Raw genomic sequence first — 49,556 nt, forward strand, 5'->3', positions numbered from 1 at the left:
ACATCTCCATCGAAAGCAAACGAGTAGCGGAAGATCAGCAGTCCAAGGTTCGGAAGCTCGGCATCGGAGTGGCCGTGGTCTTGCGAATCGTGCTGTTGTTCGTTGTCGTGCGATTAATCGCTTTGTTGGAGGAGCCTTTCGTTGAATTCCACAACGGATATATCGACGGTGCCATCTCGGGGCACAGCTTGATCGTTCTATTCGGTGGTGCGTTCATCCTGTGGACGGCGCTGAAAGAGATTTATCACCTGCTCGCCGAACCGGAGCTTGGGCACTCGGAAGAAACCGCGACGGCCAGTGTCGGCAAGACGATTGGCCTGATTGTGATGATGAACTTGGTCTTCTCGTTCGACTCGATCCTCAGTGCGATGGCACTCACCAAGAGCTTCGCAATCATGGCAACCGCGATTGTGATCAGCGGTGCGATGATGATCTTCTTGGCCGACCGGGTCGCGGATTTCTTGAAGAAGAACCGCATGTACGAAGTGCTTGGATTGTTTGTGCTATTCATCGTCGGCGTGATGTTGGTCAGCGAAGGTGGTCACTTGGCTCACCTTGCGTTGTTCGGTCACGAGGTGCACGCGATGGCCAAGAGCACGTTCTACTTTGTGCTCGCGATTTTGATTGTCGTTGACATCGTTCAGGCCAAGTACCAAAAGACATTGTTGGCTCGTCAGGATGCAGCCACAGGCCATTTGACGAAGAAAGCCGAAGCCTAGGAAGGATCGCATGTCCGCTTCCCCGCACCGGCGACCGGCACCCAAGCGGCGTCCTGTCACTGACTTGGAACCCGGCAAAGCTCCGCCGCCCAAGTTGCCCAAGATGGCAGCGAAACAAGCCAAGCAGGTTCCGGTGGCAAAGACGCCAACCGTTTCGGACGGGGCGCCACCGGGGCGGCCGACCGTTGCGCCCGGTGTGGTCCCACCTCGCGATCGAGACACCTTGTTCGCGCTCGCGGAGTTTCTGCAAACGCGGCGGCCCGATCCAAAGCGAATCTCAGTGGTTCAGCAAGAGATTCACGCGGAGGTGTTGGGGCTGAGTCGGACGATCGATCGACCGAATTTCAAACGAGTTGGTCGAGACGACTTGGTACGTTTGATTCACTTGCTCGATGAGTCGCTGTTCGAAGGCCGGGTCTTGCCCGTCGCAAAAGCGGAGGGGCTCGAGTTTTCCTTCTCTTCGCGGATGACCAGCGCCGCGGGCAAGCTCGTCACGCATTATCCCGGCGGCAATCGCAACGGACCGCGGCGGTTCGAGATGATCCTTTCGTCGACGTTGTTGTTTCAAACTTTTGAAGACGTTGACCGGCCTGTCACCGTGACCGGACGTAAGTGCCGCGACCGACTGGAAGCGATGCAGCGGGTCGCCGAGCATGAGATGACGCACTTGATCGAGATGCTGATTTGGAACGCGGGCAACTGCAACCAAAAACGTTTCCAATCAATTGCCCGCAGCTTCTTTGGGCACACCGATTACCAGCACGATTTGATCACTCAGCGCGAACGGGCCGCGACCAAGTTCAATATCCGCGTTGGCGATCAAGTCGCGTTCCGCGACGGAACGCGGCGAGTGGTCGGGCGGGTCAATCGCATCACTCGTCGTGCGACGGTGTTGGTCAATGATCCCAAAGGCGAGTTGTTCAGCAACGGCGAACGCTATGTCCGGTATTATGTGCCTCTGGAAAAGCTGAGTCTCGTTTCATCGAAGTAGAGGTCCTTGATGCCGTCCGTTCTTGCTGTCGCTGCGCACCCTGATGACATCGAATTTTTGTACGCGGGAACGATGCTGTTGCTTCGCCAACGCGGTTGGGATTTGCACTACATGAACGTCGCCGATGGGTCTCGCGGCAGCACCACGATGGGTCCCGAAGAGTGTGCCGCAACTCGACTGAAGGAAGCCAAGCGAGCCGCTGAATTGCTTGGTGCAACGTTCCATCCGCCGATTTGTGCCGACATGGAAGTTGCCTACACAACCGAAAATGTTCAGAAGGTTGCGGCGGTGGTGCGTCAATCCAAGGCTTCGATCGTGTTGGCGCATTCACCGGTCGACTACATGGAAGATCACGAAAACGCGTGTCGATTGGCGGTCAGCGCCGCGTTCGCTCACGGGATGCCGAACCTCGAAAGCATTCCGCCGATGCCCGTCTATATGGATCCGGTCACGGTTTATCACGCTCAGCCCGTTGGATGCCGTCAGCCGACTGGCGAACTGGTGACGCCTCATTTCTACATCGACAATGAAGCGGTTGTCGAGCAGAAAGCCGACGCGCTCGCGTGTCACGCCAGCCAAAAGCAGTGGCTCGATGAGAGTCAAGGAATGGACAGCTACATCGAAGCGATGCGAAATCTCTCACGCATGGTCGGGCAGATGAGCGGCCGATATGAACACGCCGAAGGCTGGCGTCGCCGCGAGCACTGGGGCTTCTGCGGGGCCGACGATGATCCGTTGCGAGAAGCATTGGCCGATCAAATCACCGAAGGAACCAAGAACCTCTAAACCTGTAGCTCGGTGGTCCCCCACCGAGTCGAGTGCGCTTGTTCAGGTGGACGAATTGCAAAGTGCAAATTGCAATCGCCCGTAGGCCATGTCTCACATGGCATCTCAGCCGATGCTTTGGAACAAAGCGAGTCGTCCATTGTCCCGTCTTCGCGAGGACAGCATCCACCGGCGAAGAGGCATCGCCAGGTGGAACCTGGCCTACGACTCAATCCCGAGTCGCTTTTGCAGTGTCTTCAAATCGGTGCTCATCGCTTCCAAATGCTTTGGCACGAGCGCTGGATCACGGTGGTCGAGGTACTCTTCGTGCAAAGAAATCGGACACTTCAAGTCGCTGGCTTGGACGGCGTCGAAGAACTTCTGGCTGACCAGGCCATCGCCGAGCGGCACATTCGCAACCCGTCCGTCGATCCATTTAAAATCTTTGACGTACAGCATCCGAACGCGGGGCTGGATCATTCGCCAGGTCACCGGCCAGCTCATGCCGCCTTCGACCTGGGCGTGGCGAATGTCGTAGACCACGCCGAGGTTGTCAGGCGAGACGTCGGTGAGGACTCGATCCAAGTCCCACAGCGACGCGCCAAGATAGTTCTCGCCCGCATGGTTTTGGTACAGGGCCTGAACACCGATCTTCCCGCAGTAGTCCGCGAGACTTCCGAACTGTTGCTTCCATTGTTCGAGCTGATGTGCGATCGGTTGCTTGCGGTCGTACTTGCCGTATCGCATGCGGAATCGGGAGATGCCCAGATCGGCTGCTGTTTGCAGAACGGTCGCTCGGTGCGGATCATCCATCCCGCCGATGTCTGTCGTGATCAGCGTGATCTCGAGACCATGCTTCCGCATCGCTTGCTGCATTTCCGGCAGTTTCTCGGCTGCTTCTGCGGGAGACACGTTGCCGCCCTTTCGCACGGTGGCTTCCACTCCATCGAAGCCCGCTTCGGCAAGCGACGATGCCATCTCGTCGAAAGACATCGAATTCAATGGCTTGGTGAAGACGCAGATCGGCCATCGGCTTTTGGTTTCGGCGGCATGCAAGCCTTGGGCAGGCAGCGATGCGAGCGAAGCAGCGGCGAGTGTGCCAGCGAGAAAGTCACGGCGGTTGGGCATGATGGATTCCGTGTCGACGGTGGGATGTGGGGGCGGGAGGCGATGCTCCTGGAGCGCGCAGAGGCGAGGAAGAGCTGAGCCAGTTTAACCGAACCCTTCCACGCAGTTGTCGAGAAAGGCATCCTCGCAAGATTCGCCGAGGGCGAAGCAGGTACGCAAGTGTCTTCGGAGATTCAAGCCGTTTGGCGTTAGCCAATGTTTTCTCGCACAACCCGGGCCAATGCCCAAACGGCTCACGGGATCAACCCAATCATTCCTGCTTAGATGCCGAGCGAATCTCTAGCTGGCGAAGGCGGAGTCGAGGCCGCGAGTTTGGGACAAGAACTCTTTGATCGATGGCAATCGATCGTCGACATTGGGTTCGATCATTCGCATGATGACTCGAGCAACCTTGGGATGGATGTCCTCGCGACGTTCCAAGATCGGCGTGGCGGTCTCGGTGTCGTGTTGCAGAGCGGCTCGACCGCTGACGATCTCGCCTTGCCATGGGTGTTTGAATGTCAGCAGACAGTAAAACGTCACGCCAAGTGAAAACACATCCACACGTTGATCGGTCGCGCGCCGGCGAACGATCTCGGGGCACATATAAAGCGGCGTTCCTGTTCGATTGCCGGGTGCCATGAACGGCGGTGTCGCCGGAACGGTCAATCCAAAGTCAATCAACCGCACGCCCGAGACGGTCTCCTCGCCTTCTTCCGGAGGCGTGCAAATGAAGTTGCGCGGACAGACGTCGCGGTGGATGAAGCCTTGTTCGTGCACGTACGCCAGTGACTCCGCCATCTCGCGCATCAGCAGCATCTCTTTGCCGTCGATGACTTCTCGTTTCTTACGAACGATCACATCTTGGATGCCAACGCCGGCGATGTATTCCATCACCAAGATGCGTTGGTTCTTCGCGGTGATGCCGTGTTCGAAGGTTTTCACGATCAGTGGATGCTTCATCTGCATCGCGATTTCGCCTTCGGAAGGTTTGTTCAAACCTTTGAAGCGACTTTCGAACAGTTCGTACTTTTCTGGATCGAGGATTTTGACCCCGACGTTCTCCTTGCGTTCCAGGTCGTAAGCAACGAAGAAGTTGCTCATCGTTCCCGTCGCGGCTGTTCGTGATCGCTCGAATCGTTGTTCGACATCGATTCTCTTCAGCGAACCGCCGCCTTTCGAGAACGCGCCCATGATCGAGTCGAGCAAGCCCATCAGTTACTTCCCGCAATAGTCGATGGCGGTCGCGATTTCCGTCTTCAGGGATTTGCGATGAACGATGCGATCGATGTATCCATGTTCCAGCAAAAACTCACTGGTTTGGAATCCCTCGGGGAGTTCGATGCCGATGGTCGCCTTGATTGTTCGAGGCCCAGCAAATCCGATCAGGGCCTTGGGTTCAGCAAAGACCAAGTCGCCGAGGGATGCGAAGCTGGCAGCGACACCGCCCATCGTTGGGTTCGTCAGAACGCTGATGAACAAACCGCCCGCCGCGTGATAACGCGAGAGAGCAGCGGAGACCTTGGCCATTTGCATCAGCGACAGGATGCCCTCGTGCATTCGAGCACCACCACCGGAAGCGCTGATGATGATCAACGCCAGGTTTTGTTCGGTGGCACGCTCGATCAATCGCGTCAGGCGTTCGCCAACGACGGATCCCATGCTGCCCATGATGAAGGCGCTGTCGGTCACCGCGAAAGCGACTCGGCGAGCGCGGATCATGCCGGTGCCGGTCAAAACAGCATCGGTCAGGCCGGTGCGTTTCTGTTCGCCGACCAATCGTTCGGCATAGGGGCGACGATCGCGGAACTCCAACGGGTCGGTCGGCCGAAGATGTTCGTTCATCGGTTCGAACGTGCCGTCATCGAGCACCTGAGCCACGCGTTCCCACGCACTCACGTAGAAGTGGTGGTCGCACTGCGGGCAAACGTTCAGACGCTGCTGAACTTCTTTGTAGAACAGCGAAGCGCCACACGAATCGCACTTCCGCCACACGCCCTCAGGCACACCTCGTTTCCGATTGCCGGCCGTGTTTGGCGCGGGTCGGTTGGGGGTGTTGGAGGATGGTGTGGCGTCGGTTGCGGTCGACGTTGATGAAGGGGACGCTTGCCCGTTTTTTTCCACTGCGGGGTTTTCCACTGCGGTTTCCATTTCCACTTTCAGAATCAGTCCAAGAGCATGTCGTCCACGGTCATTCCACCGGGGATCATTGGCAACACGTGTTCTTGGTAGGGCACTTCGACGTCCAGCAAGAAAGGACCATCGTGGTCAATCATTTCTTGCAACGCACCTTCGAGGTCCGCTTTCTTTTTGACCGTGGCGGCACCGCATCCGTAGCCCTTTGCGATTTGCACAAAGTTCGGGTAGCGGTCGCTGGCGTATTCGAAGCGATCCGCGGTGCTCTTGCCCTTGGCTTCTTCGTGATCGATCGGCCCAAGGTAAGTGTGAGCGCGGTTGCGGTCCATGAACCGGTCTTCCCACTGAACCACCATTCCCAAGTGTTGGTTGTTCAACAGAAGAACCTTTACAGGCAGTTTTTCGCAGAAGCACGTGGCGAGTTCTTGGATGTTCATCTGGAAGCTGCCGTCGCCATCGATGTCGATGACCAATGCATCCGGATGAGCCGCTTGCACGCCCATGGCGGCCGGCAAACCAAAGCCCATCGTTCCGAGTCCGGAGCTGCTCATCCAAGTCCGAGGCTGGCGGAACTTGAAGAACTGAGCCGCCCACATTTGGTGTTGGCCCACACCGACACTGACGTAAGTTTCGCGGTCGGCGGTGATTTTGCTGAGCGTCGCGATTGCGTGCTGTTGCAAAATTCCGTCGAACGAGTTGTCGTACTTCAACGGGTACTTGGCTTTCAAATCAGTGCAGGTCTTCTGCCACGATTCGATTTCCGGTGCCTGAACGATTTTGTTCAGTTGGCCCAACACATCCTTCACGTCGCCGCGAACTGGGATGTGAGCTTGTTTGTTCTTGTTCAGTTCCGACGAGTCGATGTCGACGTGGATGATCTTCGCGTCTTTTGCGAACGCTTCCACTTTGCCGGTCACGCGGTCATCGAAACGCACGCCCAATGCGATCAGCAAATCACAATCGCGAACGGCGTAGTTGGCGTAAGCGGCACCGTGCATGCCCAACCAATCCAACGAACGAGGGTCATCGGGCGAAACGGAGCCCAGTCCCATGATGGTTGTGACCGTTGGAATGCCCGTTGTCTTGATCAGCTCGCGAAGTTCTTCGCTGGCTTCACCCGAGATGATTCCGCCACCGGCGTAGATCACGGGGCGACGAGCCAGCTTGATGGCAGCGGCCATCTGCTTGATCGTTTCGCTGGCGACCTTGGCTGGTTCGGGGCTGTAGCCCGGCAGATCCATTTCAGGATCCATGTCGATGGGGAAATCGCCCAATTGAACGTCTTTGGGCATGTCAACCAGAACAGGACCGGGACGGCCGCTGGTGGCAATGTGGAAGGCTTCCTTCATGACGCGAGGCAAATCGGCCAAGTCGGTCACGAGATAGTGGTGTTTTGTAATGCCGCGACAGATTTCAACCATCGGGGTTTCTTGGAACGCGTCGGTTCCGATCGATCCCGTGGGCACTTGGCCGGTGATGCATAGCATTGGAATGCTGTCGAGTTTCGCGTCAGCGATCGCGGTCACCAAGTTGGTGGCGCCGGGGCCGCTGGTGGCCATTACCACACCGATTTTGCCGGTGCTGCGTGAGTAACCCTGTGCGGCGAAGGCACCGCCTTGCTCGTGGCGGGGCAAAATCGTGCGAATCGAATCCCCGTACCGGGTCAGGGCTTGGTGCATCGGCATGCTGCATCCGCCAGGGTAGGCGAACAAGACTTCGACGCCGTGATCGACCAACGATTTGACGAGTACATCGGCTCCATTCATCGGTTGCTGATCGCCTTTCGCGGCGCTGGCGTTGGAAGAGCTCGAAGCGGTACTCATCGGTGGTGGTCTACTGGGGACAGAGTGGGATTCGAAAAGAGTCGAAATGGACCTTGCTCCGATCGTGAAAAACTTCCGAAGCTAGGACCCTCCAACGTAAATTCCTCAGCCCTGACTGGCAATGGTGAAAACGCGGAACTGACCCCAATGACCTTTGTTTCAGACCTTTTCGCGATCGCCCTTGGCGGCTCCATTGGGGCCGTTGTTCGCTACGTGATCGCATTAGCGGTCGTTTCGGCTCCGTTAAGCGGATGGCTGACGTTGCACGGCTGTGTCGGCACGACGCTTGCAAACTTGCTGGGCTGTTTCGCCTTGGGAGGACTATTCCAATTCTCCCAAGCCCTGGTGGCCTCCGAATGGGGCGCGACGGGCTGGGCAGCGTCATTGGCACACCCGCGAATGCTGCTGGCCGTGCGAATTGGCTTTTTGGGTAGTTTGACTACGTTCAGCACGCTGATCGGCGAAACCGCCGTGTTTGCATCGCAAGGCCGAATTCTGGCCAGTTCCCTGTTGCTGGGGATCAATGTCATCGCCGGTTGGTGCCTCTTTTGGGCCGCTGCGGCGGTCGTTCGGAATTGGACTTCATGATCGCTTCTGTCGTTTCTCTTCCCGCCGGAAATTGGGCCCTGCGGTTGTTGCCGCTGCTGGCCGCTTTGTTGGCTGGATGGATGTCCACTCCCGCCAGCGGGCAAACCATGCCCGGTTTCTACCGAGCGTTCGGCAACACCGGTACGACTCGCAGTCGTCACGTGGCCTCAACTTCGGAAAAATTCGATCTGCCGGCGACCTATGTGTCCGCATCGCAGTTCGCCGACGACGCGTCGCTGCATGCGGTTTCCGTTTCACCGGATGGAATGATTCTGGTCGCGGTCGGTGACTGGGGCGTGATCGTCCGCAGTGAAGACGCGGGGAAAACGTGGCGCAACTTTGCATCCGGAGTCGACGCGGCTCTGTGCGATGTTCGCTTTTTGAACGAGACCCGCGTGGTCGCGGTCGGCGGCGGCTACGAACCTGTCACCGGATTGAGTCGCGGTGTTGCCCTCGCCAGCGACGATGCGGGCCGAACTTGGCACCGAGTGGATTCGTTGGAAACGACCAAACTGCATCGGATGGCGATTCGAAACGGTTTTGATGCTGAGCCGTTGCCTGCCGGATCGATCGAGGCGGTCGGTGACGACGCAGAGGCTTCCAGGGGAAATCGTTTTCACTCGTTCGATGGCGGACTGACTTGGTTGGAGGACTCGGCGCAGTCGACCGAGTCGCGAACCAAGTTACGGGATTGGTTGAGGCAAGATGTCTTGGTTCAAGCCAGCGAGTCGGCTCGGCAAACCAAAGGCGAAGGATGGCGCGTCCGTGTGGGATCGCATGGGCTGATTGAACGTTCCACCGACGATGGCCAAACGTGGAACCCGGTGCGCGGTGCCGGACGAGGTGCCGCGATCGTTTTCGTGGTTGCATCGGAGCAGTCAGTGCCGTGGGCATTGATCGGCCGCGAAGCTTTGGAAATGAATCGACGTGTTGTCGTGGTGATGGATTCGGCCGAGCCCGCCGATTCAGACACGGTTCGCAAGCTCGGTCGACTTCGGCACGCGGCGATGCGACTGGGCGTTGGCAAGACCGAATGGTGCAGCAGCCAAACATCGCAGCGACAACCTTCTGCCGATCTGCTGCTTGAGCACCAACCCGCGGTCGTTGTGTTGGACTCGACCTTGCCAGCATCGACGCGGGACGCTTGGGTGAGTGCGACACTGGACGATTCCAATTTTCCGCTGACTGCTTCCTCGATACGCAAACAACCTCGGCGTGTTTACACCAGCGAGTTGCAATCCGATGCTGCCGGCAATTCGTCCCGCAGCGTTGCTCTTCGAAGCGAAGCGTTGTTGTCGGGCCGAGCTGTGTTGGCGGGTGACTTGGCGTTGGACGCGATGATGGTGGTGACTCCCGCAATGGCATTGCCTGACAGCGTGGTTGTGTCGCCAGTTCCGGGGACGTCGACCGAGCTTCGGCGAGATTTGTCTCTCACCGGTGGATTGGTTTTGGCATCGGGGCAACAAGTCGGATCCGGGGCAACCGACAGTGCTTCGCGAAGACGATTGCAAATCGCAACGGCGAGAATGAGCCAGCTTTCACGACTCAACGACTTGCTTCGTGATCCGGGGCTTCGACCAAAAGAACTCATCGACAATCTAGAAATCTTGCTGCCTCGCACCGCGTCGGAAGATCGGACTCGGTTGCTGTATTGGTTGTGGACGCAAACGCGGGCCGCGGCTCAGCACGCCAGTTCGACAAAGAATGTGATGCACGCGGAATCGTTGGTCGCTTGCGAAAACATTCTGCTGAGAACAATCGTTGATGCCGCGCCGGTGGATTCGGCTCGACGTTGGGCGGACTGCCTGTTGCAAGCTCGTCAAGAAAGCTTTGAGCGTTCCTTGGTTTCGATGTCACAGAGCCAACCCGAATGGCTGGCGTCCAATTCCAACGGTTCGCGGACACGTTGGAGCGGAAGTGGATCCTTCAGCCATGAAGCAGTCAGCAATGCGGCTGGTGAATCTTCGGTGGCTGACCAGCAAAGCTCGGTTCAGCCGGGTGCCCATTGGCAAGCTCAATCGTTGTCACCGTTTGCTGTGAAGCCGGTTGCGTACGAGTCGTCCGTGAAGTCATCCTCGTCGCTGGGTTCCGGGGCGGCGGCGGGAGGGCTCGATGGTTCTTTGCCGAAATTATCGCCGATGAGCCAGCGAACCAATTGGGAATACCATCCCGTCGTGATGGCGGCTCGTCGCATATCGGGTGTCGGCGAAGCAGAGTTGGATGATGATTCGACCTCCGCATCAGCCTCACCCAAACGAAAGCTGACCGCACTGCCGAACGTGGAGTCTCGACCGAGATTGGATTGCGAGCTCGATGATGCTTGCTGGAGCGATCTGCGTTGGCAACGCACCGATGATCTCATGTTCGCTTGTGTCAGCGACAATGAATACTTGTACGTCGCGGTTGTCGATTCCGGGACGCCGTCTGGTTCGCACGCAGGTGATACTCGTCCAAAAGCGTTGGAGTTATGGATCGACGGCGACGGTGACTTGATGTCATCGTTCCGTTTCTGGTGTGACTCGCGAGGGAACCGGGGGGCAACCGTCGATGGTTCGGCTCGTTGGCAACCAAACTGGTATGCGGCACTGAGTGGATGGGGTCAGACCGAATCGAGCGAAGACGGAGCGGCAGGGCAGACGCCCAGTCGTGGTCCTCGAGTGCTTGCCGAGATCGCGATCCCGCTCACAGAGATTTTGCCGCGTCCCGAGTCTTGGTCTCGGTTCGCTGACCAATTCGCTGACCAATTCGCGGTCCGCGTGCGTTCCTCGCCGTCCGTGGTTTCGGACTCAGGGCGATCCACCAGCGACAAATGGACCAACGGTGATATCGGACGGCTGGCCTCTGATTTTCAAGCGATGCCCGATCCGCAACACTGGCGGTTCTATCCCATGCCTCGCAAGTGATCTGTCGTCGTGAGTCGCGGCTTGGGAACGCCCCGGTTTTCTGAGTTCAGTTTTGTCCGACACTGCTCCCGATACTGATCCGTCCGCCGATCCCATTCGGTCGTACACGCGGCCGCCCGAGGAACCCTTGTTCGCTCGTGTCCGGACATGGACCGATGTCATGCCTTGGCTGCGGTTGGTCAATGTGGCGAGGCTGGCTGGAGCGCCAATTTGGTTGCTGTTGGTTGCGATCGTGGACGTGGTTTGGCGGTTTGGATTGGCTCGGATCGCAACTCACCATCAATCGCCGATTGAAGCGACCGAAGGTTGGCGAACGACCGCGTCTTTGGGTGATTTGGTTGCCGTGGGACCTTGGAGTCTGCTCGATCCACTTCGATCGCCGGATGGTTCGTTTCTGAGGGAACCGTTTTGGGAAGCAACGCTTTGGACGATTGTCTTGTGGACTCCCGTCGCGATGGTTCTTTTGCGGCTGGGAATCTTGCTCACCGCAGGTCGTGATTTGCCTGGGTTTGTCGAGACTTGGAAAATCATTGGCAAACGATTGAAGTCAGCGATCGTCATCAGTGTCTTGCCCGCTGTCTGTGCATTGCCGCTGCTGCTTTTCTTGTGGTTCGCAGATGGAATCGCGACCGCCGAGCGTGCCTTCAGTGAGTGGTCGTATGTTTTCGCACCGCTGGCCATCGCGGCTGGCTTGGTGGTCGGGTTGTTGTTAGCGGGAGCGAAGGCCGCGATCCCGTTTGGATTGGCGGCGTTGGTCAGCCAAGAAAAGGTGGACGCGATGGATTGTCTGAGCCGCGGCTACGAGGTCACGTTTCGTCGCTTGCCGCAACTGGTGTTGTTGGCGGTTCCAGCGTTGGTGCTGCTGATGATTGTTGTCGGTGGCTGGCACTTGGTCGGTTTGACCGCGGTATCCACCATGCGAAATCCGGTCTGGAACGCGTTTGTTTTGCGATTCCCAACGATCGTCGGAATCACTGTCGGTTGGGCGTTGGTTGGTGGTGTGTACTTGTTGCTACGCCAGTCTGCTGGCGGGCAAGAGGTGGAAGACGTTTGGGACGGCCCGAAGGCGAAGTCGTTGAAAATCCCATCGGTCAGACGTGACGCGAAGCGAGAGTAGAACAGTTGTCCCCAGCTGTTTGCGTGTTGGCGTGGAATCGTCGAGCGGCCTGACGCGATCGCGGGTGAAGCTTGACGCAGAGGCGGTGAGTCGCGGGGACGCAGAGGAGTTTGCTGCATGGCCTTACACGTTAAGACCGTGCCGCAACCCTGTAGCTTGCTGAGGCCCTCAGCAAGCCGAGCATGAACCTGCAGCTCAACGGTCTCTGGCCGAGCTGAGTGTTGACTGAAGATGGGGACCACCGTGCGACAGGTTTTTGAATGCGGTGGTTTAGAACATGCCGCCGGTTTGTTGTGGCGTGTTGGGAGCATTCTGGCTGCTGCCGCTTGAGTTTCCGCCTCCCTCAGCGGCCTGAAGGCATGTCCCACAGAAATAGCCCGAATGAAAACTGCCCGAAGACATTGGGTCTTGGAATGGCACGGACTTGGTCGGTACATCCTCGCCAACGGTTCCAGCTCGGAGTGCATCGAAGAGGGCTTCGATTTTCAAGTGAGTTGCGAACGAGGTGGATACCAAGATGCCGGTGCGATTGGATCCGCCGGTAGGCAAGGGGGCCATGGTGCCCACGCCACCGAGCACTTCCCATGACTCTGGATCGACGGAGGTTTGAATCAATTGCATGGCTTGGGAAATCGATTCGGTCAGCCCGGTGGCTTCCAGGTAGTAAACTCGATTGAGAGGTCGATCCTCGGCAGCGGTCACTGTGGTGATCACCCATGCATTGTCTTCGAATTGGAAGGTCAGGTTCTGATCGCGAAGCATTCGATTCATGACGGACCGAAATTTGGTTTCGTTCCCATGAATTCTCATGGGGATGTCGGCTGACAGGCCTTCGCCTTCCAACGAAAAAATATCGAGCTCAATGCGGTAATGGAGTTGCTCTTGGAGAGTCGCGATCGCCTCGTCCAGCGGGATGCTGTCGCTCTCAATCGAGACCGTCTTGTTCAGATCAGACTCCATCTTCTTGGTGGTGTCTGCGGAGATCCCCGCCCAGCGATCGGTGGCGATTCCCGCACGAGCGAGTTTCGTGAAGTCGGCGGTGATCACCAAACCGTCCTGGGTCAGTTGGGCGGCCAAGTTCAGTGGAGCCAGGGCTCGGTTCAGAACGACACGCATCGGGATCTCTGACGCTCGCAGTTGGACGACGGCGGACGACGGATCAACGTTGGCGATTCGCATCGCGGATTGATCGAGCGAGCAAGGGATACCAGATTCCTCTAGGATCAATTGGGGGAGCTCGCTGAGCTTGCGTTCGGTATCGATCTCCACTCGTTGATGAAATTGATGGTGCAGGAACATTGCCCATTCCGCCATTTGCACCTCGTGAGCCGCCAAGTTTCGTGGTGGACCGGTTCGCGGCGCAGTGGAATTTCGCGGTGGAGTGGGATACTGAGCGGTGGAATGCGGTGGGTAGCCGCCGGTCGGATGCGTTGGTCCGGTCGGGTAAGCGTTTTGCTGAGGTTGGAATGGTTCGTTTGGCGAATCGTTGGCCTGGCCCTCGAGATGCCGTGGTCCTTCGAAGCGTGGACCTTGGAACTCGGGTGATTGGGCGTTTGTGAACCCGTTCGCCGAAGTCGCCGCGGCAACCACGACCGCGCTCAGAATCTTCATCTTGGTCCGCTGACTCATCTTTTCCGCCTGAAAAACTGGGGTGCTGGATTGGTCCACGGACGCCAGTATACAGCGGATGTGATCGGGAAATCCCTGCGTTTTGGTGGGCGGTTTCACCCCGGGGCTTTCGTGTTTCGGGGCTCGCCGGTACGCTTTCGTGGTCTGAAATTTTGCTCCTCCAACCTTCTCGCGCGTGCCGATGACTGCCACCACCACTGACAATCAAACCCTCGCCATCGACACCATCCGCTGCCTCAGCATGGATGCCGTTCAAACCGCCAACAGTGGTCACCCCGGCACGCCGATGGCGTTGGCCCCCATCGCGTATCAATTGTTCCAAAACACAATGAATTACGACCCCGCCAAGCCACACTGGCCGGGCCGGGATCGATTTGTGTTGTCATGCGGTCACGCCAGCATGCTGCTCTATAGCACGCTGCACCTGATCGGCGTCCAAGCGACTGACCGGTACGGCAAACCGACCGGTGGTGAATCGATCTCGCTGGAAGACATCAAGAATTTCCGTCAAATCGGCAGCGTTTGTGCCGGGCACCCCGAATTTGCCGAAGCCGCCGGAATCGAAACCACGACCGGGCCTCTCGGTGCCGGCGTCAGCAACAGCGTCGGAATGGCGATGGCCGAAAAGTGGTTGGCCGCCAACTACAACACCGACGACCTGACGCTGTTCAACTACAACACCTACGCCATCTGCAGCGACGGCGACTTGATGGAAGGCATCGCGACCGAAGCTGCCTCTGTCGCCGGTCACTTGAAACTTGACAACCTATGCTGGTTGTACGACGACAACAACATCACCATCGAAGGTGACACCGAGCTTGCCTTCAGCGAAGACATGGGCAAGAAATTCGAAGGCCTCGGATGGAACGTCCTGCACGTCGACGATGCCAACGACATCGATGCTCTTGGCAAAGCGATCGCGAAATTCCAAGCGTGCGGTGACAAGCCCACTTTGATCGTTGTGAAGTCGATCATTGGCTACGGTGCACCCAACAAGCAAAACACGCACGGCGCACACGGTGCACCACTGGGTTGGGACGAAGTTGCCCTGGCCAAGAAGTCCTACGGTTTGCCCGAAGACGAAAAATTCTACGTTCCCGAAGGCGTCAAAGAACACTTCGCCGAAGGCGTTGGCAAACGTGGTGCGACCGCATCGAGCCAGTGGGAAGATGTTTGGACCAAGTACCAAGCAGCAGAACCAGCCAAGGCGGCCGAGCTGACTTCCATGTTCGCTGGCGAATTGCCCGAAGGTTGGGACAAAGACATCCCCGTCTTCGAAGCAGACGCGAAGGGCGACGCGACTCGGAACAGCAGCGGCAAAGTTCTCAACGCGATCGCCAAGAACGTTCCCTTCATGATCGGCGGAAGTGCTGACTTGGCACCGTCGAACAAGTCGGATTTGAAGTTCGAAGGTGCCGGCGAATTCCTGCCTCGCCAGTACAAGGGCCGCAACCTGCACTTCGGGATTCGTGAGCACGCGATGGCCGGAATCGCCAACGGTTTGTGCTTGTCCGGTTTGCGTGGATACGCCGCGACCTTCTTCGTCTTCACCGATTACATGCGTGGTGGAATGCGGTTGTCCAGCATCATGCATCAACCAACCATGTACATCCTGACGCACGATTCAATCGGCGTTGGCGAAGACGGACCAACCCACCAACCGATCGAGCACCTGACCGCTTGTCGTGCGATTCCCGGGTTGAATGTCTTCCGCCCCGGTGATTCCAACGAAGTCGCCGAGTGCTATCGCACTGCGATGGGAATCAACGATCACCCAAGTGCATTCGTTCTGTCGCGTCAAAACATGCCTACCCTGGACCGCAGCAAGTACGCCGCGGCATCGGGATGTGCTCGCGGTGGTTACATCCTCAGCGACTGCGAAGGCACGCCGGACGTGATTCTGATGGGCAGCGGCAGCGAGCTGTACATGGCCGTCGACGCGGCGGAAGTGTTGACCGCTCAAGGCAAAAAGGTTCGCGTGGTCAGCATGCCTTGCATGGACATCTTCGCTCAACAAGACGCCTCGTACATCAACGAAGTCTTGCCAGCCGAAGTCACCAACCGCGTTGCAATCGAAGCCGGTATCCAAATGAGCTGGGATCGCTGGATCGGTTCGCAGGGCAAGTTCGTCGGCATGCACTCGTTCGGTGCCAGTGGCCCATTCGATGCCGTCTACGAGCACTTCGGCATCAACTCCGACGCGGTTGTCAAAGCCGCTCTTTCCTGAGTCTCAACGTTTTCGCCGGTCGCCGATTCGCCCAAATGCGAATCGGTTGACCGCTGCGGAACACGAGTTTGATCTTGTGTCGGCCAACGGCTGACTTCTTCCAACTTTGATCGAGAACGGAAGGCCTTTTTTTCACGAGCAGATCGCTCGATGAATGGCTCTTTCGTGTCAACGACCCTTCATCACTGAAAGAAAATCTCTTGTCCGGTACTTGTGTCATTGGTCTGCAGTGGGGCGACGAAGCCAAAGGCAAACTCGTCGACTTGCTGGCGCCGCGTTTTGATTGGGTTGTCCGCTATCAAGGCGGAGCCAACGCTGGGCACACCGTCGTTGCCGGGGATGAAACCTACAAACTGCACCACATCCCATCCGGGATCCTGCACAGCGACGTTCAAAACGTCATTACGCCTGGCGTCGTGATCAATCCCACCACGATGTTGCAGGAGATCGATGGCTTGCAAGCTCGCGGGATCGACGTCTTCGAAAACCTGAAGGTCAGCGAACGAGCTCACTTGGTGATGCCGTGGCACATGATCGAAGACGCGACGATCAACGCGACCGCTGTTCGCGGCGAATCAATTGGCACCACGAACCGTGGCATCGGCCCGTGCTACCGGGACAAAGTCGGACGCACCCACGCGATTCGAATGATCGACTTGATCGAAGGTTCGCGTGACGAACGTATCTCGACCGTCGCGACACAAAAGCAAGCGTTACTGAAGAACTTGGGTGCTTCCCAGGAAGAGCTTGATTCGATCGCACCTGAGAAAATGGTCGCCTTGGCGGCTTCTTGGGCCGAGCGTTTGGCTCCGATGATCGCCGACACGACCGACATGGTCTTGGACGCTGCCGAAGCCAACCAAAAGATGCTGTTCGAAGGTGCTCAAGGTGCGTTGCTGGACATCGATCACGGAACCTACCCGTTTGTGACCAGCAGCAATTCGTCGGGCGTTGGCGTTTGTGCCGGTGCGGGCGTGCCACCAAAGTGGATCGATCAAGTTCTCGGCGTGTGCAAGGCTTACAGCACACGCGTTGGCGGCGGTCCCTTCCCGAGCGAATTAGAAGACGAAACGGGCGAGAAGATTCGCAAGCTTGGAAACGAGTTTGGAACGACCACCGGACGCCCGCGTCGTTGTGGTTGGTTCGATGCCGTTGCCGTTCGATACACCGCTCGATTGTCCGGCGTGACTCGTTTGGCGCTCATGATGATGGACGTGTTGGCTCACTTTGATGAGCTCAAAGTCTGCGTCGCGTACGAGTTGGATGGAAAAGAAATCCATCGCGTGCCAGCACACGCGGAACAGCTTCGTCGTTGCAAACCGATCTACGAAACGATCCAAGGTTGGAACACACCCGTTGATGACGCTCGCTCGGTGGATGACTTCCCGCCACTGGCCCTCGCGTACGTCAAACGCATCGAAGAGTTGGTCGGCATCCCAGTTGGTGTGTTGTCAGTTGGTCCTGACCGTGCCCAGACCATCTTCACCGAAGAATCCAAAGCGATGAACCTGTAGAACGCGTTGTCGCGGACCTGTTTAGCCGAAGGCCGTTAGGCCCGGTTACCTCCGGTAGAAACTCGACGGTCCTACTGCTTTAAGAAGCCTCTGCCACATCCGCGGCCGAGACAACATCGAATGTTTTCTCGGCGATGATGTTGCCATCGAGTTCCAGCCACATTTGCCAGGGGCCCAATTTGTCTTCGATGGGGTCCCATATTGTGTCGCCCAAGTAGAAGTTCCAGTCGTTGGTTTTGACGTACACGGAACCATCGAAGGGCTCGCGGGTTTTGCCTCGCTCGTCCTTGATGCCGGGATGATCGATGCAGAAGACCAGTTCCTGATTCTTGGCTCCCTTGATGTTGACGATGAATCCAAATTCAACGTCGACACGTGCCGGAATGGTTGTGGTGCTGCGAATGAACCGTGGGAGCTCTTTGGATTCACCATCCCACTTGGAGTGAATTCCAAAGGTGCGCATTCGCGTCTGGATTTTCTTCTTCGCCAACGATGGTTCTCGCTTCATAGATCAGATTGGTTTGGCCGACCGGCTGAGCGAGGTCGCGTCACGGTTTCTCACCATGCCATAAATGCTTGGCGAAGAAAATCCCTGGCCGCGAGTGAGCGAACATGCGTGTCATCGTCGCGAATAGAATATGGCGCTCCGCGTCGGACTTTTGTGTTTGATGCAATCAAGTTCTTCGGGCGATGATGAAAGCGAAATCATGCGTTGGGTATCAGGAGTGTTGTGCGTGAGTTTGGTGGCCAAGACTTTATTGGGTGGTGTCGCTCATGCGGATGAGCCCGAAATCCCCGCGATCTCGGACGCGATGCAGCAATTTGTGGCGGACAAAGAGATCGCCGGTGCGGTCACTCTGGTCGTTGGACCGGATTCGGTGAAGCATGTGAATGTCGTGGGCCACGCCGACGTCGCGAATGAAACGCCGCTGAAGCGAGACGCTTTGTTTTGGATCGCTTCGATGACCAAGCCCATCACGGGTGCTTGCGTGTTGATGATGCAAGACGAAGGCAAGCTGTCGATCGATGATCCAATCGCGAAGCACTTGCCCGCGATGAAGAACTTGAAGCTGGCGGACGGCACACCGGCGAACATCACGATTCGCCATTTGATGACGCACACCTCGGGCATGAGCGAATTGCCACGAGAAAGTGCCTACACCGATCCGACTCTGACGGCTGCCGCTGAACGATATGCCGAGTTGCCGGTGTTGTTCGAGCCGGGCACCGAGTGGCGGTACAGCCAAACCGGCATCAACACCGCCGCACGAATTGTGGAAGTCGTATCCGGCCTGACGTTTGACCGTTTTGTTGAAGAACGAATTTGTCGGCCGTTGGACATGACCGACACGACGTTCTATTTATCGCAAGAGCAACAGGATCGGTTGTCGAAAACCTATCGCGTGATTGAAGTTGACGGCGACACACCCAAGCATCTGGAAGAAACGACCATCAGCGTTTTGTCAGGTGGTACACCGATGAATCGCGACCGTTTCCCTGCGGCGAATGGTGGGCTGTTCTCAACCGCTGATGACTACGCGAAGTTCTGCCAAATGCTGTTGCGCGATGGACGCGCGAATGGCAAGCAGTTGTTGTCCAAGTCCGCTGTTGAGCAAATGCGAACCATCTGCACGGGGGACATCAAGACTGGTTTCACACCAGGCAACGGATGGGCAATCGGTTGCTGCGTGATTCGCGAACCGCAAGGCGTGACCAAGGCTCTTTCGCCCGGAACCTTCGGCCATGGTGGTGCTCATGGAACGCAGGTTTGGATCGATCCGGAGAATGAAGTGGCGATGATCCTGATGGTCCAGCGAGCCAATTTTCCGAACGCCGATGCCTCCAAGGTACGGCAAGCGTTCGGCGAAGCGTTGATGCAAGCTTTGTAGGAAGCGATTTGCAATCACGCCGTAGGCCATGTCTCACATGGCGGCCACACCGATGCTTTGGAACAAAGCGAGTCGTCCTTTCGTGTGTTTTCGCGAGAGCGGGATCGCTCGGCGGAGGGCGATTGCCAGGCGGGGCCTGGCCTACGAGGCGGGATGGATTGCAATTTGCAAGCGCCCGATTCGGCCCCAGAGTAGAACGATTGTCCTGCTCTAAGCCGGCCTCTCACAACTGAAATCAACCAGTCGGCAACACGCCTTGAAACAGCCGCGTGCCGATGCGGACGAGCGTGGCACCTTCGGCGATCGCAGCGGGATAGTCTCCACTCATCCCCATCGACAATTCCGGAAGCGAAACTCCCGTGGCGGATTCCATTTGATCGCGAAGTTCTCGCAGTTTGGCAAACTGTTTGGCGGCAGCGGACTCGTTGGTGCCCCAGCCCGCCATCGCCATCAGGCCTTTGATTTGCAGCCCCGCGTTGGAGCTGTCCTCGAGGCTTTGCCAGTGAACCAAGAGTGGTTCCAGTTGGTTGATCGGCAACCCGGTCTTGGCTTCTTCTTCGCTGACATTGATCTCGATCAAGCCATCGATCGATCGTGATTGAAGCAAGCTTTCGGAGTGCAATGTATCGAGCAACCGTTCACTCGCAATCGCGTGAACGAGCGGTTCCGCGGGAAGCAAGCGGCGGACTTTGTTGCGTTGCAAATTCCCAATTTGGTGCCAGCGAATGTCGGCATCATCGAGCGTTTGAAACTTGCTCTCCAATAGCTGAGGCCGATTTTCGCCCAGGTCATGGCATCCCGCTTCGACCAGCCAACTCGTGATCTCAGCATCAACGTATTTCGTGACGCCGACCACGCGGACGCTGTCGGCAGCACGCCCGCACCGTTCGGCGGTTTCGGAAACTGATTGCCGGACCGCATGCCAGTTGTCCGCAATCAGAGATTTCGCAGTCGCTTCGTCGCACGCCATCTGTTGTTTTGAGATTGGTTCAGCCATGCGGGCGTTTTAACACAACGCCAACAAGTGTGGCATAGGCTTCCAGCCTGTGAGATCGCGGATGTCGGTTCGAATCACAGGCTGGAAGCCTATGCCACTTTGCTTTCAGGCGATGATGCTGCGTCGGTTGTTGACGTAGTCCCAAAGCACGAACCGATCGAGGTTCTTTCCGCTGGTGAAGAACACTCGCCCGCGAGTCGATTGGGCCATTCGGTAGGCGAACCGAATGTCCTCTTCGCTCTGCGACCAACTTGGGATCAAGAAGATGTTGATTGTGATCCCCTCCTTTGCACAAAGTTGGGCTTCCCGCATCGTCGCTTCTTCGGTTTGCGGGTCAGGCGGATACAGCATGTACAACCACTCGCCTTCGAAGTGCGCGGTTGGCAATCCGTCGGTGATCAGCACGACTTGCCGATTGGGCGTGTCGCAGGTGGCCAAGTTTTGCCTCGCCATTTGCAACGCGTGTTGAATGTTGGTGAAGTGCGGATGGATCTCGTGTTCACTGATGTCCGGGTTGCTCATGTCGCATTTCAGACGAACCCATGGATCATGAATGGTGACCTGCTTTGGCATGCACTCGATGATCTCACCAGGAGTTCGCAGTTTCGCGAACGTGTACATCTCAATGAACTTCAGAAAGTCACCGGGGTACTCGCTGTTGATCAATCCTTGCAGTGCCAACGCCATGCGTTTGACGTTGATGTACTGGCCCTCGTACCGCATCGAGCCGCTCATGTCCATGATCACCGCCGTGGCGGCCTTGGGGTGATTGCGAGTCTTGTGGACCACGATGTCGTCGCCGTGCAATCGCAGTGGACGTTCGTCCTTCTGCCGCAACAATGCGTTGATGATCGTCTGCGGCAAATCCAAGTTGGCGACGCTATCACCGAACTCATAGGGTTTGGTCTGCTGCAGTTCAACGGCTCCTTCGCCGACCACGTTGCCTTCGTGGCGACCAGTCCGCGATGGATCGAGTTCACTGAAGATCTGCTCCAGCAAACGACCCTGAAAGATTTTGTAGGCTTGCGGTGTCAGGCGAAAACCAGATCCATCTTTGTTGCGTTCCAAACCCTGACGTTCGGCTTGCTCTCGCATCAGGTTTTCCACTTGGCGTCGCATGTCCTCGAGCTGTTCCATGTCGCCCGGTTGAGCAAACTCGCTCAGCATTTCCATGTCGATCACGCCGATCTGAGCGGACTTCTCGGCCTCTTCCAATTGCTGCAGCAACTCGTCGATCTTCTCGAGTTCCTCTTTGATCTCGAGTGCCTTGCGGACCGACATGGATTCGCTGCCAATGAAGTCGTACTTCGTCGCCAGTTCTTCGATGTTGTGTTTGTCTTCCATCGCCGAACCGGTCGCCAACAAATTGCGAGCGAGGTCCCCGTTGTCGTCGCCGGTTTGGTACCACAGGCGTTCGATCATGAAAGGTTGTTCTTGATTGACCGCCATGCGAAAAAGCTTTTCCATCTTGGCGGGTGGCTGCACTTTCTTGGCGGCTTGGTTGAACGCCTTGCGAGCTTTTTTCTGGACCGTCCGAGCTTCGTACGTTTCTAAGATTTTGCGTTTGCGATCCTCCAGCAACGCTTTCAAGAAATCGATGCTCGGTCCCAAACCCGCGATCTGGCTGGGGTCGAGTTTGACTGCGTTGGCGAGGTCCTCTTCAGACAACTCATGAAAGTTGCCGTACATCAACGCTTGTTCGAACGCGGGCGACACGAGATCCGGCGGCGGTTGGCTGGGCGGAGGAAACGCGACCGGATCGTACTTTTGATAGGCGTGGATCACCCCACCCACGGGATCGCGTCGGTCGCGAGACGGCGAGTCGGAATTGGGTTGGGGAGTGTCCATGAATCGTTTCGTGTTGTGTTCGAGCGATGGGCGGCGTCCGCCGAATGACGGGAACGACATTTTACGCGGCTGCAAAGCGACGCGTTCAAAGAAGCGGTCGATCTGATCCGTAATACGTTGCCAGTTGCTACGTACGACGGCCTTCCAAGGCCCGTCGAAGTCAGGCCACAGAATCGAGTCGACGGTCTTGGAAGACCATCGTACGAAGGTTGGGGCAAAGCCGGTGCACGTAGGCTGGGCTTCCAAGCCCGGCCCCGAATCGCGGTCTGCGGCGTTGGAAAGCGATTGAGTATCGGGAGAACGACGGTCTTGGAAGACCATCGTACGTGGTGGTGCTTCAGGATGGCCGGTCATTCCTTCACGAAGGATCGTGCTCTGGCAACGAGAGGCACAGGACGGTTCGATCGCCGCGAATCAGCATGCGATTGCCGATCAGGACGGGGGCGGACCAGCAGGGGAATTGGAGTGCTGGGCGGTCGCCGCCGGCGGATTCCAATTCCCAGACCGCTAGCTCTTCGAACTGGTCCGGTGTCGCCCGAATGATATGCAGCGAACCGGTCTCCCTCAGAACCAGCAGCACGTCGCCGAACCGTGTCGCGGTGCTACGTCGTCGATCCAGAGCCGTCCACTTCACTTCGCCGGTGGCGAAGTCGACGCAACGAAAATCGCTGTCGGGAGCGTTTCGGCCGCTGCATGCATAAAGGTTGCCTTCGTGAAGGATCGGTGTCGACATGTGCGAACGCAACGATTGAGACCGCCGGCGACCGACTGGATCTTTCCACACGGTCTCAAACGTGGCGTTGACATCTTTCACGGCGATGTCATAGACCGCTGACCCGGCGTCATAGCAATCACTGATCAAAACACGATTGCCGTCCACGACTGGGATGATTGCGTTGACGCTCTCGAGAATGTCCGCCCGGTGATAAACCTTGCCGAGCGATTTCCCGTCGGTTGGGTCCAACACCCACAAGTGATCTCGCGCGAACATCAGCAGATATTGCTTGCCGTCCACGGTGATGGTTCGTGGGCTGCTGTAGCTGGCCAAGTCATCGCCGCCGGTCCAAAGGATTTCGCCTGTCGCTCGATCCAGCGATACCATCAGCGTCCCTTGCGGAACAACTCGGTCCAATCTTCCGGGGGCGAGCGATTGTTGGTCTTCCGGACTACCACCGACCATCACGATGACTTGATCGCCGATGATCAATGGAGCCGAACCGACACCAAAGAAGTTCTGCACGACGTCGTACTTCTCATTCAGATTGACGGTCCATTGTTGCTCGCCCGAGTCGCAACTCCACACGGTGAGTTGTCCGGCAACACCGTAGGTGAAAATTTGGGCGTCACCGAAGTCGTCTGACTGTTCGGCGATGGTTGGGCTGCATCGCGGCCCGGTTTCGTATCCATACATGTCTCGGTAATCCAGAGGATACGAACGAGACCAGCGGACGGCTCCGGTGGCGAGATCGATCTTGCGAATCCGTTCGGAATCTTCGGTCGCATCGAAGTGAAAGTAGTTTTCGCCCCGAACCACTCCAATGCCATAGCCGTCTCCCACTTCCAGAGCCCAATGAAATTTGGGCGGATCGTTCCAATCCAAAGAAGCAATCGACTCGGGAGCCGAGTCCGTCAGCTTCGCACTGCCACTGAAATCATCGTTGAGAAATCGAGGCCAGTTCGGCTGGGTCAGCGGCGATTCGGCCCACCCCTGCGGAAACGTCACAAGCGCCAACGCGACTGCTAGAAAGCTGGCAAACCGACGGGAAGGAAACAGGAAGCAGGCTCGTGGATCGATCATCGCAAACGTTCGTCAAGAAGTGAAATCGTTGAGTTGTAGTGGGCCATCGCGACGGACGCTGGTTCCCATGCACGATGCATTGTAGAACCTGAGGCCATGGCTGATTTACCCGTAACAAGTCGTTTTATCATTGCCGAAGCGGACCTGAATTGGTCGGCGTCGCGAAGTGGCGGTCCGGGCGGACAGAACGTCAACAAAGTCAATTCCAAAGTGACGCTGCGTTGGAAGCCGGTCGTTCAGACCGGATTTGATGAATTTTGGTGCAAACGTTTTGTCACGCAGTTTGGGACTCGCATCAATAAAGAGGGCGAAATGGTCCTGCACAGCGAGGCGACGCGGGATCAATCTCGAAATCTTGCCGACGCTCGCGAGCGGTTGGTCTCGATGTTGCTGGGTTGTCGTTTGCCCCCCAAAAAACGAAACGCGACGCGGCCGACGCTGGGAAGTAAGCGGCGCCGGTTGGAAGGAAAACGCCAGCAATCTGAGAAGAAACGTCTGCGTGGAAAACCTCGCTTCGACGATTGAAGGTTCTCGTTTGGCGGGCCCTTGCTATACTGGCGAGTGCGCGAATCGGATGGAATGATTCTCGCAACAATCTCCTCCACTTCGATTCACTCTGGCATCCCTGCTCAATGAAGCGTGCTCGGCATCTTGACGACCTACTTCGCAATTGGGAATTCGATCCCAGTTCGCTCAACGTCCGCCTGATCAAAGGCAAAGATGATCGAGATGTCATCCAGATGCGAGTGGACATGGGCGTCCTCCAACTGGAAACGACCGGGCGTCCAGATGGCGAATTGATCGAGTCCAGCGAAACATACCTGCAGCACTTGCAGATGACTCGGCTGGAAAATCCCGATGCGGAACTTTCCGAAAAAGACTGCAATGAAATCGATCGCGAATTCATGCAGTTCTATCACCGCCGAATTTGCTGGTTGAGATTGCAGTTCTATCACCGAGCCGTGATGGACGCGGATCACACGCTGCGATTGATGGATTTGTGCGAGGAAATGTCGGACGATCCCGAGTGGATCTCGTCGCATGAACAATATCGACCTTTCGTGTTGTTCCATCGCACGCAAGCGGAAGCTCTCGGGGAACTGGAAGAGAATACGCCCGAGGAAGCCATCCAGGCAATCAATCGCGGTTTGGACACGCTGCGTGAGTTTTTCGTCAAGCACGAAGCCGAAGAGCACTTCGACGAAGATGAATTGATCGTGCGATTGGTCGATCTTCGTGAATCGCTCCGCAACGAATACTCCGTTGGACAAACGCTGCGTGAACGGTTGGACGCTGCGGTGCAAGATGAGAAATACGAGTTGGCAGCCAAGCTGCGTGACGAGCTGACTCGTCGCGAAACCCACTGAGCTTGTGAGCCTGCCATGCCGTTGATCGCACCCGCGCCCTTGGGGTCGTCGACGTGGTTGTTGCAACTGCGGACATTTGCGATCGTCGGCCAGCTCATCACGATCCTCTTCGCTCGACTGCTCACGCCGACGTCGTTGCCAATCGGCGCTTTGTTGATATTGGTGATCTTCACTGCGATCACCAATGGGGCCTACGGTTGGTGGCTTTCGCGAGCGGAACGCAATCGAGTCAAGTCATTCGGCGAATCCGCGACCGATCCCGATGTCGCCCTGAGTCCCGCCACATTGAGTTCGGGGGCCCTTGGTTCAGGTGCTGTGTCGCAAAGTTTGGACTCGCAAGCCAACTTGCTAGGCGAATTCAAATCGGAAACGCCGCTGCGATTGGCGTTTGTTCTGATGGCGATGGACCTGATCACGCTCACCGCGATGTTGTATTTGACCGGTGGAGCCGACAACCCGTTCAGCCTGTTCTACTTCGTCAACATTGCGATCGGCGGAGTCATCTTGACCGCTCCGCTGACGTGGACGCTGACGGGTTTGGCAATGCTGGGCTATGTCACGTTGCTGATCGATTCTCGGCCCGTGGCTGGGTTGACGATCCAGCCCGCTCAGACTCCCGATTGGCTGATCGCAACGCTAGATTTGCGAGATTGCGGATTGCTGTTTGCGTTCGTGACCTGTGCGACGGTGCTGGCCTATTTTGTGACTCGGATTTCGCGTCAGTTGCGTCTTCGGGAACAAGACCTTCGCCGCAGCCAATCGGAACGGGCCGACGCGATGCGATTGGAAGGATTGACGACGCTCGCCGCGGGGGCGGCTCATGAATTGGCGTCGCCGTTGTCTGCAATCGATGTGGCTTGCCGTGAGTTGACTCGCCACTTGGAAGACATTCCCAAACCCAAGTCCGTTGACGAAGACTTGTCATTGATCGACGGCCAATTGTTAATGTGCCGCCAAATCCTTTCGCGAATGCGTGCGGCTTCGGGGGACACCGCGGCTCAGCGATGGAACCGAACCACGCTGGGCGATTTGATCGACACCGCTCTCGAAGGCATTCGTGATCCGCACCGGGTTGAGGTTTTGGAGCCTGACGAAGACGCGTCGTGGGAAGAGCAACCGATGTGGTTGCCCGAGGAGGCCGTTGCCCAAGCGATTCGAAATTTGATTCACAACGGATTGGACGCCAGCGACTCGGCGCAGTTCGTCACGGTGGAACCGATCGTCGAAGGCCAGGACGTTCGACTGGAAGTTCGCGATCAAGGGCTGGGGATGTCCGACGATGTGCTCGATCGGGCCGGTGATCCGTTCTTCACCACCAAGGAACCTGGCCGCGGAATTGGGCTGGGATTGTTTTTGACTCGCAACGTGATCACGCGGCTTGGCGGGACGTTGAAGTTCGAAAGCACACCGGGAATGGGCACCGTCGCGACCGTTCGATTGCCGCTGCCGAAGGAATGACCCGGTCCGACCGGCACGCGAAGAAACTCTAGGGCCCGCATGACCGCGCGTTGTCGTTGCAGGTTCCTGACGCGATGTGGTGACTTGCCGCACCTTCACCCTGCGAGGGGCTGAATCGTTTCTTTCGACTGCTATACTGGAATGCCCGTACCCCCACCGACTGATGCACTGGTGCAACGATGAGTTTCTCTGATCCAAATAGCGGCCACGACGGTGTGCTGCCTTATCCCAGTCCATCGGAGGTTTGCACGTCCGAAACCGTCGGGGCGGAAAGCATCCTGTTGGTCGATGACACGGTCGTGCTTCGCGAACGGATGGCGGTGGCAATGCAAAGCCGCGGTTTTCGCGTCTCGATGGCTGGCAACTACGACGAAGCCGTGGCTGTGTTCAGCCAATCACCCACGGACTTGGCGGTGCTGGATTTGCGGATGCCAGGGCGCAGCGGTCTCGATCTGTTGCGGCGATTGCTCGAGATCAAACCGGATTGTCGCATTCTGATGTTGTCTGGCTTCGGCAGCATTCCCGCGTCCATCGATGCGGTGCGAGCCGGTGCGGTCAACTTTCTCAGCAAGCCCGCTGACACCGACGACATTCTGTCCGCGTTCATTCGTGGCGAAGGGCAAAACGTTCCCGAAGGCGGCTTGGCTTTCCCCGCACCATCGCTTGCGAGAAACGAGTGGGAACACATCCATCGCGTGCTCTCGGATTGCGGCAACAACATTTCGGAAGCTGCCCGCCGACTCGGCATTCACCGTCGTTCGCTTCAACGCAAACTTCGCAAGCGTGCTCCCGAGGACCCCAAGACACCCGGTGCGGACGAAGTGTTCGAAGACGACGAGGATTGATTCCAATCTGAGTGAAACGCTGACCACGTAAAACGCTGAGGCCCTCAGCGTTCTCTATAACAACGCCCCAGCACAACCAAAACAAAACCCCGCACGTGAGATCACATGCGGGGTTTTTAGTTTTCAGTTCGATGGATTGAGCCGAAACTCAATCAACACAGACTAGATGTCGGTGTTGGCATCGGGTTGTGGCACTGGAGGAGCAGCTTCTTCAGCTTGATCGCTGCTGCTTTTGACTTCTTCTGCTGCTGGTGCGGCAGGAGCTTCTTCTTCTGCTGCTGGTGCTTCTTCAGCGGCTGGAGCAGCAGGAGCTTCTTCAGCAGCAGGTGCTGGAGGAGCAGCTTCTTCAGTCGACTCAGCGTCTGCAGCAGCATCAGCAACGGGAGCCGCAGGAGCAGCTTCTTCGGTTGCAGCAGCAGCTTCGCCGGTGACGACGCTACCAGGAACCAAAGTTTCGCCTGGAGCCAGGTCGAAACCTTCGCTGCTTTGCATGACGGAACCTTCCATCACGGGAGCAACATCGCCACCACAGCAAGGAGCTGCTTCGACGACAGGAGCGGGAGCAGGTTCGCCACAGCAAGGTGCTGGGGCAGGTGCAGCTTCGCAGCAAGGAGCAGGTGCTGGCTCGCAGCATGGTTCTGGGGCTGGCTCACAGCAAGGTGCGGGCGCAGGCTCGCAGCAAGGCTCAGGAGCACAGCAGTCTTTGGCCTTCAGTTTGGCCAGCAATCCGCCGCCGCACTTGTGAGCCTTCAAACCACTGAACAATCCGCCTGAGTTGCAGCATTTGTTCGATTGCAAGAATTTGAATGCACTTGCACTGCTGCTGAAAGCCAACGAAGCACCCAACATCAGTGCGACGACGGCGGTACCCTTCACCAAATTCCGATTCATGTGTTTCTCCAGAGTTAGTTCGGAGGTTTCGGTGCGATCCGTGTTCGCACGCTTGAATTGAGGTGGCATCCGGTCACCCTGATCGATTGCGTTACACTCCGTCCGTCGACCGCTCACAAGAGGGGGGTTCGGGGAGATGCGGTGACATTACCGCTTGCAGTGACTTCGCGTTACGGTAGCTCGCTAGCAAATGTTGTCAATTGCCCAGATCACCCAAACCCTTGTTCAGGCGATGCTTTGGGCAATCAGCACAACTTTCACTCCTCGGGCCGCCGCAGCCAGCTCAGCTGGATCTTCAGAGGAGATCCAAGCGATCAGGCGTGCGAACCAGCGTTTTCCGGTGAATCCGCGAACGTGCCAACGCGACTGGCATCGTAGAAGTCGATCGCGGAAGGCAACGTCGAAAACCGAGAATGGCGGGTGGTTCGCCATTGGTGGCTTCTCGCGGAAGTTCCTTCGCCGGCCTCGGATGCCAACGAAAAAAGCCTCGCGTGACACCCGGGTTGCGAGAACCTGGGAACGCGAGGCGTCTTGGTCGATAAGGTTCGAGCTTGCGGCCCGATTTGCTTGAATCAGCGTTGCAGCGATTCGGTCGCAGTCGCTGCTGGATTCGCGGCCGTCTGGGTTTGTCCTTGAGCGTTCAGGATGCGAGCCATCTCGTCGCCGTTTTCGAAGTCGAGGATCAATTCGGGTTCGCCGGTTGCGATTCCCAGAACCATTCCCGAAATCCGCCATCCTTCACTTTGTTGAACAACGGGCAGGACAATTTGGAATTCTTGCTTGGTTCCGTCGGCCGCCGATGGCTCGCTCCAAACGCAGTGAACCAAACGCGTTGGGAATTTTTGACCTTCGGGAAGGTGCTCCATCCCGACTTGTTCGCTTCGAGTGATCGTGACTTCGGCGTCCGGCGATCCGAGTGGTTGAACGGTGTGACCGATCCGAGCCAATTCTGATTGAGCACGCTCGGTCAGCAACGTCATGGCTGTGTTTTCGGCACCACCACGGCGAATTCGATCGAGGAATTGACCCACGACGGATTCGGCTTCTTCCGCCGATGCGGCGCCGGTTTGCGTCGACGACGCACTGGTTTTGGATGCGACCGCTTCGGGAGTGGACGAGCCACAACCGGTCATGGAGATCGTCGCGAGGGCGACTGAGAAACCAACGGCAAAACGACCAAAGATCCGCATGACTGAAACGGACATATTTTCCATCCCTGGAATTGAATGACTGACACACAAACAGCGATGCGTTCATCGCCAAGGTCGAGAAATAGTCAATTCAGTCCGCGGGGGTCAACACGATTGCGGAAATTCGCGATCGCGGACTAAGTCGCGGCCTTTTGACCGCCGCGGTTCCGACGAAGCTGGCCACAGGCGGCGTTGATTTCGTCGCCTTTGCGTTGACGGAAGTTCACGTTCACCCCTGCCGATTCCAAGATCGCACGAAAGCGGGCAATTGCTGCTCCGCTGGGCGTTCGGTATGGCAAACCCTCGACTGGGTTGTAGGGGATCACGTTCATCATCACGCTGCGACCGCGAAGGATTTGGCTCAGTTGCCGCGCGTGCTCGTCGCCGTCGTTGATTCCGCCCAGCAGCACGTACTCGAACGTCAGTCTTCGCCCCGAGGAATGGAAGTAGCGATCCGCCGCCTGCAAAACGGGCTCGATTCCGACCTTGCGATTGACCGGAACCAGCTCACTCCGCAGTTCATCGTTGGGGGCATGCAGCGACACGGCCAAGTTGTACGGGATTCCCGCCGCGGCCAGTTTGTCGATCGCGGGCGGCAAACCAACCGTGCTGATCGTGATGCGGCGAGGGCTGATGCCCAACCCATCTTCGTTGCGAGCGACGTCGAGGGCCGCCAGCACGCCGGGCAGATTCGCCAGCGGTTCGCCCATGCCCATCATCACGATGTGGCTGAGCCGTTCGGTGGCGGGCAATCGTTGCTGCAGTCGCAGCATTTGTTCTAAGATTTCGCCGCCTGTCAAATTGCGATCGACGCCGTCCAGCCCACTGGCGCAGAACACACATCCCATCGCACATCCGACTTGGCTGCTGACGCAAATGCTGCGTCGAGGACCATCACGCAGCAGCACGCATTCGACTTCGCCGCCGTCCGCCAATCGAACCAAGATCTTTTCGGTGCCGTCCTTGGACTTCGACACGACCGCTTCACTCGCGTTGAAGATCACAAAGTGTTCTTCCAACTGCGTCCGAAGCTTGGCCGGCAAGTCGGTCATTTCCTCGAACGAGGTGGCTCGTCCGGAGAACAGCCAACGGCGAATTTGCTTGGCACGGAACGGTTTTTGGCCCTGCTCCTGCAGCCAATCCTTGAGCTGATCAAGCGACCAATTCAGCAGGTGGTTCTTGCGGGGGCCGCTGGACTCCGAATCGGTGGTCGTGACGAGAGGCAGTGAGACCATCGGAGTCAAGCAAATGAAAAAGAGGAAAGCGGCGGTGTGATTTCGTTTCGGCGCGGCTTTCTCATCAGACGCTTCGCCGGCCCGAAATGCAAATGGAAATCATTGCCGGCGAGGGTCCAACCGTGGTCAGGGTTGAACGCTGAGACGGTTGTCGATTCGAGAGACGCCCGGTTCCAAACGCATCAGCAATTCTGTCATCCGGCGATCGGATTCGTTGCGGACCGAGCCGCTCAGGGTTGCCGTGCGGTCTTGGACCTGAACATTCACACCATCATACCGAGTGGGTTGAGAATTCATACGGCCAGGCAGATTGCCATTGATCGTGGTCAGATTCGATGTGCCACGCAAACGCGAGGAAGCGGACTGTTGCACACGAACAGGCTCCAGCGGCGCGACTTCAACCGCACTGCGAAGTCGTGTTCGAATGGGTGGGGTCGCCGTGTTGCCACGGGCCGCGTTGCCGCCGAAAAGGCTACCGAAAGCGGCTCCCAATCCGCCGCCACCACCGAATCCGCCGAGGCCGCCACCTGCGCCGCCCCCGCCCGCACCGCCACCGGCTTGGGACACCGCCGATGCGCCCACGGGAGTCGTTGTATTGGCACCAACCGCTCCACCTCGCTGGATCCCCTGACTGAAGACGGCATCTGGATCCAAACCTTGCGTGATGGTGCCCTCGGCTTGGCCTCCGGCAGCGTTCCCCGTTCCGGTGTCGTTCCCAGTGCCTTGAGCCATCGCTGACGAACCCAGAGCCATCCAGAGAGTGGAAGCGGCCAGGCACGCTACAATTTGAGACGTTCGTTTCATGCGACTATCGCTCGTTGGACGTTGGGTTTCGGATACGATTGGGGGAGTGACACTTCTCCTCTGATTGTAGCTAGCCCCCACGAGCTCGTCCAAAATGATTCCCCATCGATCTATGCGTTTCGGTCAGTCGTTTGCACCGAACTTTCCAGTTGTAACGTTGGTGATGCCGATCGCATGCCTTTTCGCGGTGATCAGCTGCATGGTGGTCGCTCCCGTGGCCTCGGCCCAAGCCACCGCGACGGTCGATGACACCCGAACGACCGTTCCTGCTCCCAAACTTTTGCCGTCCGGCACGCTGGCTTACTTGCGAGTCGATGATGTCAATGACATCCGAAACGACTGGGGTGAATCTTCACTGGGCAAGATGTTGGAAGATCCCAAGATGCGACCGTTCGTATCGGATATCTATCAAATCGTTAGTGACTTGTTCGACAACGTCGGTGACGAACTTGGATTGACGCTCGACGAACTCCGTTCGCTTCCGCAAGGCCAACTCGCCATCGCATTGCTCGAGGGCCCGCCACCGGAAGAGAAAACCGACGAGCAGAAGGCGGAAGAAGAGGAAGACGACGATGCAATCGCCCGTCGCTTGCAAGCCAAACGTCGACAACAAAATTCGTTCGCGGTGGCCGTGATGATTGATGCCGGGCCAAACAACAAAGAAATGGAGGCCTTGGTCGAACGCCTGATGGAACTGGCGGAGAAGAATCGCATGATCATTCAGAACGAACAGATTGGTTCGATCGAGCTGACGCGATTGGTCCGCCAACGTGGTGATGGCGATGTCATTGAATGGTTTGAGCAAGATGGTTTTTATGTCATTGGTGCCGGGCGAACGATCGCTCAGTCGATCGCGAAAAAGTTGAACGCTGCGGAACGCGACACCAGCCAGTCCTCCGGTCGTTCACGACGATCGAAGCCGACTCCTTCGGCGGAGACGGAAACGCTTGCGCAGAACGCGGACTTCGTCGCCGTGATGAGCCGATCGATTGGTGCCGAAGCGGAGATTCCGCAGATCACATTCTTCGTCAATCCTTATGGCATCGCGAAACGAATCATCGCGCGAAGTGGATCCGCGTTCTTCATCGCCCCGATCGTCCAAGACCTCGGCATCGAAAAAATTCGTGGGATCGGCGGCAGCCTCTTTCGCGGTGGCGAGATCGTGGAATCGATTGGCCACATGCATGTGTTGATCGATCCTCCACGCGATGGTTTCTTCGGAGTGCTTCGTCCCGAGGACATTCAGGTTTCGCCGCCAACTTGGGTGCCCGCCGACGCGGCCAGTTTCACTTGCGTGGGCTGGGATGTTGAGACCGCGTTTGAAAACGTCGGCAAGATCGTCAACCGTTTCGCTGGCGAAGGCAAGTTCGATAACTTTACTGAGAAACCGGTTCAAGAACGATTTGACGTTTCGCTCAAGGAAGAAGTGTTCCCATTGATGACCGGCCGCATCGTCACGATCCAGCGCTATCAACTGCCGGCCACGTGGAATTCAATGGCGCGAGCAATCGCGATTGAAGTCAAGGACGCCAAAGAAGCTCAGAAGCTGCTCGAGAAGGTCAAAGCCAAGGCACCGCCAGCGAGAATGAAACCCGAGGTCCTTCGCGGCAAGACCGTGTACTTCTCCGAACAACGCAAATTCGATCAGCCCGGCATTCGCGTGCCGGAAAGCAGCGTCATGCTGCTCGACAATTGGTTGATGCTCTGTGACAGTCGGGAAATTCTTTTGCAAGTCCTTCGTGCCGAGGGCGGGGAGATCGATCGCTTGGCCGATGATGAAGATTACGTGCTGCTGACCAGTGAACTTGGCGCCAAGTTGGAAGGCGAAACGCCGTTCCTGTTCCAGTTCAACCGTGATGCCGAGACGTATCGGATCCTTTACGAAATGGCCAGCTCCGATGAGACCGCTCAATCGATCGAGAACCGAGGCGGTGACAATCCCATCGCTGGTCGAGTCGCGGAACTGATGCGTCGTGATGACTGGCCCGACTGGGACGACCTGGAAAAATACTTCAGCGTCAGTGGCATCTTCGGCTACGACGAACCAGGTGGCATCCACATCGGTTCGCTGAACCTCCGCCCGATCGAGTGAGTCGATCGAGTGAGTCGTGTTTTGTGCTGGACCGTTCGTTCTCATCCCAAAGGGAGGGCTTGAGAACGACCGGTGATTGGATCGATGAGAAGCAGCACATCAGAGTAGAACAGTTGTCCCCAACTGTTCCGTCGAGCAGCCCTCAACGGCCAAGCCCCATCGCAATCGAAAGCATGTGCAAGCGAAGCAGGCCGGATCAAGCCGTTTCGGCACCGCTTCGGCAGATAAACTTCTGATGTTTGCTTCTCCCTTCATCCCGGTAGGGATGACAGATGGTAGACATCTGACATCCCTACCGGGATGAAAACTATCGCAACCAAAGTGCTCCACAGTCCGGGCATCAGAGTAGAACAGTTGTCCCCAACTGTTCCGTCGGGCAACCCTCAACGGCCAAGCCCCATCGCAATCGATTCCACGTGCAAGAAACGTAGGCCGGATCAAGCCGCTTCGGCGCCGCTCCGACAGATAAACTCAAAGATCCAACTCGTCCAACTCATCGACCAACGCATCCAAGTCAGTCGATTGATCCTTGGTCAGCGATGGTGCAGAAGACGCAGGCGGCGCGGACGGAACTGCGGCTGGCTTGGTCGGAGTGATGTCCTTGACCGGCACAGCATTCGAGGCGGCTTTGGGAACCGCCTTCGCGTTGGCTCGCTTCGGAGCTGCCGAGCCGCCGCCGATCTGAAACATCGGCGTCTGCCGAGTCGCCAGCAACGCTTGCAAATCCGCCAGGATCGTTTGCGAGGCTCCGTCGCGGCGCATGTCAAAGTGATAAAGCTTCGCGATTGGTTCGTCGTTTTGGATCGGCGCGGCATCCTCATCGCGCCGATGCGGCACTCGAGCGACTCGTTTGCTCAGCAGTCCAAGCGGTTCGGAAACCTGTTCCGCATCGGTCCAGCTAACGCAAGCAACGTCACCCGCGATCGATTCCACGGCCAAGCGTTCGGTGCCAGATTCATCCGGACCGGGGATCCGATCCAACAACACCAAGTCCAACCCGGGCCGACCAAGCAATTGGCCCACGGCGTCGTCGCATGCCGGATCGAAATGGCGATGCTCGCCGGTGGGACGCAGCACGATCACGTTCAAACGAACAGCCATGAAGGATCAACTCAGGGGTCGGGGCAAGTTTTGGGGCGGACAGTTCGTGCATCGGAGAGAGCGTCCGTGCGATTGTCGGAACATCCTGACTCAGACATTTCCGTTGGCAATCCCACGACATCATAGAGACGAGACCATAATTCGCGAACGTCCGTGACATCGGCAAATGAATCCGCCAGTTGCCCCTCGCTGGAACGCATCAACTTTTCGCGAGCATCCGGGTGGTCTCGCAGCAATTCCTGCAGCAAGTCTTCGATCAGCTTGGCGGTCACCTCGGTTCGGTGCAACACGTGAAAACCGCGAAGATCTCGGTGGGCGGTCACTAAGCAAACTTGCCCCGAACGCCGGGCGTGTCGTCGAATTTGAAAACGTCCCCACGGCGACAACTGTTCCGCCCCGTCGACGACCAGCACCCCGTCGGAAGAAACCAACGCCTGCGTCTCAAAGGCAGCACGATCGTTCGCCAACACACTTGAGACGCCAGCGATTCGCGATCGGTCCGGATCAGCGGTCAGTTGAATCCATTTTCCACCGGGGAACTCCGAATGCAACGCATCCGCGATGTCATGCAGCAACGTCGACTTGCCCGACCCGTGATTTCCGACGATCAAACCGAGCCGATATCGCCGCAGGTCCGCTATGATTTTTGCGGTGTGCTCGCTCGGATCGCTTCCGCTCAGGCCAAAGCGAAACGGAATCGCACCCGGTCGCGTGTGACGACTGGCAAACGGATTGGTGCGTGGATGCGGCGGTCGGAAATCATGGGACATCGTGCACATGATAGCGGTGGCATCGTGTGCAGTGATCCCCCGCTGCGGACTCAGTGTGGCAGCTGGCACAACTCGCCTTGGTCATCGGCAAGAACTCTGGCGACGCATGAATCGACGATTCGCCCTCTATGTGCACCGCATTTGCGGCATTGGTGGTTCCCAACTGGTGGCAGTGTTTGCAGTCCTGCAATCCCTGCACGTTCAAGTGAGGCGTGTGCGAGAAATGAGTCAGTCGATCGCCATTCTCTTTCGGTTGAAACGCTCGCCACCGCATCTTGGCCAGCGATCCATCGTCCGTTGGTTGTATTTCCACTTGATGACAAGTCACACAAGCTTGAACAGCGGGCTGCGCCAACATGGATTTCTTGAGCGGGTCGTCAGCGGGCAAACATTGAATGATTTCAATCATCGATCGCAACACCGCGTCGGAGTGACCTTTGCCGCGATAGCGAACCGATAGCGTCACGTCGTCTCGATACCAACCGCCGAACGATTGAGTCTTGGCCGCGTCGTAGCGAGCCGCCAATTCCGTGGCCCAGTCCGCTTGTTCAGGCGTGGTTGTTTCGTCTTCAGCGGTCGACCAGGATGCCAATGGATCCTCGGCCAGTAGCGAGTCATCGGCCAGCAATGGGGCATTGGCCAACAACGGATCTGGACCGTCCAATCCGCTGTCAAACTCGTTCTCCAGCAAACCATCCAGCGGATTCGCTTGCATCGACAAGTCACCACCCGCTTCGGGAGCGACCTCGACTTCGCCAAACCAAACTCGCAGCGCGTCTCGAATGAGTTGCGGCGGGAAAGATTCGACCAAGGGCAGAGCGGTTTGCCGATCGACACCCGCCTCTTGCAAACGCTGCATCAATGCGTCTTGTCCGGTCGTGGCCAAGTCTTGCGATAGCTTCGTGATCGCTTTGGCCAGCGAAACGGCCTCGACTTGAACGATCGGTGAGTCCCAGTTGGCTGCTTCCACGCGTTTGAAACGATTGAGCGCCGTCTCGCTAACCTGCTCTCGCAACATCAACGCCATCCAACCATCGACCGTGCCATCCGCGAATCCCGATGCAAGCGTGGGCCAATCCGCGACCTGCTGTGCGATGTCGTCCGGCAGTGTCGGCAACTGCAGCAATGCCGGTCCTTCCGCGACCTGAACCCGCAGCGACTGATCGTGACACTGCGCACAAGCGATCTCGTACGGCAACGTCGTCATCACCGGATCGGTTGAATCCAAATCAAAACTGGAGAAGCTCGGCCCAACATGACACGTCTTGCAATCAAACGTGGCGAAAGCGTTGTTGCTCGAAGGTTCGCCACCGTTTCGTTTCTCAGCTTCACTGGGAAAGTGAATTTTCGCGTGGCGTCCGTGATCGAAGTGAATGTTCGATGAGTTCGCATACGGCCATTGACCAAACTCCGGGTGCGAATCAGCGAAGGAGCCAAACTGATTGACGTGGCAGGTTTGGCAACGGGAATCCGTGATCGCCGATAGATTCACGTCTGCGCCATGGTGCTCCTGGTGGCAAATGCTGCAAGCCAAATTGTTTTGAAGCGACGTCGTGCGGCTGACGGTCTGAATCTCGGGGAGCGTTTCATCGGACTGCGAATGGTTTGAGATCGCTACCAAATCGAGCGGCTTGCCATCACGTTTCTTGATTGCTGCCAATGTCAGTTCGTCGCGGATCTCTTGCGACAAATTGTGTGCCCAACGAGCCGACTCGCGTGGCATTTGCTGCTCATGGCAATTCAAACATAAGTCCGTCATCGCGAGCGTCGGCATGTCGGCGTGTTGCGAACCGCTGCCGCCGATCCAACTCGCCAGACTGAACAAGCCGTTACCGTCGTTTGGTTCGTTGGTGGACGCATCGCTGTTCGTTGCCAACCAACCGTTGCTGGTCGCGTTCTGGTGGCAAGCCGCACATCGATCCTGAGCCAACTCACCCGACAAAATCTGTGCGTGAGCGATCGTCAGATTTCCCGGCTGAATCACCTTGGGTGTCATTCGAGTCGCAAACAGCACGACCATCGCGGCAGCCAAAATCGCCAGCATCGCGGCGGTGAATTGGCGTCGACGTCCCGCCCATGTCCGCCGCGGAGAACAGGATTCATTCTCCGGATCACCATCGTCCGCAAAGGGACACGCACCCGTTCGGCTCGGACCATGCAAGCACGGATCACATCCCGGCGAACGCCCGCATGCGTACGGGTATCCGGGACGTTCAATCCGTGGTGGTGTTGGCAGTTGAAAGTCGTCGCGTCTCATGATTCCACAAACTGCAATGCATGAATGGTGTGCATGATGGCGAGTGCCACCAATCCCAACGACATCACGGCATGAACCGCCACCCAAGCTCGCAGTCGCCACTGAAGAGCGTGCTGCGTGTCCAGCTCATCTCGGCGGCGAACCAATCCGGCAAGTTCGTCAGCGACTTCTTTGCCATCGTCTTCCAAGTAACGATGCAACTCGTTCAGACCAATCACTAACCGGCGACGTCGAAACGAATGAGCGAACAAACGGTGTGACCACGACAACGGTGAATCCAAGTATCGGCGAAGATACTGATCGTCGAACTCGCCCAACACACGTTGCGAGTCAATGCTGGTCAAACTGTCCAGCCGCTGCGTCGCACGAGCTGCCAGCTGCTCTCGGTGCCAATCGATTTGATCGTATCGAGGTTGGCTGCCCATCGCCGTCAATCGGGCTGGCAAACGACGGCTCGCGAGCAGCCCATAAAAACCTGACAGACTGACTCCGATGAACAACACGCTGAGTGTTCCTTCCAGCCAACCGTCCGCAATCAACCGACCCGTCGCGATCGCGGGAACGTGCATCACGAAGACACCGCACGCAAAGATTCCTGTGAAAATATGAACCTGAGTCCAGGTGCTCATCGAACCGAGTGGCAGAATCGGAATCCGCCTTCGAATACCGATCGCAAACAAAATCAAAATGCAGCTCAGCAGCGTCCATCCCGTCATCACGCTGCTGCGATAGAGAGCCGCATGGAGTGACTGGGATGCCCAAGCCGTCAACACAATCGCGATCGCGACGATCAAGAGGCTGGCAACACGGCGGCGACGAAACGACCAAGCCCGACCGGTGCCAAACACCCGGCTTCGAAATTTGGATGCAAAGTCCGTCCGGAATTGTTGCCAGCGTCGAGAGGACGCGGAACGGCGGCGTTCAGCCACGCTCATGTTCGTCTCCTCAACCAATCTTCCAGCGGCGGCGACTCACTCAAATCGATCCGTACGATCGCGTCATGCGGACAAGCGGCGGCACAGGCGGGGCCGGTCGGCAAACCACTGCACATGTCGCACTTGGTCGCCTTGGTAATCGGTCGGTTGCTGGCTTCGTCGGTGTAAGGACGTCCCTTCGGATCGTTCACCGCCGCCATTTCGATGTTGCCGTACGGGCACCCTTTGGCACACGTGCCGCAACCAATGCAAATTGATTCCGAAACGCGAACATGCCCGGTGGATTCTTCGCGGTGCAGCGCTCCCGTTGGACAACCAATCATGCAAACCGGGTCGGTGCAGTGCATGCAGGCTTGAACAAATTGCAAGCGATCATGATTGACGCCCACCCGAGCAAACTTGGGGTTGCCGTCATGCACGCTCGCGCAAGCTTTGACGCAGTCATCACATCGCGTGCAACGGTGCAAGTCGATGATCATCGCTTCGCGACCGTTGTTGAAACGATTCTGAACGATGAACTCAAGCAACCCCGTGGGCTCGAAAGATGTTCCGGTTGGACTCGGCAAATCCTGCCATGTCTCATCGCTCTTGTGAGTCACCGAAGTCGAAACGATCGGCAAATCCACCTTGGGCCGTTCTTCGCTGCGGCGTTCACGAGCCTCCTCGGTCGCCGGCATCCGCAACAAAGCCTTCGCGGCCGGCGCTGGCAACTCGCTGCGGCGAACGTGCGGCAAAATGTCGGTCGCGAAACACTCGACCGGTATGTGCAAAGTGTCCAAGAATCCAACCGCGCGAAGCGAATGCTGAAGCGGCAAATTGATCGGGCCGTCTTCGTTGGTCACGCCCAGGGCGATCTCTTCCAATCCAAACAAATGACCTTTGCCGAGGTAAGCGGTTGTGCGTTGAGCCACGCCGTAACTTTGGCAAACACGGCCGAATCCGCTGCGAACGATGATCAGATCCGTGACCTGATGGCCTTCCGTCGCCACCACCGGTTCGCTTTCAATCTGCTCTGCGGGAGACAGCTTGCGAGTCTTCTTGTAGTCCGCGTTCCACTCCAAGCGACCGAAAGATCTTTGCACCGTTGCCGCGACGACTCGCTGCAGATTCTGTTCAGGCAAAAACCGCAACAATGGGATTTCTCGCAGATGCAGCGGCAGCCAGTTTTCTCGGTAGTGATCGTCCATCCGCTGTGAGAAAGCTTGGTCCCGACGCAGCGTTTTCAAACCCTGTAATCGAATCTCCAGCAACGTGCTGTTGCCCTGCGAAACGACCGTGGCCGATCGAGGTGACCGGTACATCGCGGCGACTTCGCCAAACAATTCCCCCGGGCCCAAACGCACGCTCTGGCCGGCTTGGACCAGCCCATCGAAATCTTGCAACTGCAACACCGGAGGACGATCGTCGGCATGATGGGCGGAGGCATGTAAGTCGACATTTGGGACGACTTCCTCGGGACGCCGAGCTTCGCGGACACCGGACGGGCGCAGCAGTTGCCAGACCGCTTTGGGCCAAGACACTTTTTCGGTTTCACGCCGACCGAGTGATTCCGGTGGCAATTCGCGAGTCAATAGTTCCGCGTTCCCTTCGACCAACAAGAACGCACTGTTCGCATAATCCCCTTCGCGAGCGATCACTTCGCCGTGAGCGAAACGATGCAATCGGCAATCATTCCGAAGGATGCCATCGAGCGGGATCGATTTGGGAAATGAGCCCGGATCCAAACTCGAAAACGGGGACTGTTCGCGCAACCATCCCACATCCGCATCGGTCATGTGCGGGTCCATCGGTTCGTCCCATCGTCGGGGACGACGCACAGCAATGGAATCGTCGGTCATCATGTCTCGGTCGATAGCCATCGCCGCGACCCGAAGTCAAGACACAACCCGACCGAGACAAGTTTCACACTTCCATTTAAAGCGGTAGGGCGCGAGCCCTCCGGTACCAACTCACGATCGTTTTTGACGCAAATTATCCAATCGATGACGAAGGTGGCGGATCGTGCGCAACGCATCCAAACCCGCCAGCAACAAAATCGTCAGCAACACCAGCATCACCGAAATCCAACAGCTCAACCAAACGGCGTGATTTCGCGGGGTGGCCAGCGTCGCGACCAGCACCAACACGCCGGACACCAGGAACAAGAAGTTGACCCGTTTCCGAGAGCGACGACGACGCTTCATGTAGGGCTGGTCGATGTCTTCGTCGAACCGTTCATGCGGCCAGCCAATTTGCTCGGACCGCTGCAACCAAACAGCGAAGAAAATCAGCGTGCTGGCGAGGACCAAACCACCGGCGAACATGAGGGAGCCTTTGAAAGAGAAGCGAGCCAACCGGTGAGCCCCACCCGTCGGATCCAATCATCCTATCACGTTGGTGGAAAGCTTCTAGCTTCTAGCTTCTAGCTTCTAGCTTCTAGCTTCTAGCTTCGTGCTTCTAGCTTCTAGCTTCTAGCTTCGTGCTTCGTGCTTCGTGCTTCGTGCTTCGTGCTTCGTGCTTCGTGCTCGTGCTCGTGCTCGTGCTCGTGCTCGTGCTCGTGCTCGTGCTCGTGCTCGTGCTCGTGAGGTAGCCCGAACGCAGGACGCATCGCCGCCCCGCAGCGCTCGCTGAACGCTCGCATTCCGACTCGCCCGCTTCACTGATGCGTTGCAAGAACATTGCCCCGGATGGGGCCGACGTCGCTAGCTCGGGGCGGAAGCCCCGAGACCACGGGCGGCACACGAAAGGTCGCCTCGGACGGGGCCGTCGCGGAGAGGCAATGTGGTTTCTCGCTCGTGCCTAGTTTTCCACCCAACGCGATCGACGGACTCGGAAGTCCATCGTACGGCCCCCTCGAACGCAGCAAGCGTCACCCATCACACCCCACCCCAATTCAAAATTTGCAATGACCATTTTGCAATTTGCAATCCCCTGTGGTCCTGAGCCCCTGAGCCCCTGAGCCCCTGAGCCCCTGAGCCCCTGAGCCCCTGAGCCCCTGAGCCCCTGAGCCCCTGAGCCCCTGTGGTCCTGTGGTCCTGTGGTCCTGAGCCCCTTCTATCCCCCCTTCTGCTCCAACATCCACTCATGCACCACCCAAATCACCGCCGCCATGCTTTCCCCGCTGCAGTTTTCAGGAATGTCTTGCGTCGTGTGCCAATACTGCGGCGCACGGAATCCCGGTCGCGGGTAATCGAAATCGATCAAGTCCGTGGTGGGGATCTTTGCGATCTGATTGAGCGGCAAGTGATCGTCGCGAATCGCTTGGCTGCGAGCCCGTGGTGTGAAAGCTCTCACTCCCAATCGTTTCGCGGTGGCCCACACTGAACGAGTCACATCGCGTGCGTAGCGAAGACTGTTTCGTTCGTACAACAATTGCAATTCGCGATCCGCGATCATGTCCAGCAACACGCCGCTCTGGTAAGGAACCGCCGGCGGTTCCATCAAGTATTGCTGGGCGAACAAGGTCGAACCCAAAAAGTACTCGCCGCTCTGTTCGCCAAAGACAAACTCTTCCGCATCAAACAGCACGATGTCGACGCCGATGTCCTTCGGCAGGTTCTGGAATTGATGACTCAGTTCCATCAGTGCCGCCGAACCGCTGGCCCCGTCGTTGGCACCGATGAAGACGCCTTTCGGATCGCGACGATCTCGATCGGGATACGGCCGAGTGTCATAGTGGGCGCACAGCAAAAACCGGGTGGGCGCGTTTGAGTTCCAAGCCGCGATCAAATTCGCGATGGGCACGTTCTCGCCCGTTTGCGGGTGCCGTATCTCACCGCGTTGCAAACGAACTTCGCCTCCGTTCTCTTCAAAGACCTTGGTCAGCATCTCCTGCTGCTGCAGCATCGCGGGGCTGCCGGACGGCCGCGGACCAAGATCGCAAATCTCGACCAAGTAACCCATCGCACGATCCGCGTCGTAGCGATCAGGGACGGGCCCGAGAGCGGCGGGGACCACCGACGTGGCATCGGGGGACTGGAGCATTTGCCACACCGCCACCCCGACGTAAGCGAACACGCCGACCACCGCCAGAGTCAACAACCGTCGCGGCCAATTGCCGCCGCCGGAGCCAGCTGGCGATTCCGTTTCCGTTCCCCAGCGGGGAGGATTGTCGGGCATCGATCGCGCGAGACGATCCGAGGAATCCGTCGATTTTGTTGCCGCCTGCATAGCCAGATCCATCGCCAAAACTTCCTGCGGAAGCCGCACAAAAGGGGAGTTCGTGAAAGTGGCTGTTCACCCTAGCGAACTCGAGCGAACTTCGGTAGAGTTTTGGCCTTCACGGGATGTGGCTCAGCCTGGTTAGAGCGCTGCACTGGGGGTGCAGAGGTCGCAAGTTCGAATCTTGTCATCCCGACTCGGCAAAACATTGCTTTTGTTGAATTCTTCTGGATCATTGAAACGTCAAATGCACGTTTCATGCACGAATCAGGAGAGTCCCGATGCCAAGGCAGCCAAAGCCCTTCTTCCGCAAGCAGACCCAGAGCTGGTATTTCTCCACCGGCGGCCAGCAAATCAACCTTGGCAAAGACAAGGATGCGGCGTTTGCAAAATTCCATCAGATGATGGCCGATCCGGCCACCATCGCCACGGACAACACGACGCTCTACGAGCTGAGCCAAACTTACCTGGACTGGGTACAGACCAACCGCAAGAAGGCAACCTACGACCGCAGCTTGCACTACCTGAAGAGCTTCATCGACAAGGTCGGAAAGCAACTCAAGGTCACCCATTTGAAGCCCTTCCACGTCAATCGGTGGATCGACAAACCGACCTGGAACTCGACGAGCCGCGCCGACGCGATCGGCGTTGTCCAACGAAATCTCAACTGGGCGGTGGAACAAGGCTATCTGCTCCGCAATCCAATCGCAGGGATGCGAAAGCCAAAAAAGAAGCGACGGGATGTGTTCTACACGCACGAGCAATGGCAACAAATCCGCGAACACGCCAAAGCCCCCTTCGACGATCTGCTCGACTTTTTGTGCTGCACCGGGTGCCGTCCCATCGAGGCCCGCACGATTGAGGCACGCTTCATTCTCGATGACATGGTCATCTTTCCGACCGACCAATCCAAAGGAGAGACCGAACCCCGCGTGATTTACCTCGTTCCCAAGGCCGCAGAGATCCTCGCTCGGCTGGCGACAAAGCATCCGACAGGACACGTCTTTCGAAATAGCAAAGACCGCTCGTGGACGAAGGACTCGATCAAATGTCGGCTCGACCGCATTTCTAAAAAGGTCAAGTTCCATGTCATCGCTTACGGAGCCAGGCATTCATGGGCGACGCATGCATTGACGTCAGGCGGGATCGACTCCATCGCGGCGGCACACCTCATGGGGCATAAAGATCCGGCGATGGTCGCTCAGGTGTACAGCCACCTCGCGAAGCAGCCAGAGTTCTTGCGTGCTCAGGCTGCGAAAGCCATTCAAGGCCATCCAACTAAATGAGCGATTCTGATCGCCTCGCGAAATGAATCAGGTTGCCTGAAAACGATTGCGAATCGGTCGGAAAGCAATCGCCGCGTCACTGACAGAAACCAAACCGTGGAGCATTTCCCCTCCGCTTCGGTGGATGAGAGCAAAACCACGAATCACAGTCCCGGAGATGCACCGATGTCGGCCACCGGAACTCGCACAAAGATGCAAGCACATCTACACCGTTCCAGAACGGTTCGTTTTTTCTGTTTACAATCGGTCGTTTGTGTACTTGCGTGCGAGCAACGGCCGGCCACGCAACAAAACCTCCTGCAACGGGGGTAATGTCGCATGGGGCCCTAAATTCGGTCGACACCATAGAACATCGACGAAAGTTAGCGACCCTTCTGCGCCGCCAATTGACAGCAACTGATAACAACCAGAACAATTGCTGCTGCGGATGCGTTGAGAATGGCATCGCCGTGAAAAGAAATCACGCAAGTTTGAGTATCTAAAACGTGGGGACAATTGGAAAATGTCAAGCGTGGGCGGCTCCGCAAATATTAACGGAATCCTGTACCAAATTATTGGCACACTCAACGAGACAGTGTCGTTGCACTTCCACCCAGCGGAATGCAGTGGAGACGACGTTGTTGAAGCCAGCCTGATAATGGAACCTGACAGTGGTGGCGATCTTCAGTATGAGTCTGGTGGCGAGCGTGTTGTTCAGCAATGGAAAGCGAAAGCAAGAGGGGGTACATGGTCGCTTAAGAAGATCGTTGAAGAGGTGCTGCCAGATCTGTATCTCGCTGTTCCAGACGAACACCTGGATTGCAGTTGCCGCTACGAGTTCATCACCGAAGGACGGATCGGGGATTGGACTAAAGCCTACGACTTCTTCAGCTCGCTTAACAGGAAGCCTCCAGCTGATCGGTTAGAAAAGTCGCTGGATGACAGCTCTAACACTCACACGAGAGCTGGTAACAAGATATCGGACCTAGCGCTATTCCGTTGGGTCGTCAAGGCTGTGCGCAAGCGAGAAGGATTAAGAGACGAAGCGATTGAACTAAGCCAGCGAAAAGTCTGGCATCTTCTTGCCCGATTCAGGATGCAAGAGAACGTCACCCATGAGCTACAGACCGCAAGACTGAATCAGTTCTTGATCCACCACGTTGAATTCGCAGAAGATGTTGATGCAAAACGACGTGAGCTGTGCGGCGTGCTTCTAGATGCAGCGTCTCAGGGTCCACAAGAGCTAAATGCGGAATCACTTCTTCGGCGAGCAAGCATCCCGCTCTATTCCTTTCGTGATTGGGAAAGGCTTCATGCGAGGTTGAGCAAGCGTCTCGTGGGACAACTGGCGAAGGAAGGATACAGAAAAGAATCAGACGTTCGCAAGCAAACGCCCGGCCTCCGGGACGAAATTGTTGTTACCGGCGATAGCGGACAAGGGAAAACTTGGTGGTTGGCAAGAGTCGCCACCAACATGGACGATTCGGGAGCACTTGTCGTTTGGGTTCCTGCAGCACGCGGCGCCAAGGATGTTGAGGCGTACGTCGTTCATGAGGTTTGGAATTATGGTCTACAACGTGACGCACCAATAGCTTTAGAGAGACTAGCAAACCGGAGAGAGCAAACACAGCCAGACGCTCCCTCGCCATGGCTGATTGTATGCGTTGACGATATCAAGTCCATCGTCGAAGCAAACGCACTGCTTCATCTCGATTGGGAACGATGGGGAATACGGCTGCTGATGACAGCTCCACTTGAGCTTGCAACTGACCTTTCCCTTTCACAGCTCAAGCCAAACGTTACCGTCCCAGACTTTAGCCATTCCGAGCTTCGTGACTACTTGACTGAAGGTGGGGTGGGTTGGACGACGGTACCTAGTGATGTGCGGGAATTAATTCGACGGCCGGTATTGTCGAAGATATTTGTAGATATTGCCTGCACCGAGGCGGAATTCAGGCCGCGAAACGAATACGACCTTGTGGAAGCGGCATGGAATCGGGTCTCAAGCCCAATCTCGCAGGCATTGCTAACGAGGACAGCGGGAAGACTTTACAAGGAACCACAGGAGTATCCATGGCAGCTGGGATCCCTTTTGGAATCCGGGTTTACGCCAGATCTGGTTAAGCAATTGATCACAGAGGGATGGCTGAAGTACACCGACTCAACCCATATCGCTTTCTGGCATCCACGATTCCTTTGCTGGGCATACGCTACCTATCTTTGCCAAGAATACCGCAATAAGAAGCTATCGATTGACGAGCTGATCGAGGAAACTCAAGCATGCTTGCGAGGTAACCGTCAAACGCGGCAATTGTCACTAGGTTACGTACCCATGGATTTGCTCTGGCAAATGTCAGGAGCTGAGGAGAACAGCGATTGCTGGATGCTAATCAAAGCGTTGGAAACCTCTGACGGACTGGGCCACGAAGACGAAACGTTCTACCGTCATCTGCTTGCGAGTCTCGGAAAACGCGTGATCAATCCAATTGTTCGGCGATTGCAGGACATTGAACATCTTCAGCATAGCGCGATCCCGAGCTGTGCAGCCGAAGCTTTATCAATCATTGGGCGCAGTCATCCTGTGCTGATTGCTGACACTGCACGCGACTGTCTTGAATCTGGCAATGAGGCCATGATTGAATTGGGACTGCAGCTTGCAGTGCACTTTCCGTCGTCCGCCAATGTAGACCGGATCTGGAACGTCTATTGTTCACGCATCTTGGCCAGAAAAGAGAACGCAACAGACTACTCGGCCCAAGAACGAGCGTGCTCGGCGTTTGAAGCTGTCGTAGCAATCGACCTTGATTGGTTGAGAACGCAGTTGCTCGAGTCTGATCCCAACGACCGGTGTTTTAGATTTCTCGTATACGCGCTGGGCAACTTGGATTTGTCGGCTGCTGCTGAAGTATGGGAAGCAACAAAAGAACGGTTGCTGAGCGAGATATTGCCATCTGATCGACGGTGCATGATTGGATGCATTACGAGCCACGACGATGCTAGCGGATTTCCGATTCTACAGGAGTGGGCGGATGCCGAGGAAGACTTCGTCGGCGTGACGGCCCTGCAAGCGCTCGCACATCGTGATCCTTCGAGGGCTCTGGAAGTCCTAGGTCGCGTTCCGCTTCGACAGCTTGAACTTTACGCGGGTTCAATCGGGCGATCGCTTTTTGCCGAGATACCCGACCAAACTTGCACGGCTGTGCTCACTCTAGTCGCGGATGGGGCATCGGTAGAAATGACCTACATAAAGCTCGCAGCTTCAAATGGTGACCGTATCTCCCCTCAGGTAGCAGAAGCCATTCTGGATCTAGTTGATACAACGCTTGGAGAACATCTCGAATCAGATGAATTGCGGAATGCCAACGCACCTTGGCATGACATGGACTTGGTAGACAAGCTTCACGGGCAAGTCATGCTAGAAGCTCTACGTAAACGACGAGGCACCAGCCTTGAAACCAGACTATTGACGTTCTCCGAATCTCGTGTAGATAGGGATTCGCATTTAGTTGACCACCAATTTGAGTTGGCAACAAACCTGTTGAGGCGAATTGCCGGAACTGGCTTCACCAAGCTTGTTAACGCAATGATTTTATCGCCATGTCGACACACACGACTGAAAGGATGTGAACAGGCAATCGTAAGGCCCGACCGTACAACTCGAAAAGCCTTGGCTGCAGAGTCCATTAGTGATGTGATGTGGGATTCTGGAGCGAGCGGTACCAATCTAACTCAGATGCGGTCTATCGATAGCCTGGCGGCCATTGGCGAAGACGCTGCAGTGGTAACCGGGATACTTAAATGGGGGCTCAGAGTTTCGCCATACATCGGCGATTTGCGGGCAGGCCAGGAACCGATGAACGATCAAGACCTTTCAGCTGCTCTTGAGGTTATTCAGAACCCAGATGACCCCACCTTTGCGAATGCAATACTTGCAATCGGACAAAGCGGTAGGCAAGAGTATCGAGAGAGGATTGAAGATGTCCTCATGGCTTGTGATCCTGGAGATGCTCTTTGCCAATACTGCTTGTTAGCACTCGAAGACCTTCCGAGCGACTGCAATCGGACGCTAAGCAGACTTGTCGAACAGTTTCATTCTGGCCATTTCAAGTACGCGGTGTTGAAGGCAATATCTAGATGCGAACTCCCAAACGAGTCCCTATTGCAACTACTACCCGACGATGGCCAGCTCGATGAGATTGATCAGCGACTCGTCGCATACCTCGTGTCTAGCGGGTTCCCCCGGGCCAAAATCAAATCCCATATCGAGAAACTGGTCAGTAGCGGTGGTAGCAGGATGCATGACACTGTCGCTCTCCTGGATCCCTCTGAACATAGGCATCAAGAATTGCTTTGGGAGAGAACGCTCGACGACGACCAAACGGTTTGCCACATTGGCTCAAGGGCGCAAGCAATTAGGATGCTAGGCACAACGGCACCCGACGCTGCTTTCGAAATTGGAATTAGCACACTCGGTTCTGACCGTCGAGATCGCAATTCAATTTCCGTTGTGCTTCTCGATCTCGACCCGAGCAGAGCAGTCGCGGAACTCATCACTGTCGCGTGCTCGACATACGAGAAGACCATTTGTAGCGAGATCGCGCGTGCCTTTCGGGCAAAAGCGGACCCAGGCACACTGAGTGAAGAACTTGGAGAAGCCCTGCGTTCGAGCGACAGAAAACGACGACGAGTTGCTGCTTTTTTGGCGTCATTTTGTGGAAGCGGAATCTGCGATGAACAGCTTCGATCCGTAGCCTTCAGCGACCGCAGTTGGGCGGTATGTGCCGAAGCGCAGGCCGCAATCCGAAGTCGTCAACGAGAATCCGAGGCGATTGAACTGTGTGAAACAGTCGCGAAACTACAGCCGTGCGAAGTCTGGGGGACTATCGACTGCATACTTGGACTCACAGACCCCGGCGTGCTGACGCTACCGAACGACCCTATTGGTTTTATTTCTGTGCTCTCGGAACAGCCGTACGCTTTAAGAAAGCGCACCTATGAATCAATAAGAAAACTGAAAAAGAAGACCAACGACGGCATGAAGTCATTGGCTGGGAAATGGAAGGACTAGTGCCTCCGGAACGATTTTGTGCCGCTTGATGACCTCATTTTCACCAGATCCTCAAGCAGCCAGAAGCGTGCCCTGATAGGTCCACTT

36 protein-coding genes and 1 tRNA gene (1 of these 37 only partly in view) are annotated in these 49,556 nt (G+C 56.8%); 17 read left to right on the top strand and 20 right to left on the bottom strand.

What is annotated here, in order from left to right; genetic code table 11:
* The 3 genes in view from CEE69_RS24835 to CEE69_RS24845 are tightly spaced (at most 10 nt apart) and all read left to right on the top strand, a layout consistent with a single transcriptional unit that may run on beyond the window.
* A protein-coding gene (locus tag CEE69_RS24835) for a TerC family protein (protein WP_199169938.1) crosses the window boundary here: on the top strand, positions 1 to 719 show its 3' portion. Its footprint begins 88 nt before the window's first position; the window shows 719 of its 807 coding nt (coding positions 89–807); the start codon falls outside the window, past its left edge; it ends in the stop codon at positions 717 to 719.
* Positions 720 to 729: 10 nt separating this feature from the next.
* Positions 730 to 1,710, top strand: coding sequence for a hypothetical protein (locus tag CEE69_RS24840; RefSeq protein WP_233215610.1), 981 nt, complete (start codon positions 730 to 732; stop codon positions 1,708 to 1,710).
* A gap of 9 nt (positions 1,711 to 1,719) precedes the next feature.
* Positions 1,720 to 2,496, top strand: coding sequence for a PIG-L deacetylase family protein (locus tag CEE69_RS24845; protein ID WP_099263298.1), 777 nt, complete (start codon positions 1,720 to 1,722; stop codon positions 2,494 to 2,496).
* A gap of 201 nt (positions 2,497 to 2,697) precedes the next feature.
* Here the strand turns inward: CEE69_RS24845 and CEE69_RS24855 are convergent, their stop codons facing one another.
* The 4 genes from CEE69_RS24855 to ilvB all read right to left on the bottom strand — a co-directional run bounded on the left by CEE69_RS24855 (position 2,698) and on the right by ilvB (position 7,541).
* Complete coding sequence (locus CEE69_RS24855) at positions 2,698 to 3,603, bottom strand: sugar phosphate isomerase/epimerase family protein (protein ID WP_099263300.1); 906 nt, start codon at positions 3,601 to 3,603, stop codon at positions 2,698 to 2,700.
* 279 nt (positions 3,604 to 3,882) lie between these two features.
* Complete coding sequence (locus tag CEE69_RS24860; RefSeq protein WP_099263301.1) at positions 3,883 to 4,797, bottom strand: serine/threonine protein kinase; 915 nt, start codon at positions 4,795 to 4,797, stop codon at positions 3,883 to 3,885.
* 3 nt (positions 4,798 to 4,800) lie between these two features.
* Complete coding sequence (accD, locus tag CEE69_RS24865; RefSeq protein ID WP_099263302.1) at positions 4,801 to 5,739, bottom strand: acetyl-CoA carboxylase, carboxyltransferase subunit beta; 939 nt, start codon at positions 5,737 to 5,739, stop codon at positions 4,801 to 4,803.
* 8 nt (positions 5,740 to 5,747) lie between these two features.
* A complete protein-coding gene (gene ilvB / locus CEE69_RS24870) occupies positions 5,748 to 7,541 on the bottom strand; it encodes a biosynthetic-type acetolactate synthase large subunit (protein ID WP_099263303.1) in 1,794 nt (597 codons plus the stop codon).
* A 147-nt stretch (positions 7,542 to 7,688) separates the two neighbouring features.
* On the opposite strand from ilvB, the gene CEE69_RS33355 reads away from it, so the two are divergent.
* The 3 genes from CEE69_RS33355 to CEE69_RS24885 are packed head-to-tail and all read left to right on the top strand — an operon-like array spanning position 7,689 to position 12,149.
* Positions 7,689 to 8,129: a fluoride efflux transporter FluC gene (locus tag CEE69_RS33355; RefSeq protein WP_233215611.1), complete on the top strand. Its 441-nt coding sequence runs from the start codon at positions 7,689 to 7,691 to the stop codon at positions 8,127 to 8,129.
* Complete coding sequence (locus CEE69_RS24880) at positions 8,126 to 11,032, top strand: WD40/YVTN/BNR-like repeat-containing protein (RefSeq protein ID WP_099263337.1); 2,907 nt, start codon at positions 8,126 to 8,128, stop codon at positions 11,030 to 11,032. Before CEE69_RS33355 ends, CEE69_RS24880 begins: the two co-directional genes overlap by 4 nt.
* A gap of 52 nt (positions 11,033 to 11,084) precedes the next feature.
* Positions 11,085 to 12,149, top strand: a complete 1,065-nt coding sequence (locus CEE69_RS24885) for a hypothetical protein (RefSeq protein WP_233215612.1) — start codon at positions 11,085 to 11,087, stop codon at positions 12,147 to 12,149.
* 270 nt (positions 12,150 to 12,419) lie between these two features.
* Here the strand turns inward: CEE69_RS24885 and CEE69_RS24890 are convergent, their stop codons facing one another.
* Complete coding sequence (locus CEE69_RS24890) at positions 12,420 to 13,877, bottom strand: hypothetical protein (protein ID WP_233215613.1); 1,458 nt, start codon at positions 13,875 to 13,877, stop codon at positions 12,420 to 12,422.
* Positions 13,878 to 13,953: 76 nt separating this feature from the next.
* Between CEE69_RS24890 and tkt the strand changes: the two genes are divergently transcribed.
* Entirely contained in the window at positions 13,954 to 16,005 is a 2,052-nt protein-coding gene (tkt, locus tag CEE69_RS24895; protein ID WP_099263305.1) for a transketolase, read from the top strand.
* Positions 16,006 to 16,205: 200 nt separating this feature from the next.
* Positions 16,206 to 17,519 carry an adenylosuccinate synthase gene (locus CEE69_RS24905; protein ID WP_199169939.1) on the top strand — a complete coding sequence of 438 codons (1,314 nt, stop codon included), beginning with the start codon at positions 16,206 to 16,208 and terminating at the stop codon, positions 17,517 to 17,519.
* A 79-nt stretch (positions 17,520 to 17,598) separates the two neighbouring features.
* Here the strand turns inward: CEE69_RS24905 and CEE69_RS24910 are convergent, their stop codons facing one another.
* Complete coding sequence (locus tag CEE69_RS24910; protein ID WP_099263307.1) at positions 17,599 to 18,027, bottom strand: DUF3859 domain-containing protein; 429 nt, start codon at positions 18,025 to 18,027, stop codon at positions 17,599 to 17,601.
* Positions 18,028 to 18,226: 199 nt separating this feature from the next.
* On the opposite strand from CEE69_RS24910, the gene CEE69_RS24915 reads away from it, so the two are divergent.
* Positions 18,227 to 19,408 carry a serine hydrolase domain-containing protein gene (locus CEE69_RS24915; RefSeq protein ID WP_199169940.1) on the top strand — a complete coding sequence of 394 codons (1,182 nt, stop codon included), beginning with the start codon at positions 18,227 to 18,229 and terminating at the stop codon, positions 19,406 to 19,408.
* A gap of 235 nt (positions 19,409 to 19,643) precedes the next feature.
* Here the strand turns inward: CEE69_RS24915 and CEE69_RS24920 are convergent, their stop codons facing one another.
* The 3 genes from CEE69_RS24920 to CEE69_RS24930 form a co-directional block, all read right to left on the bottom strand.
* Positions 19,644 to 20,405 carry a YggS family pyridoxal phosphate-dependent enzyme gene (locus CEE69_RS24920; protein ID WP_099263308.1) on the bottom strand — a complete coding sequence of 254 codons (762 nt, stop codon included), beginning with the start codon at positions 20,403 to 20,405 and terminating at the stop codon, positions 19,644 to 19,646.
* Between the two features lie 105 nt (positions 20,406 to 20,510).
* On the bottom strand, positions 20,511 to 22,253 hold the full coding sequence (locus tag CEE69_RS24925; RefSeq protein WP_099263341.1) for a vWA domain-containing protein: 1,743 nt from the start codon (positions 22,251 to 22,253) through the stop codon (positions 20,511 to 20,513).
* A 358-nt stretch (positions 22,254 to 22,611) separates the two neighbouring features.
* Complete coding sequence (locus tag CEE69_RS24930) at positions 22,612 to 24,051, bottom strand: outer membrane protein assembly factor BamB family protein (RefSeq protein ID WP_099263309.1); 1,440 nt, start codon at positions 24,049 to 24,051, stop codon at positions 22,612 to 22,614.
* Between the two features lie 78 nt (positions 24,052 to 24,129).
* Between CEE69_RS24930 and arfB the strand changes: the two genes are divergently transcribed.
* From arfB to CEE69_RS24950, 4 genes are all read left to right on the top strand, one after another.
* Positions 24,130 to 24,576: an alternative ribosome rescue aminoacyl-tRNA hydrolase ArfB gene (arfB, locus tag CEE69_RS24935; RefSeq protein ID WP_449314207.1), complete on the top strand. Its 447-nt coding sequence runs from the start codon at positions 24,130 to 24,132 to the stop codon at positions 24,574 to 24,576.
* A gap of 107 nt (positions 24,577 to 24,683) precedes the next feature.
* Positions 24,684 to 25,418 (top strand): UvrB/UvrC motif-containing protein, encoded by a 735-nt coding sequence (locus CEE69_RS24940; RefSeq protein WP_099263311.1) that lies wholly within the window; start codon positions 24,684 to 24,686, stop codon positions 25,416 to 25,418.
* A gap of 15 nt (positions 25,419 to 25,433) precedes the next feature.
* Positions 25,434 to 26,876, top strand: coding sequence for a sensor histidine kinase (locus CEE69_RS24945; RefSeq protein WP_099263312.1), 1,443 nt, complete (start codon positions 25,434 to 25,436; stop codon positions 26,874 to 26,876).
* Positions 26,877 to 27,055: 179 nt separating this feature from the next.
* On the top strand, positions 27,056 to 27,721 hold the full coding sequence (locus tag CEE69_RS24950) for a response regulator transcription factor (RefSeq protein ID WP_099263313.1): 666 nt from the start codon (positions 27,056 to 27,058) through the stop codon (positions 27,719 to 27,721).
* A gap of 162 nt (positions 27,722 to 27,883) precedes the next feature.
* On the opposite strand, the gene CEE69_RS24955 is transcribed toward CEE69_RS24950, so the two are convergent.
* The 4 genes from CEE69_RS24955 to CEE69_RS24975 form a co-directional block, all read right to left on the bottom strand.
* Entirely contained in the window at positions 27,884 to 28,612 is a 729-nt protein-coding gene (locus CEE69_RS24955; protein ID WP_233215614.1) for a hypothetical protein, read from the bottom strand.
* A 572-nt stretch (positions 28,613 to 29,184) separates the two neighbouring features.
* Positions 29,185 to 29,817, bottom strand: a complete 633-nt coding sequence (locus CEE69_RS24965) for a hypothetical protein (protein WP_233215615.1) — start codon at positions 29,815 to 29,817, stop codon at positions 29,185 to 29,187.
* Between the two features lie 122 nt (positions 29,818 to 29,939).
* The gene (gene rlmN / locus CEE69_RS24970; protein WP_099263317.1) at positions 29,940 to 31,037 is read right to left on the bottom strand and encodes a 23S rRNA (adenine(2503)-C(2))-methyltransferase RlmN; all 1,098 of its coding nucleotides are present in this window, start codon (positions 31,035 to 31,037) and stop codon (positions 29,940 to 29,942) included.
* Between the two features lie 126 nt (positions 31,038 to 31,163).
* Positions 31,164 to 31,841, bottom strand: a complete 678-nt coding sequence (locus tag CEE69_RS24975) for a BON domain-containing protein (protein ID WP_099263318.1) — start codon at positions 31,839 to 31,841, stop codon at positions 31,164 to 31,166.
* Positions 31,842 to 32,001: 160 nt separating this feature from the next.
* Between CEE69_RS24975 and CEE69_RS24980 the strand changes: the two genes are divergently transcribed.
* Positions 32,002 to 33,933, top strand: a complete 1,932-nt coding sequence (locus CEE69_RS24980) for a DUF3352 domain-containing protein (RefSeq protein ID WP_099263342.1) — start codon at positions 32,002 to 32,004, stop codon at positions 33,931 to 33,933.
* Between the two features lie 471 nt (positions 33,934 to 34,404).
* On the opposite strand, the gene CEE69_RS24990 is transcribed toward CEE69_RS24980, so the two are convergent.
* From CEE69_RS24990 to CEE69_RS25025, 7 genes are all read right to left on the bottom strand, one after another.
* On the bottom strand, positions 34,405 to 35,034 hold the full coding sequence (locus CEE69_RS24990; protein ID WP_099263320.1) for a hypothetical protein: 630 nt from the start codon (positions 35,032 to 35,034) through the stop codon (positions 34,405 to 34,407).
* Positions 35,035 to 35,045: 11 nt separating this feature from the next.
* Positions 35,046 to 35,804, bottom strand: a complete 759-nt coding sequence (locus CEE69_RS24995) for an ATP-binding protein (RefSeq protein ID WP_233215617.1) — start codon at positions 35,802 to 35,804, stop codon at positions 35,046 to 35,048.
* Positions 35,794 to 37,848 carry a hypothetical protein gene (locus CEE69_RS25000; RefSeq protein WP_099263343.1) on the bottom strand — a complete coding sequence of 685 codons (2,055 nt, stop codon included), beginning with the start codon at positions 37,846 to 37,848 and terminating at the stop codon, positions 35,794 to 35,796. The genes CEE69_RS24995 and CEE69_RS25000 overlap by 11 nt, the downstream gene beginning before the upstream one ends.
* Before the next feature lie 209 nt (positions 37,849 to 38,057).
* Entirely contained in the window at positions 38,058 to 38,996 is a 939-nt protein-coding gene (locus tag CEE69_RS25005; RefSeq protein ID WP_099263322.1) for a hypothetical protein, read from the bottom strand.
* Positions 38,993 to 40,855, bottom strand: coding sequence for a cyclic nucleotide-binding domain-containing protein (locus CEE69_RS25010; RefSeq protein ID WP_099263323.1), 1,863 nt, complete (start codon positions 40,853 to 40,855; stop codon positions 38,993 to 38,995). The genes CEE69_RS25005 and CEE69_RS25010 overlap by 4 nt, the downstream gene beginning before the upstream one ends.
* A gap of 90 nt (positions 40,856 to 40,945) precedes the next feature.
* Positions 40,946 to 41,299, bottom strand: coding sequence for a hypothetical protein (locus tag CEE69_RS25015; RefSeq protein ID WP_099263324.1), 354 nt, complete (start codon positions 41,297 to 41,299; stop codon positions 40,946 to 40,948).
* A gap of 730 nt (positions 41,300 to 42,029) precedes the next feature.
* Positions 42,030 to 43,016, bottom strand: coding sequence for a M28 family peptidase (locus CEE69_RS25025; protein WP_099263344.1), 987 nt, complete (start codon positions 43,014 to 43,016; stop codon positions 42,030 to 42,032).
* 241 nt (positions 43,017 to 43,257) lie between these two features.
* On the opposite strand from CEE69_RS25025, the gene CEE69_RS25030 reads away from it, so the two are divergent.
* From CEE69_RS25030 to CEE69_RS25040, 3 genes are all read left to right on the top strand, one after another.
* Positions 43,258 to 43,332, top strand: a tRNA-Pro gene (locus CEE69_RS25030).
* A gap of 85 nt (positions 43,333 to 43,417) precedes the next feature.
* Entirely contained in the window at positions 43,418 to 44,422 is a 1,005-nt protein-coding gene (locus CEE69_RS25035) for a tyrosine-type recombinase/integrase (protein ID WP_099263325.1), read from the top strand.
* A gap of 511 nt (positions 44,423 to 44,933) precedes the next feature.
* Positions 44,934 to 49,469, top strand: a complete 4,536-nt coding sequence (locus CEE69_RS25040) for a hypothetical protein (RefSeq protein WP_143549329.1) — start codon at positions 44,934 to 44,936, stop codon at positions 49,467 to 49,469.
* The last annotated feature ends 87 nt before the right edge of the window (positions 49,470 to 49,556 follow it).

The organism is Rhodopirellula bahusiensis (assembly GCF_002727185.1).
Taxonomy (GTDB): Bacteria; Planctomycetota; Planctomycetia; order Pirellulales; family Pirellulaceae; genus Rhodopirellula; species Rhodopirellula bahusiensis.

What these genes read in the sequence shown, in the direction of transcription:
- CEE69_RS24840 (WP_233215610.1), top strand. Translation starts at nt 730, where the DNA reads ATGTCCGCTTCCCCGCACCGGCGACCGGCACCCAAGCGGCGTCCTGTC.
- CEE69_RS24845 (WP_099263298.1), top strand. Translation starts at nt 1,720, where the DNA reads ATGCCGTCCGTTCTTGCTGTCGCTGCGCACCCTGATGACATCGAATTT.
- CEE69_RS24855 (WP_099263300.1), bottom strand. Translation starts at nt 3,603, where the DNA reads ATGCCCAACCGCCGTGACTTTCTCGCTGGCACACTCGCCGCTGCTTCG.
- CEE69_RS24860 (WP_099263301.1), bottom strand. Translation starts at nt 4,797, where the DNA reads ATGGGCTTGCTCGACTCGATCATGGGCGCGTTCTCGAAAGGCGGCGGT.
- ilvB (WP_099263303.1), bottom strand. Translation starts at nt 7,541, where the DNA reads ATGAGTACCGCTTCGAGCTCTTCCAACGCCAGCGCCGCGAAAGGCGAT.
- CEE69_RS33355 (WP_233215611.1), top strand. Translation starts at nt 7,689, where the DNA reads ATGACCTTTGTTTCAGACCTTTTCGCGATCGCCCTTGGCGGCTCCATT.
- CEE69_RS24880 (WP_099263337.1), top strand. Translation starts at nt 8,126, where the DNA reads ATGATCGCTTCTGTCGTTTCTCTTCCCGCCGGAAATTGGGCCCTGCGG.
- CEE69_RS24910 (WP_099263307.1), bottom strand. Translation starts at nt 18,027, where the DNA reads ATGAAGCGAGAACCATCGTTGGCGAAGAAGAAAATCCAGACGCGAATG.
- CEE69_RS24915 (WP_199169940.1), top strand. Translation starts at nt 18,227, where the DNA reads ATGCGTTGGGTATCAGGAGTGTTGTGCGTGAGTTTGGTGGCCAAGACT.
- CEE69_RS24920 (WP_099263308.1), bottom strand. Translation starts at nt 20,405, where the DNA reads ATGGCTGAACCAATCTCAAAACAACAGATGGCGTGCGACGAAGCGACT.
- CEE69_RS24925 (WP_099263341.1), bottom strand. Translation starts at nt 22,253, where the DNA reads ATGGACACTCCCCAACCCAATTCCGACTCGCCGTCTCGCGACCGACGC.
- CEE69_RS24930 (WP_099263309.1), bottom strand. Translation starts at nt 24,051, where the DNA reads ATGATCGATCCACGAGCCTGCTTCCTGTTTCCTTCCCGTCGGTTTGCC.
- CEE69_RS24940 (WP_099263311.1), top strand. Translation starts at nt 24,684, where the DNA reads ATGAAGCGTGCTCGGCATCTTGACGACCTACTTCGCAATTGGGAATTC.
- CEE69_RS24945 (WP_099263312.1), top strand. Translation starts at nt 25,434, where the DNA reads ATGCCGTTGATCGCACCCGCGCCCTTGGGGTCGTCGACGTGGTTGTTG.
- CEE69_RS24950 (WP_099263313.1), top strand. Translation starts at nt 27,056, where the DNA reads ATGAGTTTCTCTGATCCAAATAGCGGCCACGACGGTGTGCTGCCTTAT.
- CEE69_RS24955 (WP_233215614.1), bottom strand. Translation starts at nt 28,612, where the DNA reads ATGAATCGGAATTTGGTGAAGGGTACCGCCGTCGTCGCACTGATGTTG.
- CEE69_RS24965 (WP_233215615.1), bottom strand. Translation starts at nt 29,817, where the DNA reads ATGTCCGTTTCAGTCATGCGGATCTTTGGTCGTTTTGCCGTTGGTTTC.
- rlmN (WP_099263317.1), bottom strand. Translation starts at nt 31,037, where the DNA reads ATGGTCTCACTGCCTCTCGTCACGACCACCGATTCGGAGTCCAGCGGC.
- CEE69_RS24975 (WP_099263318.1), bottom strand. Translation starts at nt 31,841, where the DNA reads ATGAAACGAACGTCTCAAATTGTAGCGTGCCTGGCCGCTTCCACTCTC.
- CEE69_RS24990 (WP_099263320.1), bottom strand. Translation starts at nt 35,034, where the DNA reads ATGGCTGTTCGTTTGAACGTGATCGTGCTGCGTCCCACCGGCGAGCAT.
- CEE69_RS24995 (WP_233215617.1), bottom strand. Translation starts at nt 35,804, where the DNA reads ATGTCCCATGATTTCCGACCGCCGCATCCACGCACCAATCCGTTTGCC.
- CEE69_RS25000 (WP_099263343.1), bottom strand. Translation starts at nt 37,848, where the DNA reads ATGCTGGCGATTTTGGCTGCCGCGATGGTCGTGCTGTTTGCGACTCGA.
- CEE69_RS25005 (WP_099263322.1), bottom strand. Translation starts at nt 38,996, where the DNA reads ATGAGCGTGGCTGAACGCCGCCGTTCCGCGTCCTCTCGACGCTGGCAA.
- CEE69_RS25010 (WP_099263323.1), bottom strand. Translation starts at nt 40,855, where the DNA reads ATGGCTATCGACCGAGACATGATGACCGACGATTCCATTGCTGTGCGT.
- CEE69_RS25015 (WP_099263324.1), bottom strand. Translation starts at nt 41,299, where the DNA reads ATGTTCGCCGGTGGTTTGGTCCTCGCCAGCACGCTGATTTTCTTCGCT.
- CEE69_RS25035 (WP_099263325.1), top strand. Translation starts at nt 43,418, where the DNA reads ATGCCAAGGCAGCCAAAGCCCTTCTTCCGCAAGCAGACCCAGAGCTGG.